This is a genomic window from Micromonospora sagamiensis, from assembly GCF_014680085.1.
Taxonomy (GTDB): domain Bacteria; phylum Actinomycetota; class Actinomycetes; order Mycobacteriales; family Micromonosporaceae; genus Micromonospora; species Micromonospora inyonensis.
This window is the reverse complement of sequence record NZ_AP023438.1, coordinates 2011917-2069587: the sequence shown is the minus strand read 5'-3', so window position 1 is coordinate 2069587 and position 57671 is coordinate 2011917. Positions and strand designations below refer to the sequence as shown.

51 protein-coding genes and 1 pseudogene (2 of these 52 cut by a window edge) are annotated in these 57671 nt (G+C 72.8%); 29 read left to right on the top strand and 23 right to left on the bottom strand.

What is annotated here, in order from left to right:
* From IGA62_RS08570 to IGA62_RS08560, 3 genes are all read left to right on the top strand, one after another.
* On the top strand, window positions 1–384 hold the 3' portion of the coding sequence (locus IGA62_RS08570) for a roadblock/LC7 domain-containing protein (RefSeq protein ID WP_091650337.1). It extends 24 nt beyond the left edge of the window; only the last 384 of its 408 coding nucleotides appear in the window; the start codon falls outside the window, past its left edge; its stop codon occupies window positions 382–384.
* Window positions 385–452: 68 nt separating this feature from the next.
* Window positions 453–818, top strand: coding sequence for a DUF742 domain-containing protein (locus tag IGA62_RS08565; protein ID WP_145815484.1), 366 nt, complete (start codon window positions 453–455; stop codon window positions 816–818).
* Complete coding sequence (locus IGA62_RS08560; RefSeq protein ID WP_145815485.1) at window positions 799–1422, top strand: GTP-binding protein; 624 nt, start codon at window positions 799–801, stop codon at window positions 1420–1422. Before IGA62_RS08565 ends, IGA62_RS08560 begins: the two co-directional genes overlap by 20 nt.
* A gap of 263 nt (window positions 1423–1685) precedes the next feature.
* On the opposite strand, the gene IGA62_RS08555 is transcribed toward IGA62_RS08560, so the two are convergent.
* The 6 genes and pseudogenes from IGA62_RS08555 to IGA62_RS08530 all read right to left on the bottom strand — a co-directional run bounded on the left by IGA62_RS08555 (window position 1686) and on the right by IGA62_RS08530 (window position 9992).
* Window positions 1686–1895 (bottom strand): DNA-binding protein, encoded by a 210-nt coding sequence (locus tag IGA62_RS08555; protein ID WP_145815486.1) that lies wholly within the window; start codon window positions 1893–1895, stop codon window positions 1686–1688.
* A 218-nt stretch (window positions 1896–2113) separates the two neighbouring features.
* Entirely contained in the window at window positions 2114–3202 is a 1089-nt protein-coding gene (locus IGA62_RS08550; protein ID WP_145815487.1) for a uroporphyrinogen-III synthase, read from the bottom strand.
* 112 nt (window positions 3203–3314) lie between these two features.
* Window positions 3315–3641, bottom strand: a pseudogene (gene nirD / locus IGA62_RS08545) (nitrite reductase small subunit NirD); the annotation flags it as partial.
* Complete coding sequence (gene nirB, locus IGA62_RS08540; protein ID WP_145815489.1) at window positions 3638–6163, bottom strand: nitrite reductase large subunit NirB; 2526 nt, start codon at window positions 6161–6163, stop codon at window positions 3638–3640. The gene nirB and the pseudogene nirD, both read right to left, overlap by 4 nt.
* Before the next feature lie 32 nt (window positions 6164–6195).
* Window positions 6196–7740 carry an FAD-dependent oxidoreductase gene (locus tag IGA62_RS08535; RefSeq protein ID WP_145815490.1) on the bottom strand — a complete coding sequence of 515 codons (1545 nt, stop codon included), beginning with the start codon at window positions 7738–7740 and terminating at the stop codon, window positions 6196–6198.
* A complete protein-coding gene (locus IGA62_RS08530) occupies window positions 7737–9992 on the bottom strand; it encodes a molybdopterin oxidoreductase family protein (RefSeq protein WP_145815491.1) in 2256 nt (751 codons plus the stop codon). Before IGA62_RS08530 ends, IGA62_RS08535 begins: the two co-directional genes overlap by 4 nt.
* A gap of 245 nt (window positions 9993–10237) precedes the next feature.
* Here IGA62_RS08530 and IGA62_RS08525 point away from each other — a divergent pair, with 245 nt between their 5' ends.
* The 4 genes from IGA62_RS08525 to glmM all read left to right on the top strand — a co-directional run bounded on the left by IGA62_RS08525 (window position 10238) and on the right by glmM (window position 14229).
* Complete coding sequence (locus IGA62_RS08525) at window positions 10238–11620, top strand: MFS transporter (protein ID WP_145815492.1); 1383 nt, start codon at window positions 10238–10240, stop codon at window positions 11618–11620.
* Window positions 11621–11828: 208 nt separating this feature from the next.
* Entirely contained in the window at window positions 11829–12272 is a 444-nt protein-coding gene (rplM, locus tag IGA62_RS08520) for a 50S ribosomal protein L13 (protein ID WP_145815493.1), read from the top strand.
* Window positions 12273–12292: 20 nt separating this feature from the next.
* A complete protein-coding gene (gene rpsI / locus IGA62_RS08515) occupies window positions 12293–12757 on the top strand; it encodes a 30S ribosomal protein S9 (RefSeq protein ID WP_091451770.1) in 465 nt (154 codons plus the stop codon).
* Between the two features lie 116 nt (window positions 12758–12873).
* Window positions 12874–14229, top strand: coding sequence for a phosphoglucosamine mutase (gene glmM / locus IGA62_RS08510; RefSeq protein WP_145815494.1), 1356 nt, complete (start codon window positions 12874–12876; stop codon window positions 14227–14229).
* A gap of 112 nt (window positions 14230–14341) precedes the next feature.
* On the opposite strand, the gene IGA62_RS08505 is transcribed toward glmM, so the two are convergent.
* Window positions 14342–15547 carry a pyridoxal phosphate-dependent aminotransferase gene (locus tag IGA62_RS08505; protein ID WP_280526139.1) on the bottom strand — a complete coding sequence of 402 codons (1206 nt, stop codon included), beginning with the start codon at window positions 15545–15547 and terminating at the stop codon, window positions 14342–14344.
* 172 nt (window positions 15548–15719) lie between these two features.
* On the opposite strand from IGA62_RS08505, the gene glmS reads away from it, so the two are divergent.
* On the top strand, window positions 15720–17627 hold the full coding sequence (gene glmS / locus IGA62_RS08500; RefSeq protein ID WP_145815496.1) for a glutamine--fructose-6-phosphate transaminase (isomerizing): 1908 nt from the start codon (window positions 15720–15722) through the stop codon (window positions 17625–17627).
* An 84-nt stretch (window positions 17628–17711) separates the two neighbouring features.
* Here the strand turns inward: glmS and IGA62_RS08495 are convergent, their stop codons facing one another.
* The gene (locus IGA62_RS08495) at window positions 17712–19361 is read right to left on the bottom strand and encodes an alpha/beta hydrolase (RefSeq protein ID WP_186499715.1); all 1650 of its coding nucleotides are present in this window, start codon (window positions 19359–19361) and stop codon (window positions 17712–17714) included.
* Window positions 19358–19672, bottom strand: a complete 315-nt coding sequence (locus IGA62_RS08490; protein ID WP_232624928.1) for a hypothetical protein — start codon at window positions 19670–19672, stop codon at window positions 19358–19360. The genes IGA62_RS08495 and IGA62_RS08490 overlap by 4 nt, the downstream gene beginning before the upstream one ends.
* 210 nt (window positions 19673–19882) lie before the next feature.
* On the opposite strand from IGA62_RS08490, the gene IGA62_RS08485 reads away from it, so the two are divergent.
* The 4 genes from IGA62_RS08485 to tsaE all read left to right on the top strand — a co-directional run bounded on the left by IGA62_RS08485 (window position 19883) and on the right by tsaE (window position 24290).
* On the top strand, window positions 19883–21352 hold the full coding sequence (locus tag IGA62_RS08485) for an NAD(P)H-hydrate dehydratase (RefSeq protein ID WP_145815497.1): 1470 nt from the start codon (window positions 19883–19885) through the stop codon (window positions 21350–21352).
* Between the two features lie 219 nt (window positions 21353–21571).
* Complete coding sequence (gene alr / locus IGA62_RS08480; protein WP_145815498.1) at window positions 21572–22690, top strand: alanine racemase; 1119 nt, start codon at window positions 21572–21574, stop codon at window positions 22688–22690.
* Complete coding sequence (locus IGA62_RS08475; RefSeq protein ID WP_145815499.1) at window positions 22687–23781, top strand: alpha/beta fold hydrolase; 1095 nt, start codon at window positions 22687–22689, stop codon at window positions 23779–23781. The genes alr and IGA62_RS08475 overlap by 4 nt, the downstream gene beginning before the upstream one ends.
* Window positions 23782–23810: 29 nt before the next feature.
* Window positions 23811–24290 (top strand): tRNA (adenosine(37)-N6)-threonylcarbamoyltransferase complex ATPase subunit type 1 TsaE, encoded by a 480-nt coding sequence (gene tsaE / locus IGA62_RS08470; protein WP_145815500.1) that lies wholly within the window; start codon window positions 23811–23813, stop codon window positions 24288–24290.
* Between the two features lie 75 nt (window positions 24291–24365).
* Here tsaE and IGA62_RS08465 read toward each other — a convergent pair whose 3' ends face one another.
* Window positions 24366–25637: a tetratricopeptide repeat protein gene (locus IGA62_RS08465; RefSeq protein WP_145815501.1), complete on the bottom strand. Its 1272-nt coding sequence runs from the start codon at window positions 25635–25637 to the stop codon at window positions 24366–24368.
* Window positions 25638–25818: 181 nt separating this feature from the next.
* Between IGA62_RS08465 and IGA62_RS08460 the strand changes: the two genes are divergently transcribed.
* Window positions 25819–26298: a hypothetical protein gene (locus IGA62_RS08460; protein WP_145815502.1), complete on the top strand. Its 480-nt coding sequence runs from the start codon at window positions 25819–25821 to the stop codon at window positions 26296–26298.
* A gap of 647 nt (window positions 26299–26945) precedes the next feature.
* On the opposite strand, the gene IGA62_RS08455 is transcribed toward IGA62_RS08460, so the two are convergent.
* Window positions 26946–27611, bottom strand: coding sequence for a hypothetical protein (locus IGA62_RS08455; protein ID WP_145815503.1), 666 nt, complete (start codon window positions 27609–27611; stop codon window positions 26946–26948).
* A gap of 140 nt (window positions 27612–27751) precedes the next feature.
* Between IGA62_RS08455 and ung the strand changes: the two genes are divergently transcribed.
* From ung to IGA62_RS08420, 7 genes are all read left to right on the top strand, one after another.
* Window positions 27752–28453, top strand: coding sequence for a uracil-DNA glycosylase (ung, locus tag IGA62_RS08450; protein WP_145815504.1), 702 nt, complete (start codon window positions 27752–27754; stop codon window positions 28451–28453).
* A gap of 121 nt (window positions 28454–28574) precedes the next feature.
* Entirely contained in the window at window positions 28575–29252 is a 678-nt protein-coding gene (tsaB, locus tag IGA62_RS08445; RefSeq protein WP_145815505.1) for a tRNA (adenosine(37)-N6)-threonylcarbamoyltransferase complex dimerization subunit type 1 TsaB, read from the top strand.
* Window positions 29249–29752, top strand: coding sequence for a ribosomal protein S18-alanine N-acetyltransferase (rimI, locus tag IGA62_RS08440; protein ID WP_145815506.1), 504 nt, complete (start codon window positions 29249–29251; stop codon window positions 29750–29752). Before tsaB ends, rimI begins: the two co-directional genes overlap by 4 nt.
* Before the next feature lie 9 nt (window positions 29753–29761).
* Complete coding sequence (gene tsaD, locus IGA62_RS08435; RefSeq protein ID WP_145815507.1) at window positions 29762–30808, top strand: tRNA (adenosine(37)-N6)-threonylcarbamoyltransferase complex transferase subunit TsaD; 1047 nt, start codon at window positions 29762–29764, stop codon at window positions 30806–30808.
* A gap of 64 nt (window positions 30809–30872) precedes the next feature.
* A complete protein-coding gene (locus IGA62_RS08430; RefSeq protein ID WP_145815508.1) occupies window positions 30873–31127 on the top strand; it encodes a hypothetical protein in 255 nt (84 codons plus the stop codon).
* Window positions 31128–31195: 68 nt separating this feature from the next.
* Window positions 31196–32899 (top strand): ABC transporter ATP-binding protein, encoded by a 1704-nt coding sequence (locus IGA62_RS08425; protein ID WP_145815509.1) that lies wholly within the window; start codon window positions 31196–31198, stop codon window positions 32897–32899.
* Entirely contained in the window at window positions 32899–34692 is a 1794-nt protein-coding gene (locus IGA62_RS08420) for an ABC transporter ATP-binding protein (protein WP_145815510.1), read from the top strand. Before IGA62_RS08425 ends, IGA62_RS08420 begins: the two co-directional genes overlap by 1 nt.
* Before the next feature lie 23 nt (window positions 34693–34715).
* Here IGA62_RS08420 and IGA62_RS08415 read toward each other — a convergent pair whose 3' ends face one another.
* Window positions 34716–35279 carry a hypothetical protein gene (locus IGA62_RS08415; RefSeq protein WP_145815511.1) on the bottom strand — a complete coding sequence of 188 codons (564 nt, stop codon included), beginning with the start codon at window positions 35277–35279 and terminating at the stop codon, window positions 34716–34718.
* A gap of 80 nt (window positions 35280–35359) precedes the next feature.
* On the opposite strand from IGA62_RS08415, the gene IGA62_RS29965 reads away from it, so the two are divergent.
* Complete coding sequence (locus IGA62_RS29965) at window positions 35360–36013, top strand: CGNR zinc finger domain-containing protein (protein ID WP_232624927.1); 654 nt, start codon at window positions 35360–35362, stop codon at window positions 36011–36013.
* A 165-nt stretch (window positions 36014–36178) separates the two neighbouring features.
* On the opposite strand, the gene IGA62_RS08405 is transcribed toward IGA62_RS29965, so the two are convergent.
* From IGA62_RS08405 to IGA62_RS08370, 8 genes are all read right to left on the bottom strand, one after another.
* Window positions 36179–36559 (bottom strand): hypothetical protein, encoded by a 381-nt coding sequence (locus tag IGA62_RS08405; protein WP_145815512.1) that lies wholly within the window; start codon window positions 36557–36559, stop codon window positions 36179–36181.
* 215 nt (window positions 36560–36774) lie between these two features.
* Window positions 36775–37953 carry an ROK family protein gene (locus tag IGA62_RS08400; protein ID WP_145815513.1) on the bottom strand — a complete coding sequence of 393 codons (1179 nt, stop codon included), beginning with the start codon at window positions 37951–37953 and terminating at the stop codon, window positions 36775–36777.
* A gap of 27 nt (window positions 37954–37980) precedes the next feature.
* Window positions 37981–39240, bottom strand: a complete 1260-nt coding sequence (locus IGA62_RS08395; RefSeq protein ID WP_145815514.1) for a sugar ABC transporter permease — start codon at window positions 39238–39240, stop codon at window positions 37981–37983.
* On the bottom strand, window positions 39237–40061 hold the full coding sequence (locus tag IGA62_RS08390; RefSeq protein WP_145815515.1) for an ATP-binding cassette domain-containing protein: 825 nt from the start codon (window positions 40059–40061) through the stop codon (window positions 39237–39239). The genes IGA62_RS08395 and IGA62_RS08390 overlap by 4 nt, the downstream gene beginning before the upstream one ends.
* Before the next feature lie 106 nt (window positions 40062–40167).
* On the bottom strand, window positions 40168–41265 hold the full coding sequence (locus IGA62_RS08385; protein WP_145815516.1) for a sugar ABC transporter substrate-binding protein: 1098 nt from the start codon (window positions 41263–41265) through the stop codon (window positions 40168–40170).
* Window positions 41266–41563: 298 nt separating this feature from the next.
* Window positions 41564–42043 carry a Cys-tRNA(Pro) deacylase gene (gene ybaK / locus IGA62_RS08380; protein ID WP_145815517.1) on the bottom strand — a complete coding sequence of 160 codons (480 nt, stop codon included), beginning with the start codon at window positions 42041–42043 and terminating at the stop codon, window positions 41564–41566.
* Window positions 42044–42052: 9 nt separating this feature from the next.
* Complete coding sequence (locus IGA62_RS08375) at window positions 42053–43237, bottom strand: THUMP-like domain-containing protein (protein ID WP_145815518.1); 1185 nt, start codon at window positions 43235–43237, stop codon at window positions 42053–42055.
* Window positions 43238–43400: 163 nt separating this feature from the next.
* Window positions 43401–44936: a chitinase gene (locus IGA62_RS08370; protein WP_145815519.1), complete on the bottom strand. Its 1536-nt coding sequence runs from the start codon at window positions 44934–44936 to the stop codon at window positions 43401–43403.
* Between the two features lie 428 nt (window positions 44937–45364).
* Between IGA62_RS08370 and groES the strand changes: the two genes are divergently transcribed.
* Both groES and groL read left to right on the top strand, forming a co-directional pair.
* On the top strand, window positions 45365–45679 hold the full coding sequence (groES, locus tag IGA62_RS08365; protein ID WP_088976050.1) for a co-chaperone GroES: 315 nt from the start codon (window positions 45365–45367) through the stop codon (window positions 45677–45679).
* A 69-nt stretch (window positions 45680–45748) separates the two neighbouring features.
* Window positions 45749–47398 carry a chaperonin GroEL gene (gene groL / locus IGA62_RS08360; RefSeq protein ID WP_145815520.1) on the top strand — a complete coding sequence of 550 codons (1650 nt, stop codon included), beginning with the start codon at window positions 45749–45751 and terminating at the stop codon, window positions 47396–47398.
* A 147-nt stretch (window positions 47399–47545) separates the two neighbouring features.
* Here groL and IGA62_RS08355 read toward each other — a convergent pair whose 3' ends face one another.
* The gene (locus IGA62_RS08355; protein ID WP_145815521.1) at window positions 47546–48769 is read right to left on the bottom strand and encodes a hypothetical protein; all 1224 of its coding nucleotides are present in this window, start codon (window positions 48767–48769) and stop codon (window positions 47546–47548) included.
* 75 nt (window positions 48770–48844) lie between these two features.
* On the bottom strand, window positions 48845–49228 hold the full coding sequence (locus tag IGA62_RS08350) for a WhiB family transcriptional regulator (protein ID WP_145815522.1): 384 nt from the start codon (window positions 49226–49228) through the stop codon (window positions 48845–48847).
* Between the two features lie 256 nt (window positions 49229–49484).
* Between IGA62_RS08350 and IGA62_RS08345 the strand changes: the two genes are divergently transcribed.
* On the top strand, window positions 49485–50297 hold the full coding sequence (locus IGA62_RS08345) for a helix-turn-helix transcriptional regulator (protein ID WP_145815523.1): 813 nt from the start codon (window positions 49485–49487) through the stop codon (window positions 50295–50297).
* A gap of 29 nt (window positions 50298–50326) precedes the next feature.
* Here IGA62_RS08345 and IGA62_RS08340 read toward each other — a convergent pair whose 3' ends face one another.
* Complete coding sequence (locus tag IGA62_RS08340; RefSeq protein ID WP_145815524.1) at window positions 50327–50740, bottom strand: DUF5319 domain-containing protein; 414 nt, start codon at window positions 50738–50740, stop codon at window positions 50327–50329.
* Window positions 50741–50925: 185 nt separating this feature from the next.
* On the opposite strand from IGA62_RS08340, the gene guaB reads away from it, so the two are divergent.
* The 5 genes from guaB to guaA form a co-directional block, all read left to right on the top strand.
* Complete coding sequence (gene guaB, locus IGA62_RS08335) at window positions 50926–52488, top strand: IMP dehydrogenase (protein WP_145815525.1); 1563 nt, start codon at window positions 50926–50928, stop codon at window positions 52486–52488.
* 28 nt (window positions 52489–52516) lie between these two features.
* Window positions 52517–53635 carry a GuaB3 family IMP dehydrogenase-related protein gene (locus IGA62_RS08330; RefSeq protein WP_145815526.1) on the top strand — a complete coding sequence of 373 codons (1119 nt, stop codon included), beginning with the start codon at window positions 52517–52519 and terminating at the stop codon, window positions 53633–53635.
* A gap of 212 nt (window positions 53636–53847) precedes the next feature.
* Window positions 53848–55296: a M1 family metallopeptidase gene (locus IGA62_RS08325; protein WP_145815527.1), complete on the top strand. Its 1449-nt coding sequence runs from the start codon at window positions 53848–53850 to the stop codon at window positions 55294–55296.
* A gap of 108 nt (window positions 55297–55404) precedes the next feature.
* Window positions 55405–57108 carry an FAD-dependent oxidoreductase gene (locus IGA62_RS08320; RefSeq protein ID WP_145815528.1) on the top strand — a complete coding sequence of 568 codons (1704 nt, stop codon included), beginning with the start codon at window positions 55405–55407 and terminating at the stop codon, window positions 57106–57108.
* 183 nt (window positions 57109–57291) lie between these two features.
* A protein-coding gene (gene guaA / locus IGA62_RS08315; protein ID WP_145815529.1) for a glutamine-hydrolyzing GMP synthase crosses the window boundary here: on the top strand, window positions 57292–57671 show its 5' end (the start). It continues 1174 nt past the right edge of the window; the window shows 380 of its 1554 coding nt (coding positions 1–380); it begins with the start codon at window positions 57292–57294; its stop codon lies off the right edge, out of view.

The window sequence follows — 57671 nt, the reverse complement described above, 5'->3', positions numbered from 1 at the left end:
GACATGGGTTGGCTGCTCACGAACTTCGCCGACAGCGTGGCGGGTATCGCCCACGTCGTCGCGGTGTCCGCGGACGGGCTGCTGCTCGCCTCCTCCCGTGACCTGCCGGGGGACCGCGCCGACCAGCTCGCCGCGATCACCTCCGGTGTGGTCAGCCTGACCGAGGGCGCGGCCCGGATGTTCAGCGCCGGTGGCGTGCTCCAGACGGTCATCGAGATGGACAGCGGGTATCTCTTCCTGATGTCCATCAGCGACGGCTCGTCGATGGCGGTGCTCGCCGCCCGCAGCTGCGACGTCGGTCAGGTCGGATACGAGATGGCGCTGCTGGTGGAGCGGGTCGGGGCGGCGCTCGTGCCGCTGCCCCGGGAGGCCGTGGTCCGGTAGCGGTCAGGACGAGCAGAGACTGTCACCCGGTGCCGACAGACGGCGCCGGCGAAAGGAGGTGATCGCGAATGGACCGGAGGCGAGAGGACCCACGCGGCGCGTTGGTGCGTCCGTACGCGGTCACCCGGGGACGAACCGAGCCGCGCCAGGACATCGCCCTGGAAGCGGTGATGACGGCGAGCCCCACCGCCGTCGCCGAGTCCCGATTCGCCGGCCACGACAAGCATCGCATCGCCACGATCTGCGAGGGGCGTCCCCAGTCCCTGGCGGAGATCGCCGCGTACACCCGAATGCCGCTGGGCGTGGCCCGGGTACTGGTCGCCGACATGGTGGCCGAGGGTCTGCTGACGCTACACACTGCCGCTCCCGCCGAGGCGTACGAGGAGCGGATGGAACTGCTTGAGAGGGTGCTAAGTGGACTTCGCAGGCTATGACCCCGCCGGGGCACGCCGTAACCGGGGTATCACCTCCGCGAAGATCGTGGTCGCGGGCGGGTTCGGCGTGGGCAAGACAACCCTGGTCGGCGCGGTCTCGGAGATCACCCCGCTGACCACCGAGGCGGTGATGACGGCGGCGGGTGTCGGCATCGACGACCCGTCCAAGGTGCCGGGGAAGCAGACCACCACGGTCGCCATGGACTTCGGCCGGATCACCATGGCCGAGGACCTGATCCTCTACCTCTTCGGCACCCCCGGCCAGACCCGGTTCTGGTTCATGTGGGACGAGATCATCAAGGGTGCGGTGGGTGCCGCCGTGCTGGTGGACACCCGTCGGATCACCGATGCGTTCGCGCCCCTGGACTACTTCGAGAACCGCAAGCTGCCGTACGTGGTGGCGCTGAACCACTTCGACGGCGCGCCGCGCTACGACCTGGAGGAGGTCCGGGAGGCGCTGGCGATCTCGCCGCAGGTGCCGCTGATCCTGACCGACGCCCGGCACCGGGAGTCGGTCAAGCAGGTGCTGGTGACCGTGGTGGAGCACGCCATGCTCCGCCTCCAGGCCGAGCACGGGCGCGGCTTCCCGACCCCGGTGGGCTGAGGTCGCGGTTGATGTGGGCAGGCTCCCCGCTGACGTCTTGCGGCGTCAGCGGGGAGCCTGCCCTGTTTTCCGTGCCCGAGTGCTGCCGGAAGTAACTACCAAGCTGAAGTCGTCACCAGGGTCACCTCGACTCACGAGGCCATGAGGTGATGACTTTTCCTGGCTCTGCGACCGACTGACTGCTGCGCCAATGATGCGGACGCCGGCCTCTGGTGCGCCCCGGTGGCGTGTCCGTCTGTCTCTGCCTGCTCCGGACGGCCTCGTCAGCCCTGCTCGTCGCCGTCTACCGGGCGGGGCGGCCGGTTGTGTCGAGCCCACTCGTCCACCTCGTCGGCGTCCCAGACGGTCGTGCCGATCAGCCGGGCGAGGGGCTGCGGAAAGCCGGGACGGCGGGTGATCTGTAGGACTCGCTGCCGCGACACGTTGAACAGGATGGCGAGTTCGCCAGGCCCATACAAGCGCGGTCGCTTCACAGCCTGAACGTAGAACCGACACCTACTTGACGATCGCTACTTGATGATTGGCAAGTCCCCTGCGTGACGTGTTGACTTGACCCGTGGCGACCGCCAGACCCTTCGGTCGGCGGAAGCTCTGAAAACCGGCTCGTTCCCCCTGGTCGGGGTGGGTTACGCGTGCCTGCCCCGACCCCTGCACCGCGCTGTGCGCTGCGGCACGTGCCCGCGCCCGCCCGTCAGTCGACGCGCAGCCGGTAGCCGCGCTTGACGACGGTCTGCACCACGCGGGGGGCGTCGAGGCTGGCGCGGATCCGGGCCACCGCCATCTCGACCGCGTGCTCGTCCGCGCCGCGTGGCAGGGTGCGCAGCAGGGCGGTCCGGGAGAACACCCGGCCGGGGGAGCGGGCCAGCGCCCGGAGCACCGCCATCGGCGCGGGGGCCAGTGGGCGCAGCTCACCGTCGATCACCGCCGCGTGGCCGCGCAGGGTGAGCTGGTGGCCGGCGGCACTCAGGGTCACCGTACGGCGGGGCAGTTCGTCGACGAGGTGCCGGACCAGCGCGCCGAGCCGGGCCCGGGCGGGCATGCTCACCGGTACGCCCCGGCGGTGCAGCGGCTCGGCGGTCACCGCCCCGACGCAGCTGGCCAGCACGTCGCTGCGGAACGCCCCGAGCACCGCCTCGGCCCGGTCCCCGGCGGCCCGCAGCAGCGCCTCCGCCGCGGGTGCCGAGGTGAAGGTGACCGCGTCGACCAGCCGGGCGGCGACCAGGTCGATGAGGCGGTGCAGGGGAGCGGAGTCGGTGGGCGGGGCCCACCGGTAGACCGGCACCTCGATCACCGTCGCCCCGGCCGCCTCCAGCGCCATGGTGCACTCCGGCTGCCGGTCGCCGTGCAACTGCATGGCGATCACCTGACCGGCCACCCCGCGTCGGCGCAGGTGCTCGACCACCTCCTCGCAGCTCTCCGAGTCCGGCGACCACTGGTCGTGCAGGCCGGCGGCGCGGATCGCGCCGCGTGCCTTGGGCCCCCGGGTCACCACGTACGTGTCGGCGAGCACGGAGCGCAGCGACTCGGCCAGCCCCCACCCCTCGGCCGCCTCCAGCCAGCCGCGCATGCCGATGCCGGTGTTGGCCATCAGGATGTCCGGTGGCCGTTGGAGGCAGGTACGGGTGGCCTCGCGCAGGTCGCTGTCGTCGGCGAGCGGCACGATCCGCAGCGCCGGGGCGAGCACCACCCGCGCGCCGCGTCGTTCCAGCATCGCCGCGAGTTCGTCGCGTCGCCGGTCGGCGGTGACGCCGATGGTGAAGCCGGCCAGCTCGTCAGCCACCGTGCCCCCCGCGGGTCTCCCCGGCGCCGGCCGGATCGGGTACGCGGCCGTCGGCACCGGCGCCGGCAGGATCGGGGGCGGGGTCGTGGTCGGGGTGCCCCGCCGGGTCGGGCAGCCGTACCTCGACCACGCCGTCGCGGCAGCGCACCCCGTACCGGGTCACGGCGGCCCCGGGCCGGTCGAGGCACTCGCCGGTGCGCAGGTCGTACACCTGCTTGTGCAGCGGGGAGGCGAGGGTGGGGGTGCCGTCGCGGCTGCCCACGAGGCCCCGGGAGAGCACGTACGCGCCGGAGACCGGGTCGCGGTTGTCGAGCGCGAACAGCCCGTCGACGGTGCGGAACAGAGCCACCTGCACCCCGTCGACCAGGGCGGCGACGCCCCGGTCCGGCTCCAACCGGTCGTACCCGCAGACCGGAGTCCAGCCGTGCGTCGCGGTCATCGGCGTACCTCCGGCAGGCCCAGGGTGACCGGCTGCCGGCCGGCCACCGCCGGCACCGGCTGACCCCGCTCCACGGCGAACCTGATCGACGGGTCGGGGACGTCGGGCGCGTTCACGAAGGAGGAGAAGCGGCGCAGCCGGTCCGGGTCGGCGAGGGTGTCCCGCCACTCGTCGGAGTACGACCCGACGTGCCGGGCCATCGCCGCGTCGAGTTCGGCGGCGAGCCCGAGCGAGTCGTCCACGATCACCGCGCGGAGGTGGTCGATGCCGCCGTCCATCGCCTCGATCCACGCGGCGGTGCGTTGCAGCCGGTCGGCGGTGCGGACGTAGAACATCAGGAACCGGTCGACGTAGGTGACCAGTTCCTCGGTGGTCAGGTCGGTGGCGAAGAGGTCGGCGTGGCGGGGACGGAAGCCGCCGTTGCCGCCGACGTAGAGGTTCCAGCCGGTCTCGGTGGCGATGATGCCGAAGTCCTTGCTGCGGGCCTCGGCGCACTCACGGGCACACCCGGAGACCGCTGACTTGATCTTGTGTGGGGCGCGGAGGCCCCGGTAGCGCAGCTCCAGCGCGATGGCGAGCCCGACCGAGTCCTGCACCCCGTACCGGCACCAGGTCTCGCCGACGCAGGACTTCACCGTGCGCAGCGCCTTGCCGTACGCGTGACCGGACTCGAAGCCCGCGTCGACCAGCCGCCGCCAGATCGCCGGCAACTGGTCCACCCGTGCGCCGAACAGGTCGATCCGCTGCCCGCCGGTGATCTTGGTGTAGAGGTGGAAGTCCCGGGCCACCTCGCCGATCACGATCAGCTTCTCCGGGGTGATCTCGCCGCCGGGGATCCGGGGCACCACCGAGTAGCTGCCGTCGCGTTGCAGGTTGGCCAGGAAGTGGTCGTTGGTGTCCTGCAACGACGCCTGCTCGCCGTCGAGCACGTACCCGCTGCCGAGCGAGGCCAGGATCGAGGCGACCACCGGCTTGCAGATGTCGCAGCCCCGGCCCCGCCCGTGCTCCGCCACCAGCTGCGAGAAGGTCCGGATGCCCCGGACCCGGACGATCTCGAACAGCTCCTTGCGGCTGACGTCGAAGTGCTCGCAGAGCGCCCGCGACTGCACCACCCCGGCCGCGTCCAGCAGCTGCTTCAGCAGCGGCACGCAGGAGCCGCAGCTCGTGCCGGCCCGGGTGCACGCCTTCAGCGCCGGCACGTCGGCGCAGCCGTCCGCGATCGCCGCGTCCACCTGCTCCCGGGTGACCGCGTTGCACGAGCAGACCTGGGCGGCGGCGGGCAGCGTGGCCACCCCGCCGGCCGCCGTCGCCCCGGCCGGCGCGAGCAGCGCCAACGGCGGGGCCGGCAGCGGGCCGCCGACACTCGCGCGCAGCGTCGGGTACGCGCTAGCGTCGCCGACCAGCACGCCGCCGAGCAGGGTACGCGCGTCGTCGGAGAGGACCAGCCTGGCGTAGACCCGGGTGACCGGGTCGGTGAACGTCACGTCCAGGCAGCCCGGGGTGGTGCCGTGCGCGTCGCCGAACGACGCCACGTCCACCCCGAGCAGCTTCAGCTTCGTCGCGGTGTCCGCGCCGGGGAAGTCGGCCGTCCCGTCGAGCAGCCGGTCGGCCACCACCTCGGCCATCGCGTACCCGGGGGCGACCAGGCCGTAGCAGGTCCCGTCGACCGCCGCGCACTCGCCGACCGCCCAGATCCGCTCGTCGCCGGTGCTCCGGCAGGCGGCGTCGACCAGCACACCGCCGCGCGGTCCGACCGGCAGCCCGGCGGCGCGGGCCAGCTCGTCCCGGGGACGGATGCCGGCGGCGACCACCACCAGCTCCGCGTCGACCGTCGTGCCGTCGGAGAGGACCAGGCCGGCGACCGTGCCGTCCGGGCCGGGACGCAGCGCGGTGGTGGCCACCCCGAGATGGGTACGCACGCCCAGCTCGTCGACGTAGCGCCGGAGCATCGCCCCGCCCGCCTCGTCCACCTGCACCGGCATGAGCCGGGGCGCGAACTCGACCACGTGGGTCTCCAGGCCGAGCAGGCGCAGCGCGTTCGCCGCCTCCAGCCCGAGCAGCCCGCCGCCGATCACCGCGCCGACCCGCCGACCCCGGGCGTGCTCCCGGATCGCCTCCAGGTCGTCCAGCGTCCGGTAGACGAAGACCCCGGGCAGGTCCGTCCCGTCCACCGGCGGCACGAAGGCGTACGAGCCGGTGGCCAGCACCAGCGCGTCGTACGGGTACTCGCCCCCGGCCGCGGTCACCACCCGCCGGGCCCGGTCGACCGCCGTGACCGGCTCGCCGAGTCGCAGGTTGACCCCGTCGTCCGGGGTGTGCAGGGTCAACTCGTCGGCGTCGGCCCCGTCGAAGAACGCCGAGAGCCGCACCCGGTCGTACGCCGGCCGGTGCTCCTCGGCGAGCACCGTCACCTGCCAGCGTCCGGCGGTGTCCCGGGCCCGTAGCGCCTCCACGAGACGCTGACCCACCATCCCGTTGCCGACCACCACCAGCTGGCCGCCCGTCGTCGCGTCGTCGTCCATTTCGTCCCCTGTGTCCGTCGGGTCAGTTGCACTCACCGCGTCACCTCCACCGGGTCCACCCCGGACAGCCACTCGACGATCCCGGCGACCGCGTCCCGGCAGCTGCCGCACCCGGTGCCGGCCCGGGTGGCGGTGACCACCTCGGCCACCGACCGTGCGCCGGCCCGCCAGCAGCCGACCAGGTCCGCCTTGCTGACCGCGTTGCACCGGCAGACCGTCGTGGCGTCCGGCATCAGTGCCGGGGACGCCACCGGTTCCGCCCCGCCGGCCGGACCGTCGACCGTCCGGCCGAGCAGCAGCGCCCGCCGGTCGGCGGGGACCGGGGCACCCCGGTCGAAGAGCTGGATCACCGTGCCGACGGCCGGGTTGTCGCCGAGCAGGATCGCGCCGGTCAGCCGGTCGTCGGTGATCCGCAACCGGGCGTACGTGCCCCGGGCCGGGTCGGCGAAGGTCAGCTCCTCGCATCGGGCCGCGACCGGGTTCTTGTCGCCGGCCGCCGGCCCGGTCGCGTGTGTTCCGCCGGCCTGTGCTCCGCCGGCCTGTGCTCCGCCCGCCTGTGCTCCGCCTGCGGGGGCGGGCAGTTCGCCCATCGCGGCCAGGTCGATGCCGGCCGCCTTCAGCCGGGTCACCCCGGGTGGCGGCCGGTACCGGTCGTGCGCGTCCTCGCCGGTCAGCAGCCGGGCCACCACCCGTGCCTGGGCCCACGCCGGGGCGACCAGGCCGCCGACCACACCGTCGTACTGGGCGCAGTCGCCGATCGCGGAGACGTGCGGGTCGTCGGTGCGCAGCCGGTCGTCGACCACGACGCCCCGCTCGACCCTGAGTCCGGCCGCAGTGGCGAGGGCGGTGTCCGGGCGTACCCCGCAGGCCAGCACCAGCAGGTCGGCGTCGAGCGAGCGGCCGTCGGCCAGATCGAGGCGGACCCCGTCGGCCCCGGCGACCACCCCGGTCGCCGATGCCGCCAGGTGGGTACGCACCCCCAGCCGGGCCAGGGTGTCGGCGAGCACCGCCCCGGCGGCCGGGTCGAGCTGGCGTTCCATGAGGTGTCCGGTCGGGTGCACCACGTGCGCGTCCAGCCCCCGGGCGGCCAGTCCCCGGGCCGCCTCCAGCCCGAGCAGCCCGCCCCCGAGCACCAGCACGGTCCGTGCGCCCCGGGCGGCGGCCAGGATCCGCCGGCAGTCGTCCAGGGTGCGGAACGGCACCACCCGGTCCGGGAGCCGGTCGGGGTCCAGCCCGGCCAGCGGCGGCACCACGGCCCGGCTGCCGGTGGCGAGCACGAGGTGGTCGTACCCGAGCTGCTCGCCGGTGGCGGTGCGGACCGTGCGGGCGGCCCGGTCGATCGCGGTGACCGCCACTCCGGCCCGGACGTCCACCCCCTGCCCGGCCAGCTCGGTCAGCTCCACGTCGCGCTCGTCGACCTTTCCGGCGAGCAGGGTGGAGAGCATGATCCGGTTGTACGCCCGGTGCGGCTCCGCCCCGAGCACGGTGACCTTGCGGTCGCCGGGCCGGGCATGCAACTCGGTGGCGAGGCGCGCACCGGCCATGCCGTACCCGACGATCACGATCCGTCCGCTCACGGTGTCACCCTTTCCACCCGCACCGCGCAGACCTTGAACTCCGGCATCCGGGAGACCGGGTCGAGGGCGTCGTTGGTCACCGAGTTGACCCGCCCCGTCCCGCCCCAGTGGAACGGCGCGAAGAGGGTGTCCGGGCGGATCGTGGCGGTGATCCGGGCCGGCGCGCGCAGCTCGCCCCGGCGGGAGGTGACCCGCAGTTCCTCCCCGTCACCGACGCCCAGGCGGGCGGCCAGGTCGGGATGCAGCTCGACGAAGGGCTCGGGCGCGGCCCGGCGCAGCGCGCCGACCCGGCGGGTCTGGGTGCCGGACTGGTACTGCGCCAGCACCCGGCCGGTGGTCAGGTACAGCGGGTACTCGGCGCAGACCTCCTCGGCCGCCGGGCGGTGCTCGACCGGGTGGAACCGGGCCCGACCGGTCGGCGTCGCGAAGCGCTCGGTGAACAGGCGCGGGGTGTCCGGCCCGTCCTCGTCCGGGCAGGGCCAGAAGACGCCGTCGGCGGCGTCGATCCGCTCCCAGGTGACCCCGGCGTAGTCGGCCGGCCCACCGGCCGACGCCCGCCGCAACTCCGCGAACACCACCCGGGCATCCGCGCCGTCCTGTCGCGCGCCGCCGTGCTCCGTGCCGTCCGCCGCCGCGTCGGGTGGTTGCGCGCCGTCCGCCGCCGCGCCGGGTGGTTGCGCTCCGTCCGCCGCCGCACTGGGTGGATGCAGGGGGCCCTTGCTCGACAAAAAGCGGTAGGAGGGGGCCCCTGCATCCACCGCGGCGGTGAGATCGGCCAGGACGCGCAGGTCGGTGCGGACGTCCGGCGGCGGTTCGCGCAGCGCCCGCCGACGCAGCACCCGACCCTCCAGGTTGGTCATCGTGCCGTCCTCCTCGGCCCACTGGGCGGTGGGCAGCACCACGTCGGCGATGGCCGCCGTCTCCGAGAGCAGGAAGTCGGTCACCACCAGCAGGTCCAGGTCGCGCAGCCGGCGTTCGATCCGGGCCGCCCGGGGTGCGGAGACCACCGGGTTGGAGCCGAAGACGAGCAGCGTCCGGGGACCGGTCGGGGTCCCGAGGGCGTCGAGCAGCTCGTACGCGGACACCCCGGGGCCGGGCAGCTCGTCGGGGTGCACCCCCCAGATCGCGGCCACGTGTGCCCGGGCGGCCGGGTCGTCGATCCGCCGGTACCCGGGGAGCTGGTCGGCCTTCTGCCCGTGCTCGCGTCCGCCCTGGCCGTTGCCCTGCCCGGTCAGGCAGCCGTACCCGGAGCCGGGGCGGCCGGGCAGGCCGAGGGCGAGGGCCAGGTTGACGAAGGCGGTGACCGTGTCGACGCCCTTGGCGTGCTGTTCCGCGCCCCGGGCGGTCAGGATGACCGCGTTCCGGGCGGTGGCCAGGGCCCGCGCCGTCGCCTCCAGGTCCGCCACGGGTACGCCGGAGAGCCGCTCGGCGCGGGCCGGCCACCAGCCCGCCGCGATCCGGCGGACCGCGTCGAAGCCCTCGGTGCGGGCCGCCACGTACTCCCGGTCCACCCAGCCCTCGGTCAGGGCGATGTGCAGCAGCGCGTTCGCCACCGCCAGGTCGGTGCCGGGCAGCGGTTGCAGGTGCAGGTCGGCCAGGCGGGCGGTGGCGGTGGCCCGGGGGTCGACGACGATCAGTTGCCCGCCGCGTTCCCGTAGCTCGGTGAGGTACCGGGCCAGCGGGGGCATGGTCTCGGCCGGGTTCGCCCCGACCAGCAGCAGGGTGTCGGCGTGGCCCAGGTCGGCCAGGGGGAAGGGCAGGCCCCGGTCGATCCCGAAGGCACGCATCCCGGCCGCCGCCGCCGAGGACATGCAGAAGCGTCCGTTGTAGTCGATCATGCGGGTGCGCAACGCGACCCGGGCGAAGCGCCCGAGCGCGTACGCCTTCTCGTTGGTCAGCCCGCCGCCGCCGAAGACCGCGACCGCGTCCGGGCCGTGCGCGGCCTGCGTGTCGCGGATCCCGGCGACGATCCGGGCGTACGCCTCGGCCCAGGTGGCCGGGGCCAACCGGCCGTCCGGGCCGCGCAGCAGCGGGGTGGTCAGCCGTTCCGGGTGGTCGAGCAGCTCGGCGGCGGTCCAGCCCTTCTGGCACAGGCCGCCACGGTTGGTGGGGAAGTCGCGGGGCAGGACCTCGACCTGCCCGTCACGCTCGCGCAGGAGCATTCCACACTGGAGAGCGCAGTACGGGCAGTGCGTGGCCGCCTCGCGAGACGTCCGCCCCGGCGTGGTCGCGGCTCGTGCACCGTCTGTCATGTCGGCAAAGCGTGCCGGCGGGCGGTTTCCGCGCCGGGTCCCGTTTGTTTCGGCCCTGTCAAGAGCCGCTCACACCGCGCCGGGGCAGCGGATCGGTGCCGGTCGACGCCCGACGCGCCTCACCGCAGCTCCCCGTGGCCCGTGCGCTGCCCGTATCTGTGACGACGCGGAACGGGCACCGACGGGTAACTGCCGCCGCCTAGCGTCCCTGGGCGTCCCGCCCCGAGACGAGAAGGAGCCGCGGCGTGAGCACCCTCAGCACCACCGCACCGGTCACCGACACCGCCGCGCGACCGGGCCGCCGGCACCGGCTCGACGACTGGCGGCCGGAGGACCCGGAGTTCTGGCGTACCACCGGGGCGCGGATCGCCCGCCGCAACCTGTGGGTGTCGATCCTCGCCGAGCACGTCGGCTTCTCGGTGTGGAGCCTCTGGTCGGTCACCGTGCTCTTCCTCGGTCCCGAGTACGGCATCGACCCGGCCGGGAAGTTCCTGCTCACCGCCGTACCGGCCGCGCTGGGCGCGACGCTGCGCCTGCCGTACACCCTGGCGGTGGCCCGCTTCGGCGGGCGGAACTGGACCATCGTCAGCGCGCTGCTGCTGCTGGTGCCGGCGGTGCCGATGGCGGTCCTGCTCGAACCGGGCGTGTCGTACGCCACGCTGATGGTGCTCGCCTGCCTCACCGGCGTCGGCGGGGGCAACTTCGCCTCCTCGATGGCGAACATCAACCTCTTCTTCCCGGAGCGGCTGAAGGGAAAGGCGCTCGGCCTCAACGCCGGCGGCGGCAACCTGGGCGTGCCCGCGGTACAGCTGGTCGGACTGGCGGTGCTGGCCACCGCCGGGGCCGCGCACCCCCGCCTGGTGCCGGCGGTCTACCTGCCGCTGATCGTGCTGGCGGCGCTGGCGGCGGCGCGCTGGCTGGACAACGTGCCGGCGGCGCGCAACGAGCCGGGGGCACTGCGGGAGGCCGCCCGGGAACCGCACACCTGGGTGATGTCCCTGCTCTACATCGGCACCTTCGGCTCGTTCATCGGCTTCGGCTTCGCCTTCGGCCAGGTGCTCCAGATCGAGTTCGCCGACCGTTTCGCCACTCCGGTCGACGCGGCCTGGCTCACCTTCCTCGGTCCGCTGGTCGGCTCCCTGATCCGGCCGGTCGGCGGCCACCTCGCCGACCGGTACGGCGGGGCCCGGGTGACGTTCTGGAACTTCGCCGCGATGGCCGGCGGCGCGGCGCTGGTGCTGTACGCGGCCCGCGAGCGGTCGCTGGCGCTGTACCTGACCGGGTTCCTGGCCCTCTTCGTGACCAGCGGGATCGGCAACGGTTCGACGTACAAGATGATCCCGGCGATCTTCCGGGCGCGGGTGGCGGCCGAGGTGGCCGGCGGGCGGCTCGACCCGGCCGACGCCGAGCGCCGCGCGCGTCGGCTGACCGGGGCGCTGATCGGCATCGCCGGGGCGGTGGGCGCCTCCGGCGGGGTACTGGTGAACATCGCCTTCCGGCAGTCGTTCCTGACCTGGCGGAGCGCGGACGCGGCGTACCTGGCGTTCATCGGCTGTTACGCCGTGTGCCTGCTGATGACCTGGCTGGTCTACCTGCGTCCGGGTAGCCGACGGCTCGCCGGGGTGTGATTCATGCCACGTCCCGGGCGCCCGTCGGGCGGCCCCGACCCCGTTTTGACCCGCGTGCCGGCCGCCGGGTATCGTTGCCTGCTGTTGTACGACATTCAGCGGCGTACCGCTTCAGGTACGCTTGGTCGTTCGTGCGCGCTGGTCCGGCCTGGAACCCCTGGTCACCTCGGCGCGCGACCCCAGACCGACGACGAGACAAGGTAGACCTGTGCGTACGTACAGCCCGAAGCCGGGTGAGATCGAGCGTCAGTGGCACGTCATCGACGCCTCTGATGTCGTGCTGGGCCGCCTGGCCACCCACGCCGCCACGTTGCTGCGTGGTAAGCACAAGCCGACTTTCGCGCCGCACGTCGACACGGGCGACTTCGTCGTCATCGTCAACGCCGGCAAGGTCGCGTTGACCGGCAACAAGCGGCAGCAGAAGATCGCCTACCGCCACTCCGGCTACCCCGGTGGTCTGAAGCAGGTCGGTTACGAGGAGCTGTTGACCAAGCGTCCGGAGCGTGCCATCGAACTGGCCGTCAAGGGCATGCTGCCGCACAACAAGCTCGGCCGTCAGCTGATCAAGAAGCTGAAGGTCTACGCCGGTGCCGAGCACCCGCACGCCGCGCAGCAGCCGGTGCCGTTCGAGATCAAGCAGATCGCGCAGTGAGCGCGGGCGAAGGAAGCAGCATGACCGACATCACCGAGACCGAGGTTGGCGTCGAAGCCACCGAGGCGCCGGCGCCCGTCGCCCGCGCGCCCCGCGGTGACCGCCCGATCCAGACCGTGGGCCGCCGCAAGGAGGCCATCGTCCGGGTGCGGATCGTCCCCGGCAGCGGCAAGATCACCTGCAACGGCCGCGACCTCGAGGCCTACTTCCCGAGCAAGGTGCACCAGCAGCTCATCAAGGACCCGCTGGTCACCGCCGAGAAGCCCGAGGCGTTCGACGTGATCGCCAACCTGCGGGGCGGCGGCACCACCGGCCAGGCCGGTGCGCTGCGCCTGGCCATCGCCCGGGCCCTGATCGTCAACGAGCCGGACGACCGCCCGGCGCTGAAGAAGGCCGGCTTCCTCACCCGGGACGCCCGGGTCAAGGAGAGCAAGAAGTACGGTCTCAAGAAGGCCCGTAAGGCTCCGCAGTACTCGAAGCGCTGATCAGCGTCAACACCTTGTACGTCTGACGGACGGCCGGTCCGCCTCCCCTCGAATCCGGGGAGGTGGACCGGCCGTTCCGCTTTCTGGCATGAACCGTTTCCTGGAGGTTGACGGGTATGGGTCGGTTGTTCGGCACGGACGGCGTACGCGGGCGGGCGAATGTCGACCTCACACCTGAACTGGCACTGGCGGTGGCGGTTGCTGCCGCGCACACGCTCGCCGAGTCGGATCGCAGCCACCCGCCGCTGGCCGTGGTGGGTCGGGACCCACGGGCCAGCGGCGAGATGCTGGAGGCCGCGGTGGTGGCCGGGCTGACCAGCGCCGGCGCCAACGTGGTGCGGGTCGGCGTGCTGCCCACCCCGGCGGTGGCGTACCTGACCGCCGAGGCCAAGGCCGACCTGGGTGTGATGCTCTCCGCGTCGCACAACCCGATGCCGGACAACGGCATCAAGCTCTTCGCGGCCGGCGGGCACAAGCTGCCGGACGACATCGAGATCCAGATCGAGGGCGCGGTCGAGGCGAACGCCACCACTGCCTGGGACCGGCCCACCGGGGCCGGCATCGGGCGGGTGCACGACCTGCTGGACGGGGCCGACCACTACGTGCAGCACCTGATCGGCACGGTGCCGCACCGGCTCGACGGGATCAAGGTCGTCGTCGACTGCGCCAACGGGGCCGCGGCCGACGTGGCCCCGGTCGCGTACCGGGAGGCGGGTGCCGAGGTCGTCGCGATCAACGCCGAGCCGGACGGACTCAACATCAACGACGAGTGCGGCTCGAACCACATCGACGCGCTGCGTGCCGCCGTGGTCGAGCACGGCGCGCACCTGGGCATCGCCCACGACGGCGACGCCGACCGCTGCGTCGCGGTCAGCGCCGACGGCGACGAGGTCGACGGCGACCAGATCATGGCGATCCTCGCGCTGGCCATGCGGGACGCGGGCACGCTCACCCAGGACACCCTGGTCGCCACGGTGATGAGCAACCTCGGCCTGCGCCTGGCCATGTCCGCCGAGGGCATCCGGCTGATCGAGACCAAGGTCGGCGACCGGTACGTCCTGGAGGAGCTGCGCGCCTCGGGCCTCGCCCTCGGCGGGGAGCAGAGCGGGCACATCGTCATGCCGGCGTACGCGACCACCGGCGACGGCGTGCTGACCGGGCTGCACCTGATGTCCCGGATGGCCGCGACCGGCCGGAGCCTGGCCGAGCTGGCCTCGGCGGTGACCAAGCTGCCGCAGGTGCTGATCAACGTGCCGGTGGGCGACCGGACGGTCGGCGCGGGCGCGCCGGCCGTGCTCGCCGAGGTCGAGCGGGCCGAGGCGGAGCTGGGCGGGACCGGCCGGGTGCTGCTGCGGCCCTCCGGCACGGAGCCGCTGGTGCGGGTGATGGTCGAGGCCGCCACCCAGCAGGTCGCGCAGGAGGTCGCCGAGCGTATCGCCGCCGAGGTCCGCACCGCGAGCCCCACCACCTGACGGTCCGCCGCCGGCCCGCCGGTGATCCACGTGGAATGCGGTGTGTCGGGGTGTGCCGTCGACCGGACGCCCCGACATGCCGCAGACCAGTCCCGGCCGGGACCCGGCTGGTCTAGCCGGTCGCGGTGGCGAGGGTGCGCAGGCGGGTGACCGCCTCGGTGAGCACCTCGGGCCGCTTGCAGAAGGCGAACCGGATCAACGGGCGGCCGGCGGCGACGTCGTCGTAGAAGACCTGGGTGGGAACGGCCACCACGCCGCAGCGCTCCGGCAGCAGGCGGCAGAACTCCACACCGTCGGTCCCGCCCAGCGGGGTGATGTCGGCGGTGACGAAGTACGTCCCCTCCGGGGTGAGCACGTCGAAGCCCGCCCCGGCGAGCCCGCCGACGAGTTGGTCGCGGCGTTGCCGCAGGTCCTCGGCGAATCCCGTGAAGTAGCTGTCCGGCAGGGCCAGTGCCACCGCCACCGCCGGTTGCAGCGGGGCGGCGTTGACGAAGGTGAGGAACTGCTTCACCCGTAGCAGCGCCGACACCAGCGCGGCCGGGCCGCTCGCCCAGCCGACCTTCCAGCCGGTGCAGGAGAACGTCTTGCCGGCCGAGGAGATCCGCAGCGTACGCTCCCGCATCCCGGGCAGGGTGGCCAACGGGACGTGCCCGGTGCCGGTGAAGACGAGATGCTCGTAGACCTCGTCGGTCACCGCGTACGCGCCGTGTTCCTGGCACAGCTCGGCGACCAGGCGCAGTTCGTCGGGGGTGAAGACCTTGCCGGTGGGGTTGTGCGGGGAGTTGAGCAGGACCAGCCGGGTCCGGGGGCCGAACGCGGCGCGCAGCGCGTCCGGGTCGAAGGCGTACCGGCCGTCGGTGTCCGGGCGCAGGGTCACCGGTCGGCGGACCGCCCCGGCCAGCGCGATCGACGCGGCGTACGAGTCGTAGTACGGCTCGAAGCAGACCACCTCGTCACCGGGCTCGCAGAGGGCGAGGATCGCCGCCGCGATCGCCTCGGTGGCGCCGGCGGTGACCACGATCTCGCCGTCCGGGTCGTACTCCAGCCCCCAGAAGCGGCGCTGGTGGGCGGCGATCGCGGTGCGCAGCGCCGGGATGCCGGGACCGGGCGGGTACTGGTTCTGGCCGCCGCGCAGCGCGTCGACGGCGGCGGCGAGCATCTCCGGGGGGCCGTCGCTGTCCGGGAAGCCCTGTCCGAGGTTGACCGCGCCGGTCCGCACCGCCAAAGCGGACATCTCGGCGAAGATGGTGGTGCCGAACGGACGCATCCGGGCCACCAGGGGATCCGTGGGCACGTCGGCATTCGTGGTCGTCGTCACGGCGGTCAGCCTACGGGCTGCCCACGACGCCTCATGTCCCCGTGCGGGAGCAGGGCCGGTGCGGTGATTGTCCCTACCCGTCCCGCGATGCGGCCGGATCGCTCAAGTTCGGTGAGCGATAACCCCCATTCCGCGCAGGCGTGGTGAGCGAAACTGGGTTAGGCTGCGGTCCATGTGTGGAATCGTGGGTTACGCCGGCGCGCGCCCGGCGCTCGGCATCGTGCTCGACGGGCTGCGGCGGCTGGAGTACCGCGGCTACGACTCGGCAGGCGTCGCCGTCGTCTGCGGGGAAGAGCTGCTGACCGAGAAGAAGGCCGGCAAGCTGGCCAACCTGGAGAAGGTCCTGGCCGAGCGGGCCAGCGCGGACCCGACCGGCTGCCGGGCGGCCGGCATCGGCGACGGCACGACCGGCATCGGGCACACCCGCTGGGCCACCCACGGCGGGCCGACCGACCGCAACGCCCACCCGCACCTCTCCCCGGACAACGGGGTCGCGGTGATCCACAACGGCATCATCGAGAACTTCGCCAAGCTCCGCACCGAGCTGGAGAACGACGGGGTCACGTTCACCAGCGACACCGACACCGAGTGCGCCGCCCACCTGCTGGCCGCCGCGCTGGCCGAACTCCGCGCCGCCGGTGAGCCGGACGGACCGGCACTGCTGGCCGCCGCCATGCGCGCGGTCTGCCAGCGCCTGGAGGGGGCGTTCACGCTGCTCGCCGTCGACGCCCGGGTGCCCGGCGCGGTGGTCGGCGCCCGGCGCAACTCGCCCCTGGTGGTCGGCCGGGGCGACGGGGAGAACTACCTGGCCAGCGACGTCGCCGCGTTCATCGAGCACACCCGGGAGGCGGTCGAGCTGGGGCAGGACCAGATCGTCCTGATCACTCCGGACAGCATCGAGATCACCGACTTCGACGGGCGGCCGGCCAGCGGCAAGGACTTCCACATCGACTGGGACTCCTCCGCCGCCGAGAAGGGCGGCTACGACTGGTTCATGCTCAAGGAGATCGAGGAGCAGCCGCAGGCGGTCGCCGACACCCTGCTCGGCCGGCTCACCGAGACCGGCGAGATCATGCTCGACGAGGTACGCCTCAGCGACCAGGACCTCCGCGACGTCGACAAGATCTTCATCGTCGCCTGTGGCACCGCCTACCACTCCGGTCTGGTCGCCAAGTACGCCATCGAGCACTGGACCCGGATCCCCTGCGAGGTGGAGCTGGCCAGCGAGTTCCGCTACCGCGACCCGGTCCTCGACCGGTCCACGCTGATCGTGGTGATCTCGCAGTCCGGCGAGACCATGGACACCCTGATGGCGCTGCGGCACGCCAAGGAGCAGAAGGCCCGCGTGCTGGCCATCTGCAACACCAACGGCTCCACCATCCCGCGCGAGTCCGACGCCGTGCTCTACACCCACGGCGGGCCGGAGATCGCGGTCGCCTCCACCAAGGCGTTCCTCACCCAGCTCGTCGCCTGCTACCTGATCGGCCTGCACCTGGCCCAGGTGCGCGGGGTCAAGTTCGCCGACGAGGTGGCCGCCGTGGTGGACCAGCTCCACCAGATGCCCGGCAAGCTGCGCGAGCTGCTCGGCCGGATCGAGCCGGTCCGGGAGTTGGCCCGCGACCTGAAGGCGGAGCCGACCGTGCTGTTCATCGGCCGGCACGTCGGCTACCCGGTCGCCCTGGAGGGCGCGCTCAAGCTCAAGGAGCTGGCGTACATGCACGCCGAGGGGTTCGCCGCCGGTGAGCTGAAGCACGGCCCGATCGCGCTGATCGACAAGGGCACCCCGGTGATCTGCATCGTGCCGTCGCCGGTCGGCCGGGGCATGCTGCACGACAAGGTCGTCTCGAACATCCAGGAGGTTCGCGCCCGTGGGGCCCGGACCATCGTGATCGCGGAGGAGGGCGACCACGCCGTCGTCCCGTACGCCGACCACCTGATCTACGTGCCGCGTACGCCGACGCTGCTGGCGCCGCTGGTCACCACCGTCCCGTTGCAGGTGCTCGCCGCCGAGATCGCCGCCGCCCGGGGGCACGACGTCGACCAGCCGCGCAACCTGGCCAAGTCGGTCACCGTCGAGTAGCGGCCACGACGCCCGTCCGGCCCCCTTCCGCCCGCGCGGGAGGGGGCCGGACGTCGTCCCCGCCGGTGTGTGCGGGTCGGCGGTTCACCGTCCCAGCACGACCCGGGCCATGCCGTCCAGGGCGGGGTTGGCCGGATCCCAGTAGCCGGTGTGGCCGTACCGGCCGCTGGGGAAGGTGCGCCCGCCGAAGCCCGGGTCGGTCGGATCGCGACCGAACCAGAGGTCGTCGTCGGGCCGCCCGACCACGTCCCCGGCCAGCCAGGGCAGGGCCGCGCCGACCGCCGCCCGCCCGGCCAGCTCGACCGGCGGCCGGACCAGGCCGATCACGTCGTCGGCGGCGGTGCTCGCCCAGACCTGACCGGGCGGCATGCGCAGGTCGGCGGCGTGGTCCACCCCGACGCCGGGGGAGCCGACGAAGACCAGGGCGTCGGCGGCCAGGCCGTGCTCCCGGGCGGCGGTGCCGACCACCAGCGAGCCGTAGCTGTGCCCGAGAACGGTCTGCCGGGCCGGCGGTCCCTCGTGGGTCACCCGCAGCCCCTCCTGGAACCGGTGCAGCCCGGCGGCGGCGTCCTCGGCCTGCCCGGCCCGGTACGCCTCGTGGACGAAGTCCGGGGCGTCGTAGTCCAGCCAGAGCACCGCCGAGGTCTCCCCGCCCGGGTCGAGCGCGGTGGCGCGGGCCGCGACCCGGGCCGCTCGCCCCAGCTCGCCGTCGGCGTCGGCCAGGTCGGCGGTCATCCCCGGCACGTAGGTGAGCACCCGGTCGGCCCGGTCCGGGTTGCCGAGCGCGACCACCGCCCGCCCGTCGCCGGTCGGATCCAGCCCGAGCAGGTACGCCCGTGGCGCGTCGCCCGTGCCGGGCGCGGCCAGTCGGTCGGTGAGCGTGGCGAGCCCGGCCAGCATGGCGTCGAGCCGGGCCACCCCGGCCAGCTCCGCCGGCCCCCGGGGCACCCGGCGCAGCAGCTCCCGCCGCCGGGCCAGCAGCCGTTCCCGGTGGTCGTCGAGGAGCAGCCGGTTCGCCTGGTCCCGGGCGGCTGAGGGCACCCCGTCCAACCGGCCGACCCGGGCCGGCTCGTGCACCACCAGCCAGCGGCGCTGGGCCGGGGTCAGCCCGTCCCACCAGCGTCGGACCAACCCCGGCTCGGCTCCCGGTGGCGGCCGGTACGCCGGTGGCGGCGTCACCCAACCGGCGCGTGCGGCGGCGGTCAGTTCGCCGAGCCGGGCGGTCGCCTCCCGGTCGGCCGCCTCGGCCAGGGCGAGCGCGTCGCCGATCTCGGTCGAGAGCCGCGCCGCCTCGGCCGCCCGGTCCACCGGTCGGGTGACCCGTGCCGGGGCCGGCCCGGCCTCCCGTCCCACGGTCGCACCCGGCGGGACGGATGCGGTGGCGGGCACGGTGACCCGCCCGTTCCGGTCGACCCCGAGCCCCGCCGCGTCGATCCGGGTCACCGCGCCGGCCAGTCGTGCCCGGGCCCGCCGCAGCCGGGTGGCGAACTCGGTGAGGACCTGATCCACCTCGATCGGCACCGGGGAGACCGAGACCAGTTCCGCCCGCAGGCTGGCGAGTCGGTCGCCGGCCGCCCCGGCGGCGGTGCCGGCCCAGGCGTCCCGGAGCCCGGCGGCCCCGGCCGAGAGCCCGGCGGCCCGGCGGTCCACCAGGGCGTCCACACCCCGCCAGGCGGCTCCGGCCCGCTCCCAGGCCGCCGGGTCGGTCGTCCAGAGCCGGACGTAGTCGTTCACCGGGCCGGGGTGGGCAGCCGCCGGCCCGCCCGCTCGTCGGTCGCGGCGTACCGGTCGGCGGCGGTGCGGACCGCCGTGGCCGTGTCGGCCAACCGGCCGCCGAGCGCCCCGAACCAGGTGTGCACCGCCGACTCCAGCTCGGACAGTGCCCGTGCGTTGTGCCACCGGGGTTCGGTCAGGGCCAGCCCGGGCACTCCGGCCAGCCCGTGTCCCAACGGGTACGCCTCGTCGGCGAGCCGGCCGGCGACGGTGCGCAGCGCCGGCAGGTCGACGGTCAGGGGCACTCCGCCCGATCCACGTGCTCCGTCCACGAGGCAACCTCCCGCTCGACGACCCCGGTGTGCCCCGACGCTAGGGCCGGCGGGACGGTCGCGGAACCGGCTGTGGACAACCGGTGCTGGCGGGACCCGGGCTCTGTCCACAGGTATTGCCCGCAGTGGGACCGACGGTTACCCTCCGCGCCGCTAGGGTTGGTTGCTGATCGTGTGCTGACCAGAGCGCACTGGAAGGTGACGGTGGGCATGAGACCGGTGTGGCGGGTCGGCGACGTACGGGCGGCGGAGGCGGGGCTGATGGCCACCCTGCCGGCGGGCACTCTGATGGCGCGGGCCGCCGCCGGGCTGGCCCGCCGCTGCGCGCTGCTCCTCGCCGACCGGGGTGGGGTGTACGGCGGGCGGGTGCTACTGCTGGTCGGCAGCGGCGACAACGGCGGCGATGCCCTCTTCGCCGGAGCGCACCTGGCCCGTCGGGGCGCGGCGGTCGAGGCACTGCTGCTCAGCCCCGGACGGGCGCACGCGGACGGACTCGCCGCGCTCCGGGCCGCTGGCGGCCGGACCGTCGACGTCCTGCCCGCCCGGGCCGACCTGGTGCTCGACGGCATCGTCGGCATCGGCGGGCGCGGCGGGCTCCGGGAGCCGGTGGCGCGGCTGGTGCAGCGGCTGGGAAACCTCCGTGGCCGGGATGGCGGGCGGGCCACCGTGGTCGCGGTGGACGTGCCCAGCGGGGTGGCGGTCGACACCGGCCACGTGCCGCACGACACCGCCGGCCGCCCGGGTGCGCTGCGCGCCGACGTGACGGTGGCCTTCGGCGCGCTCAAGCCGGCCCTGGTGGTCGGGGACGCGGCGGCGTTCGCCGGCCAGGTCGAGCTGGTCGACATCGGGTTGGGCCCCTGGCTGCGCGGTACTCCGGTGCTGCACGTCACCGAGTTCTCCGACGTGGTGGACGACTGGCCCCGGCTCGGCCCGAGGTCGGAGAAGTACACCCGGGGGGTGGTGGGGGTCGCCACCGGATCGGCGACCTACCCGGGCGCGGCGGTGCTCTCCGTCGCCGGTGCGCTCGCCGGGCCGACCGGTCTGGTCCGGTACGCCGGCACCGCCGCCGCCGAGGTGCTCCACCGCCATCCGTCCGTGATCGCCACCGGGCGGGTGGCCGACGCCGGGCGGGTACAGGCGTGGGTCTGCGGTTCCGGGCTCGGCACCGGTGCCGAGGCTGCGGCGGAGCTGCGTACCGTGCTCGCCGCACCGGTGCCGGTCGTGCTCGACGCGGACGCGCTGACCATGCTGGTCGACGGCTCGATGGCGGATCGGCTGCGGGACCGGGACGCCCCGATCGTGGTGACCCCGCACGACCGGGAGTACGCCCGGCTCTGCGGGGAGGAGCCGGGTGCCGACCGGGTCGGCGCGGCCCTGCGGCTGGCCGCCTGGATGAACGCGGTGGTGCTGCTGAAGGGGGACCGCACGGTGATCGGCACGCCGGCCGGGCGGGCGTACGTCAACCCGACCGGCACCCCGGTCCTGGCCACCGGTGGCACCGGCGACGTGCTGGCCGGACTGCTCGGCTCGCTGCTCGCCGCCGGGCTGCCGGCCGAGCGGGCCGCCGCGCTGGCCGCGTACCTGCACGGACTGGCCGGTCGGGAGGCGGCCCGGCACGGCCCGGTGACCGCGACCGACGTGGCCGCCGCGCTCCGCCCGGTGCTGGCCGGACTCGGCTGACCCGGCGGTGCCCGGCCGCGAGTGAGTGGCCGGGCGGTGGGTTGCGGCGCGCGGTCGGGTGCGGGGTCCGGGCGTGAGCTGCTGCGCCCGGCCGACGGTGTCGGGGTGCGGGGTCCGGGCGTGAGCTGCGGCGCCCGGCCGACGGTGCGGGCCGGACCGCCCGGAACTCCTTCGGCGGCGCTGGAGCACGTCGATCACCGTGGTCAGTAGGCTGGGGCCATGTGGCAGGCCGAGGTACGGGTTGATCTTGACGCCATCCGGGAGAACGTGGCGCGGCTGCGCTCCGGCACCAGCGCCGAGCTGATGGCGGTGGTCAAGGCCGACGGGTACGGGCACGGCATGCTCCCGGCGGCCCGGGCGGCGCTCGACGCCGGGGCGACCTGGCTCGGGGTCTGCACCCTGGACGAGGCGCTCACCCTGCGCCGGGCCGGGATCACCGCGCCGGTGCTGGCCTGGCTGCTCAGCCCCGGGCTGCCGCTGCACGAGGGGGTGGCCGCCGACGTCGACCTCTCCGCGGCCAGCGTCAGCCAGCTCGACGAGATGACCGCCGCCGCCCGGCGGGCGGAGCGACCGGTCCGGCTGCACCTCAAGATCGATACTGGGCTCTCCCGGAACGGCGCGACCGTCGCCGACTGGCCGGCGCTGCTGGAGGCCGCCGCCAAGGCCCAGGCCGACGGCCTCGTCGAGCTGGTCGGCGTGTGGAGCCACTTCGCCTACGCCGACCTGCCCGGCCACCCGACCATCGATCGGCAGATCACGGTCTTCCACGAGGGGCTGGACATGGTCGAACGGGCGGGACTGCGCCCCCGGTACCGGCACCTGGCCAACTCGGCGGCCACCCTGACCCGTCCCGACACCCACTTCGACCTGGTCCGTCCCGGCCTGGCGGTCTACGGCCTCTCCCCGGTGGCCGGCGAGCGGTACGGCCTGCGTCCCGCCATGACCGCCCGGGCCCGGGTGACGCTCACCAAGCGGGTTCCGGCCGGGACCGGTGTCTCGTACGGCCACACCTACACCACCGACCGGGAGACCACGCTGGCCCTGGTGCCGGTCGGTTACGCCGACGGGGTGCCCCGGCACGCCTCGAACGCCGGCCCGGTCCGGCTGGCCGGGCGGAACCGGACCATCGCCGGCCGGGTCTGCATGGACCAGATCATGATCGACTGTGGCGACGACCCGGTCGCGGCGGGCGACGTGGCGGTCCTCTTCGGCAGCGGCGCCGACGGCGAGCCCACCGCCGACGACTGGGCCGAGGCGGTCGGCACCATCAACTACGAGATCGTCACCCGGTTCGGCGGCCCCCGGGTCGCCCGGGTTTACGACGGCGAGCGGACATGACCTCCCTGCTCGGCCGGGTGCCCCGGCCGCGTACCGCCGCCGGGAAGGTCGCCGGCCTGGTCGGCGCGGCCGTCGGGGTGGCCGCCGCCGGGCTCGCGGCGGGGGTGGCCACCGAGCGGGTCCTGGTCCGCCGGTACAAGACCGACCCCACCGACCGGTACGCCGACGAGGTCTTCGGCCAGCAGCGGTCCGACGAGTCGTTCCGGATGGAACTGCCCGACGGCACCGACCTGCACGTGGAGGTGGTCGAGCCGACCCGGCCCACCGCCGGGCAGCCCACCGTCGTCCTGGTGCACGGGTTCTGCCTGGACATGGGGACCTTCCACTTCCAGCGCAAGCTGCTCGCCCAGCGGGGCGAGCACCGTGTCGTCGCGTACGACCAGCCCGGCCACGGCCGCTCCGGCAAGCTGGAGAGCGGCGAGTACGACCTCACCGCGCTCGGTCACGCCCTGCGCCGGGTGATCGACCGGACCACCCCGGACGGGCCGCTGGTGCTGGTCGGGCACTCGATGGGCGGCATGACCATCATGGCGTTCGCCGAGCTGTACCCGGAGATGTTCGGCGACCGGGTGGTCGGCACGGTGCTGATGGCCACCTCCGGTGGACTGCTCGCCGAGACCAAGCTGGTCGCCCCGGCGTTGCTCGGCCGGGTCGGCCCGCCGGTGCTCTACATGGTCAACAACGCCACCCGGTACGGCGGCACGATCATCGACCGGGCCCGCCGGTCCACCTCCAACGTCGCCTGGCTGCTCACCCGCCGGTACGGCTTCGGCACCCCGAAGCCGAGCCCGGCGCTGGTGTCGTACGTGGAGGAGATGAACTCGCACACCTCGGCCGACACGGTCACCCGGTACCTGCGTACCCTGGCCACCCACGCCCGCCACCCGGCGCTGGCCGCGCTGGCCGGCACCCCGGTGCTCGTGGTCGCGGGGGAGAAGGACATGATCACGCCGGTGACCCACTCGGAGGAGATCGTGCGGCGGCTGCCGCACGCCGAGTTCGTCCGGATCCCGGACAGCGGGCACGTGGTGATGCTGGAACACGCGGACGAGGTCAACGCCGCCCTGATGGACTTCCTGGAGAGGCTGTGAGTGGTGCGCGCGGTGGAGGAACGCCGCCGGTGGTCGTGAAGCTGCCCGCCCTGGCCGACACGCACGCCTTCGGCCGACGGCTCGCCGGGCTGCTCCGCGCCGGTGACCTGGTGCTGCTCACCGGCCCGCTGGGGGCCGGCAAGACCGCGCTCACCCAGGGCATCGGCGCGGGACTGGGCGTGCTCGGCGACATCACCTCGCCGACCTTCGTGATCGCCCGGGTGCACCGGCCGGATCCGGCACGCGCCGGCACGGTCGGCCTGGTGCACGCCGACGCGTACCGCCTGGGCGACGCCACCGATCCGCGCGCCGAGATCGACGACCTCGACCTGGACGCCTCGCTGGACGACTCGGTGACGGTGGTCGAGTGGGGCGAGGGCCTGGCCGAGCACCTGACCGAGTCGCACCTGCACATCCGCCTCGACCGGCACGACGACGACACCCGCACGGCCGAGTTGGTCCCGGTGGGCGGCGACTGGCCCGCCCGCCTGGTGGCCCTGTCGGCCTGATCCCAGGCCGGACCGACCTACCTGAATCGGCCAGCGGGGGCGTCAGAATTCCCGGGCACGCGTCGCCGTCGAGCATTATGTGGAGCGAGGCGCATCATCGACGATATGACCGCGAGGATCACCGCCGATCATTCGTGGACGGGGGACCACGGCCGCCGCGTGAGCTGCGAGATCGCTGACAGCTTCGTGGACGTCGTCTGTCTCCCAGAGAGAGAAGTCGCCGCTCGGGGAGACTGTCCACAAGGTGGCTGACGTGAGAGGTTTTTGCGTCCCGGAAGAAAGGTAGCGGTCTGCTTCCTTGACCGCTTCCTGGTTCTGGCCCAGTGCGACATGGCAGCACATCACGTTGTAAACGTTTATCGCGAGAGGCTCGTATCCCAGACGGCGAGCGATGCCGAGGTGTGTCAGGGCGAGGCGCGGCGCGGAGGGCAGGAGGCAGAAACCCAGATTGTTGTGGGGTTCGGGGTTGTCGGGCTCTTGGTGGCACACAAATTCGAACAGCGTGGCAGCGTGCTCGTGCTTCCCGTCACGCAGTAGCGAAAGGGCGTGTCGTCCAACCTGTTGCGAGAGCGACGGAATGATCTCGCTGGAATTCGACAGCACTGCACGTTGTGCGATCTGATGGTTGAGCAAGTCTAGCTGGACGGGTGGATGCTGCATCAAGTGGGCCGGGCAGGGCGGAATTCCGATACCGTGCTGCCAGCGCCACTCGGAGTGCAGGGAGCCGATTGCCCATTCGAAGTAGTATGTGCTCGAGAATCGGTCTACCGCCCATTTGTAGTCTCGCATCAAATCCAGATCGAGGGAGGGGGAAAGGTTGGCTTCTGCGAGTTGCTCCTCGGTTGGTGGGCTGAAGGTGAGTAGTGATTCCAGGCCCGCGTTGCAAGCCCACAGCGCTGCGGCGGCAAGGGTGGGCCCAAGGACCCCGTCGCCGTTCTCGACCAATCCCTGTACTGCGTTCTGAACATCCTTCTGGTCGCGCAAGAGCCGGGGGACCCTAGCTTGAACTCGAGGGTCATCTATCTTGAATACCCGCCGCCATCCATTTGAGGCCGAGGGTGTGTCGGCCGCCCCGGCTGACAGAAGTTCCGCAACCAGCAAGTCCACCAGCGCATGCAAGATCATTTCTGGGGCAATGCCATATCGCACAAGCGATTCCCCGTCTAGCCCTCGCGCGGTCAGTTCGTCGATGATGTCAAGGGGTGAAGGGCCGCCCAGTCGCCGGGATTTGGTCTTCTTGTCGGTCGCTGAACCCATTGATGCGATTTCAAGCAGTGTCTGGCGGAGGCACGTGACCAGACTGACAAGCTGCCACTGACCAAGATCACCTTGATGATCCTCTTCCATCCAGGTCTGCCTGGCGTCGAAGGGCCGATCTGCGTCCCCGTTGATGATGTCCCTCCGTCCCTCCGGGGCGGTTGCGTGCTCAGTCTGCCTCTCTGTGAAGGTTGGGACAACTATCGGTCAAGGGCCTGCGTTGACACCTAGGATCGTGCATACTATCGTGGGTGCACGAAGGGTGGCAGTGATGGATTCAGTGATCTTCCAACCGAGCGATCTTGCCAACCAGCGACGCGTGGAGTTTCTGGATGCTGCGCGGTCGGGCCGTGCGCGTCTGCGCGACAAAGATGGAACCAGTCTGGTGATGCTCCCCGAGCGCCACCTCGTGTGGCTCGAAGCTATTGCCAAGTGGTCATCCGTGCATCTTCGGCTCGAAGAGCTCCTCCGTCGAGGTGCTATGCCTGCCGTAGCTGAGCTTGGTGATCTCGCCTGGCTGAGGGCTTTCGACATGGACGACCTTAGGGAGTTCGTCGGGGAGCTGCACGAAGCGTTGGTTGTGACGAACTCCGACCAGGATCCGAGTCGCCTGGACGAGTGTGTGCACGCATGGAAGACCACAGCTAGGCAACTCGAAGACCCGCTACGGCGGAAAGTGCTTCTGGGTGGGCATGCTCTTGATGAGTATGAAGAGGTTCGGCGGCCGGACAGCAACGGCGGGGACAGTTGAGCGGAAGCGCCTACGATCCCTATCAGCCTGCTCGTCGGCCCGAGGGAAGGCCGGCCCAGGAGCCGCTCTACAGGGTCTTGGTCCACAAGCGTTACCGACGGCACTACGACCAGCTAATATCTCGGGTGGGACTGCAGCAGGCGCAGCAGTTCTGGGACCACTTGGCGACCGCGCCTGGCGAGCCGTCCCCCGTGGCCTCTGTAACTATTTTGCGAGGAAAAGCCGGAAAGTCCCCGGGTGAAGGATGGTCTCGGACCCACCACTACGAGATAACAAGCATGGCTCGCGCTGACTATCGCTATAATGACAGCTATTGCACTTCTGAAGACGGTGATCGGCATCGGATTGTGGCAATATTGACAATCAACTTCAGTAGTCACTAAGGGCTTCAACCCCGTTGGCGGATGCGGCTACGAACCGTTCAAGATTGAACCGGCGATAACTCGAGCTTCATCGTTGGTCGGTCGCATCAGAGGTAGGACCAGTCTCTCGCACCTGAAGCTCAGCGGGCAATCGGTCGGCTGGAGAGCGGGGAGCGCATCCCTGCTTTCGAAGCTGTCCCAGTGCGGCCGGTATGCAATTCCAGGTCAACGTGTCCGACGTCTGAGGTGGGGCTGGCCGCTTGAGGGCCGCCCCACCTCAGCCGGTCAGGCGGGGACGTCGGTGTGGCCGGTCTCCACGAGCAGGCTGCCGCTGAGGCGGTACGTGGCGGTGCGCCGGATGAGGCTCGCCGTCGACGACGGGTCCTCGGGACGCATCAGGTAGACCACCTTCAGCCGCTGCCCGCTGACCGACACCGCTTCCACCGGCGTACGGTCGCCGATGTCGGTCGTCGACACGTAGTGCGGCCGGGCGTCGATGTTGCCGAAGAACACGATCTGCCAGAACTTGCCCGTACCGCCACCGTCCATCAGCATCACGCCCACGGCGTCGGCGGCGTCGTCGCCGGTCAGGTCGCCGACGGCACACGACTGCAACCGGACGACCATCCCGTCACCCGACCAGGAGCCGCCGACCAGCCGGATCGGCGTGCTCTGACCGTTGTACGGGTGTTCCACGTTGCCCAGCTCGGCGTCCTGCAACTGCGCGCAGGTCAGCGGCTCGGATCCGGTCGGGGCGGTGCTGCTCGCCGCCGCCACCGGGGTCTCGGCGGCGGTGGTTTCCGGCTCGGGGGTTTCGGCGTCCGGATCGGGTGTGGCGCTCGTGCCCCGGTCGCTCGTCCCGCTACCGCCGGGGGTGGTCTGGCTGCCGAAGCCGCACGCCAGCATGGTGACCAGGGCGAGAGCCAGGACGGGCAGTAGCGTCTTGCGCATTGATGATCCTTTCGTGAGGTGGCCGCAGCGTAGTGCGCCGCCGCCACTGCCGGCCCGCTGGGAACTGTCGGCCCGGACTGGTAGGAAGTAGCCGACCTGTCCGGTCGGCGGAGCCGACCGTTGCGATGGAAAGGTGGCCCATGCCCGAGGACGTGCCGACCCTGGACCTGCTGGACCTGCTGCCGGACGGGTGGCGGACCGTGCTGGAGCCGCACCTCGACCCGGCCCGGACGGCCGCGCTCGGGGAGTTCGTCGCCCGGGAGTACGCCACCCAGACGGTCTTCCCGCCGGTCGAGGACCTCTTCTCGGCGTACCGGCTCTGCGCGCCGCAGGACTGCCGGGTGCTGATCCTCGGGCAGGACCCGTACCACAAGGCCGGGCAGGCGCACGGGCTCAGCTTCAGCGTCCGGGACGGGGTGTCCGTGCCGCCGTCGCTGCGCAACGTCTTCAAGGAGCTGAGCGAGGATCTCGGCGTGCCGAAGCCGCGCAGCGGCAACCTCGACGGCTGGGCGGCGCAGGGGGTGCTGCTGCTCAACGCGGTGCTGACCGTCCGGCAGGCGACGCCGGGCTCGCACGGCAACAAGGGGTGGGAGGAGTTCACCGACGCCACCATCCGGGCCCTCGACGCGCTGGACCACCGGGTGGTCTTCCTGCTCTGGGGCGGGTACGCCCGAAAGAAGGCCGCGCTGGTCACCAACCCGCAGCACGTGGTGCTGGAGGCCGGCCACCCCAGCCCGATGAACCCGCGCGGCTTCCTGGGCAGCCGTCCGTTCAGCGCGGCGAACAAGGCCCTCGCCGACGCCGGCCTGCCCACGGTCGACTGGGAGCGGTCGGCCGGCTGAACCGCCGCACCCGCCACGGGTCGGGCGCGTCCGTCGCCGCCCGGCCGGTGGTGACCGGGGCGACGCCGGGGTGCGACCGAGTCGCCGGAGGGCCGGTGGTGGGCCCGGCTAGGGTGGGCACGTGCTCGTACTGGTGGTGGACTCCTCGACCCCGGCGGTGACCGCCGCGCTGACGGAGATCGGGCCGGACGGCGTCACGCTCCGGGCGGAGCGTCATGCCGTCGACGGCCGGGCCCACGGCGAGCTGCTCGCGCCGCAGGTCGCGGCGGTGCTCGCCGAGGTGGGCGCCCGTCCCGTCGACCTGGGGGCGATCGTCGCCGGGCTCGGGCCCGGCCCGTTCACCGGGCTGCGGGTCGGCCTGGTCACCGCCGCCAGCATGGGCCAGGCGCTCGGCGTCCCCACGTACGGGGTCTGCTCGCTGGATGCGGTCGGCTACCCGGCGGCCGCCGGGGAACCGGTGCTGGCCGCCACCGACGCGCGCCGCCGGGAGGTCTACTGGGCGGTGTACGACTCCGCCGGTGAGCGGATCGCCGGCCCGGACGTCGACGTGCCGGCGGTCGTCGCCGAACGGGCCCGCGACCTCGGGGCCACCGCCATGGTCGGCGACGGCGCGCACCGCTACGCCGACGTGCTCGGCCTGCCGCTGCGGGCCGAGCCACGCTATCCGTCGGCCGTCGCGCTGGCCGGACTGGCCGCCGAGCGGATCCGGGCCGCCGCCCCCGGCGAGCGGCTCACCCCGCTCTACCTGCGCCGGCCGGACGCGGTGGCGGCCACCGCCCGCAAGCCGGTGCTGCCGTGACCGCAGGCGGCTCGACGGATGGGCGCTCCGGGCCGGTCCGCATCGACCGGTTCCGCTGGTGGCACATCGACGCGGTACTGCCGATCGAGGCCGACCTCTTCGGCGTCGAGCAGTGGTCGCCGGCGATGTTCTGGAACGAGTTGGCCAACCGGCACCATTACCTGGTCGCCACCGAGTCCGATCGTGCCGCCGGCTCCGCGGGCGACGACGTGCTCGGCTACGCCGGGCTCGCCGTGGCGGCCCCGGACGAGGCATGGGTGCAGAACATCGCGGTCCGGCGGGACGCCCAGCGGCGCGGGGTCGGCCGGGCCCTGCTGGAGGCGCTGCTCGCCGAGGCGGACGCCCGGGGGACCCGCGACGTGCTGCTGGAGGTCGCGGTGGACAACGCCCGGGCCCAGAAGCTCTACGCCGGGTACGACTTCGAGCCGATCGGCATCCGCCGTGGCTACTACCAACCGACCAACACCGACGCGCTGGTCATGCGGCGCACCAGGGACTGACGACACGCGATGGCTGACGAACCGCTGATCCTCGGCATCGAGACCTCCTGCGACGAGACCGGTGTGGGCATCGTCCGGGGCCACACCCTGCTGGCCGACGCGCTCGCCTCCAGCGTGGAGCAGCACGCCCGGTTCGGTGGCGTGGTGCCCGAGGTGGCCAGCCGCGCCCACCTGGAGGCGATCGTGCCCACCATGGACCGGGCGCTCGCCGAGGCGGGCGTGACCCTCGCCGACATCGACGCGATCGCGGTCACCTCCGGCCCCGGCCTGGCCGGGGCACTGCTGGTCGGCGTGGCCGCCGCGAAGGGTTACGCGCTCGCCGCCGAGAAGCCGGTGTACGGCGTGAACCACCTCGCCGCGCACGTCGCGGTGGACACCCTGGAGCACGGCCCGCTGCCCGAACCGGCGGTCGCCCTGCTGGTCTCCGGCGGTCACTCGTCCCTGCTGCTGGTCGACGACCTGGCCCGGGGGGTGACGCCGCTCGGCGCGACCATCGACGACGCCGCCGGTGAGGCGTTCGACAAGGTGGCCCGCCTGCTCGGCCTGCCCTTTCCCGGTGGCCCGTACGTCGACCGGGAGGCCCGTGCCGGCGACCCGGCCGCGATCGCCTTCCCGCGTGGCCTCACCGCCGCCAAGGACCTCGCCGCGCACCGGTACGACTTCTCCTTCTCCGGGCTGAAGACGGCGGTGGCCCGCTGGGTGGAGGCCCGGCAGCGAGCCGGCGAGCCGGTGCCGGTCGCCGACGTGGCGGCCTCGTTCCAGGAGGCGGTCTGCGACGTGCTGGTCACCAAGGCGCTGGACGCCTGCCGGTCGCACGGCGTGGAGACGCTGGTCATCGGTGGGGGGGTGGCCGCCAACTCGCGGCTGCGGGCGATGGCGGAGCACCGCGCCGCCAAGCACGGTGTCCGGGTCCGGGTGCCCCGGCCGCAGCTCTGCACGGACAATGGCGCGATGGTCGCCGCGCTCGGCTCGCACCTGGTCGCCGCCGGGGTCGCGCCGAGCCGACTCGACCTGCCCGCCGATTCGGCCATGCCGCTGACCACGGTCAGCCGGTAACCTTCGCAGACGAGGCGGAGGCAGGCACCGTCAGCAGCGGCGAGGCGGAGGGAGGGCGGACGACGTGATCGTACGGATGTGGGAGGCCCGCGCCGAGCCGTACGGCTTCGACGACCTGCTGGCCTGGGTCTGCGACCTCGGGCTGCGGGAGTTCGAGCACGACCCGCTGCACGTGTCCAGCGAGGTCTTCACCTCCACCGACCACCGGGTGGTGGTCATCTCGAAGTGGCGCAACACGCCCCGCTCGCTGCCCGATCCTCCGCCGACCCTGCTCGCCCGACCCGCCCACTCCTGGGACTTCACGCAGGTCGATCGCTGACACGCCGACCTTCCGGTGGGTGACGTGACGGGCGCGGTCCGTGTCCGTCGCCTAGGTTTTGTCCTGTCATGCGTTCCCTACCGGCCGGCGATCCCGGCATCCCCGACCCCCGGTCGGCCACCCGCTTCCTGGTCTGGCTGGCCAACCAGAGCCGCCCCACCCTGGTCGCCGGGATCGGACTCGGCGTCGTCTGGATGGTGGCCCAGGCGCTCGCCCCGGCGGCCATCGGCCGGGCGATCGACGCTGGCCTCACCGCCCGTGACCCCGGCGCGCTGGTCACCTGGGGACTGGTGCTGCTCGGGCTCGGAGTGCTCCAGGCGGTCGCCGGCGTGCTGCGACACCGCTGCGCGGTCCACAACTGGCTCGCCGCCGCGTACCGCACCGTGCAGCTCACCGTCGAAGCGGCGAACCGGCTCGGCGCCACCCTGCCCCGGCGGGTCGCCGCCGGTGAGATGGTCAGCATCGGCACGTCGGACATCGGGCAGATCGGCTCCGCGATGGAGATCCTGGCCCGGGGCAGCGGCGCGGTGGTCGCCCTCGTCACCATCACGGTGATCCTGTTGACCGCCTCGGTGCCGCTGGGGCTGGTCGTGGTGCTCGGGGTGCCGGTGCTGATGGTGGCGGTCGGGCTGCTCATCCGGCCGCTGCACCGCCGGCAGCGCACCTACCGCGACCAGGAGGGCAGACTCACCACCCGGGTCGGGGACATCGTGCACGGGCTGCGGGTGCTGCGCGGCGTCGGGGGCGAGCAGGTGGTCGCGGCGCGTTACCGGGTCGAGTCCCAGGCGCTGCGCGCCGAGGGGGTACGGGTGGCCCGGGTCGACTCGTTGCTGGCGGCGGTGCAGATCCTGCTGCCCGGTCTCTTCCTCGCCCTGGTCACCTGGCTCGGTGCCCGGTTCGCGCTGCGGGGGGAGATCAGCGCCGGCCAGCTCGTCGCCTTCTACGGCTACACCGCGTTCCTGGTCACCCCGCTGCGCACGATCACCGAGACGATCGACCAGTTGACCCGGGGGCACGTGGCGGCCCGGCGGGTGGTCGACCTGCTCCGGCTGACCCCGGAGCTGGCCGACCCGGCTCGCCCGGTGCGGCTGCCCGACGGTCCGGGGGAGCTGGTCGACCCCTGCTCGGGGGTGGTGGTCCGCCCCGGCCGGTTCACCGCGCTGGCGACGGCGGAACCGGCCGACGCCGTCACGATCACCGACCGGCTCGGCCGGTACGTGGACTCGGACGCGACGCTGCACGGCGTACCGCTGCGGGACGTGGCGCTGGCGACGGTGCGGGAGCGGATCCTGGTGGTCGACAACGACGCGCATCTCTTCACCGGAGTGCTCCGCGCCGAGCTGGACCCGCACGACGTCGCCGACGAGGCCACGATCGCCGCGGCACTGGCGACGGCGAGTGCGACCGACATCGTCGCGGCGCTGCCGGACGGGCTGGACAGCCCGGTGGCCGAGCGGGGCCGGGAGTTCTCCGGCGGGCAGCAGCAGCGCCTGCGGCTGGCGCGGGCGCTGGTCGCCGACCCGGAGATCCTGCTCCTGGTCGAGCCGACCAGCGCGGTGGACGCGCACACCGAGGCGCGGATCGCCGCCCGCCTGGGGCCGGCGCGGGCCGGCCGGACCACCCTGGTCTGCACCACCAGCCCGCTGGTGCTGCGGCAGGCCGACCACGTGATCGTGGTGGAGGACGGCAAGGTGGTCGCCGAGGGGCGGCACGAGGACCTGCTCGGCACCGAACCCCGGTACGCCGCGACGGTCAGCCGGGCGGAGAGCTGATGGCCACCGCCCTGCCGGTCGCGGACGCGGCGCAGGTCCGCCGGTACGCCCGCGCCCTGGCCCGCCGCCATCCGGGCGCGCTGGCCTGCGCCCTCGCCCTGCACGCGCTGGCCGCCGCGGCCGGGCTGGCCGGACCGCGCCTGCTCGGCGACCTGGTCGAGGGGGTCTCCCGGGGCGACCGGAGCACACCGGTGGACGCGATCGTGCTGGCCATCGCCGGTTTCGTGGTGGCCCAGTCGGTGCTGCTCCGCTTCGCGCACATCGCCTCGGCGCGGTTGGGCGAACGGGTGCTCGCCGCGCTGCGGGAGGAGTTCGTCGACCGGATCCTGGCCCTGCCGCTGGCCACGGTGGAGCGGGCCGGCACCGGCGACCTGCTGACCCGGACGACCCGGGACGTCTCCGCCCTGTCCCGCACGGTCCGGCTGGCGGTGCCCGAGACCCTGATCGCGGTCGTCACCGCCGCGTTCGTCCTCGGGGCCCTGCTGCTGGTCGGGCCGCTGCTGGTCCTGCCCTGCCTGGTCGCCGTACCGGTGCTGGTCGTCGGCACCCGCTGGTACCTGCGCCGGGCCACCGACGGTTACCTGCGGGAGAACGCCGCCTACTCGGACATCACCGACGGGATCAGCGAGGCCGTCGAGGGTTCGCGGACCACCGAGGCGTTGCGGCAGCAGGCGCGGCGGCGGGCCCGCACCGACGCCGACATCCGCCGGTCGTACGCGGCCGAGCGGTACACCCTGTGGCTGCGGACGGTCTTCTTTCCGCTCACCGAGATCGGGTACCTGGTGCCGATGGTGGCGACCCTGGTCGTCGGCGGCTGGTTCTACCTGGAGGGCTGGGTGAACCTCGGCCAGGTCACCGCCGCGACCCTCTACACGCAGCAGCTCATCGAGCCGGTCGACCGGTTGCTCGCCTGGCTGGACGAACTCCAGGTCGGCGGGGCGTCGCTGGCCCGGCTGCTCGGTGTGGCCACCCCGGACGGGCCGGACGCGGCCCGGTCCGCGCCGGACGGATCCAGGCCGTCCCCGGTCGACGGGGCGGAACCAGCCGGCGGCCTCGGCAGCGGTCGGGTCGCCGTCCGGGAAGTCACGTTCGCCTACTGGGAGGGGCGGGACGTGCTGCACGGCGTGACCCTGGTCCCGGAGCCGGGGGAGAAGCTGGCCATGGTCGGGCCGTCCGGGGCTGGCAAGTCCACGCTGGGCCGGCTCCTGGCCGGGGTGCACACCCCGCGCACCGGGTCGGTCACGGTCGACGGACGGCCCCTGACCGGGCTGCCCCTGACCGAACTCCGCCGGCACGTCGCCCTGGTCACCCAGGAGCACCACGTCTTCATCGGCACGCTGCGGGAGAACGTGGCGATGGTCCGCCCGTCCGCCACCGACGCCGACCTCCGCGCGGCGCTGGCCGCGGTCGACGCGCTGGACTGGGCCGAGGCCCTGCCCGACGGCCTCGGGACGCGGGTCGGCGCGGGCGGACACCCGCTCACCGCCGCGCAGGCGCAGCAGTTGGCCCTGGCCCGACTGGTGCTCGCCGACCCGCACACCCTGGTGCTGGACGAGGCGACCTCGCTGATCGACCCGCGCGCGGCCCGGCACCTGGAACGGTCGCTCGCCGCCGTGCTGGAGGGCCGTACGGTGATCGCGATCGCGCACCGGCTCTTCTCCGCGCACGACGCCGACCGGGTGGCGGTGGTGGAGGGCGGCCGGATCACCGAACTGGGTTCGCACACCGAGCTGCTCGCCCGGGGCGGCTCGTACGCGGACCTCTGGCGCTCCTGGCACGGTCCCCGCCCCTGACCCGCCACCGGCGGACCTGCCGGTCAGTCGCCCAGGGCCAGGCAGACGTTCTCCTGCTCGCCGACGGCGACGGTCAGCCGGCGGGTGCCGTCGGCGTCGAACGCGATCACGTGCAGCCCGTCGAGGAGGTAGTAGCCCCGGGGGTGGTGGTCCCCGGGCCGGAAACCGAAGCCGGCGGGGCCGACGATGGTGTAGCGGGACCAGGTGCCGTCCGGCCGGTAGTCGGCGGCACCGGAGCCGCCAGCGTCGCGCCGCGCGGTCCGGCCGGTGTCGCCGTTGACGAAGTCGACGACCAGCGGGCCGGCGAACTCCTCGCGACGGACCGTGTCGTCGGGGTACCGGGCGACCACCCGGACCCGGACGTTCTGGGTGACGACCCGCACCTGGAGGGGGAAGGTGCAGTACCGGCCGGCCGGGGCGGTCCACTCCTCCTGCACCCAGGTGCGCCAGGGCTCGGGCCGGTAACCACCGGGCCGAGCCCCGTCAACCAGCCCGACGACTGCGGACGCGGGAGCCGCGGCGAGCAGGACACCGAGCACCACCGCGCCCACCAGCACCATCCGGACGAACCTGGGCACCATCGCCACCGCCTAACCGTAAGGATGTGAAAAACCGGTGTGGAGAGGTTTACTGGTTAGCTGATCCGCCGTCAAGGCATACTGGCGCGGTGCACTGGATCGACGTCGACGGTCACCCCATGCCGGTGCTGCTCGCCGGCCACCCTGGACTGGAACTCTGCAACACCTGGGGCGGGTGGGACGAGTCGCCCGCGCCGCACCGGGAATGGCTGCGCGACTACGACCGGCTCGCCGTCTGGGCCGGGCACGCGGACCTGCTCGACGCCGCCACGGTGCGCCGGCTCCGGGCGGTGGCCGAGGAAGAGCCGGACGTGGCCGAGCGGGTGCTGACCGGGACCCGGACCTTCCGGTCGGCCCTGCGGGCCACCCTCCTGACTGCTGGCGACACCGCAGCCTTCGAGGTCGTCGCCGGAGTAGCCGAGCGGGCGGCCACCGCCTCCCGGCTCCGCGCCGACGCGGAGGGGGCCCCGCGGTGGACCCTCGACGAGGAGGCGGGGCTGGCCCTGCCACTGCTCGCCTGCGGCCGGGCCGCCGCCGATCTGCTCACCACGGCGGACCGGCACCGGGTGCGGGCCTGCCCCGGCGACGACTGCGGCTGGCTCTTCCTCGACCCGCGTGGCCGGCGGCGCTGGTGCAGCATGGCGGTCTGCGGCAACCGCGCCAAGGTCCGCGCCTACGCCACCCGCCACCGCCGGCCCGACCCCGGTTCGCGGGTGGGGGGATCGCCACACGAGTGCAGCTGACCTTCTGATCGTCGACGAGCACCCGTGCCCCAAAGGGCCGGGTGCTCGTCAACGGGCGCCCGCATGGAGGTGGTCGTCGATTCCGAGTCCGGCGACGTCCTGTCAGTGCGGTGTTGGTGGCTCTGGAGCCCCGCGCGCCAGAGGCACGCGCGGGTTCCACGCTGGTCAGCTGTGCGAGAACCAGTACTGGGCCGACCAGACCGAGGTGCCCTTGGTCCGGAACACGTTGTGCTCGCCCGTCTTGATCGTCTTCGAACCGAGGAAGACCTTCGCGCCGTTGCCGTGGGCATACACGTAGACCGGCTCGGTGCTGCCGGCGGCGAGCGTGATGCTCCAACACTTGCCCGGCCCCACCGCATAGCTGGTGAACCCGCCCCGCCAGGGGAACTCCAGGGTCGACGAGAAGCCCGTTCCCTTGTTGCAGAGTCCGGTCCGGTTGGTGGTCGCTGCCGCTGCCGGCGTCGCGGCGGTGGTCAACCCGGCCAGGACCAGGGCGCCGACCACGGCCGGTCGCCACGCCTTGCGCATACGAGTCAAAGCTGCCATTTAGGGCTCCTAGGGCCTTGTAGTGGGATGTTGCCGTGGACCAGTCCAGACACGCGCATAACGCGTTCGTCTACGGGAGACACGGATGCGTCGGACGGGTTGGTTCACGGAATTCCACACTCGGCCCCACGCCTGGCCGGCAACTCCGCTGGCCGGCACAACCTGCTCGGCAACGGGGCGACCCGATTCGGTGGACCGGGCGGGGCCGGCTCGGGTCAGACGTCGAGCGGGTCGGCGAGCAGTCGCTCGAAGGCCAGCTCGGCCGCGCCGATCAGGGGCGCCTCGTCGCCCAACTTCGGGGTGCGCAGCCGGACCTGCTCCCGGCAGGCGGCCAGCGCCATCGAGTTGAGCCGGCTGCGCACCTGGGCCGCTGCGGCGAGGTAGAGGTCCCGCATGGTGCCGCCGAAGACGACCATCTCCGGGTTGAGGATGTTGACCAGGTTGGCGACACCGAAGCCGAGCCAGTCGCCGGCCTGGCGGACCGCGGCCTGGGCGCTGGCGTCCCCGCGTGCCGCCGGGTCCACCACGGCCAGGATCGCGTCCTGCCCCGGCGCACCGTCGCGGCCGGCGGCCCGCAGCAGCGCGGGCCCGCCGATCTCGGTCTCCCAGCAGCCCCGGGAACCGCAGCCGCAGGGCTGCCCGTGGGGGTTGACCACCATGTGGCCGACCTCGCCGCCGTAGCCGTCGTGCCCGGTGACGCGCCGCCCACCGGCGATGATGCCCGCCCCGACCCCCGCGTCGCCGTGCAGGTAGATGACGTTGTCACAGCCCACCGCCACGCCCCGGACGTGCTCGGCGAGCATGGCCAGGTCGGCGACGTTGCCGACCGCGACCGGGTGCCCGGTGCCCAGCCCGGCGCGGAGCAGCTCGCCGAGCGGTTCGTCGACCCAGCCGGTGGTGGGGCTGGACCGGACCAGGCCGTCGTTGCGGCGGACCATGCCGACCACCGCCACGCCCGCGCCGACGCAGACCGCGCCGCCCGGGGTGCCCTGCTCCATCTCCTTGACCAGGGCGGTGAGCAGCGGTGCCGCCTCCGCCGCCGTCGAGCCGTGCGACCGGGGCACTTCCCGGCGGTCGAGCAGCTCGCCGCCGAGCCCGACCCGCGCGGCCCGCAGCCGGTCCACCTCGACACTGAACGCGTACGCGAAGACCCGTTCCGACTCGGGCCGGACGACCAGCGAGGGTCGCCCGGCCCGGCCGGTCTCCTTCGGGGCACCCTCGCTGACCAGGCCCGCGCCAGCCAGGTCGGCGGTGAGGGCGCCGATGGTGCTGCGGTTCAACCCGAGGGCGGTGGTGAGTTCCGCCCGCGAGGTGGCGCCGTGCACGTGGACGTAGCGGAGCAGCGCGCCGAGGTTCTGCCGGCGGATCTCGTCCTGGCTGGGTCCTGTGCGCATGCTCCTGGTACTCCGGTCGAGGGGTGGTCAGCGGGTGCCGGTGGCGGCGGCCCGTCGTCGGGAGAACGCGTCGACGCTCGCGGCGAGCAGCAGCACCACCCCGGTGACCACGTACTTGACCCCGGAGCTGTAGCCCATCAGGCCCATGCCGTTGTCGATCACCGCGACCACCGCGCCGCCGAGCACCGCGTCGAGCACCCGTCCCTTGCCGCCGAAGAGGCTGGTCCCGCCGATCACCGCCGCGCCGACGGCGTAGAGCAGTACGTTACTGCCCCCGGTGTTCGGGTCGACCGAGTTGGCCCGGCTGGCGGCGACGATGCCCCCGATCGCGGCCATCGTCGAGCAGATCACGAAGACCGAGATCCGGATCCGGTCGACGTTGATGCCGGCCCGGCGGGCGGCCTCCTGGTTGCCGCCGACCGCGTAGACGTGCCGGCCGTAGGCGGTGCGCTGGAGGACGAAGGTCCAGAGCACCAGCAGCGCGGCGATGATCGGCACCACGATCGGCACGCCCTTGAGCGAGCTGATCAGGACGTTGCGGCTGCGCTCCAGGTTGAGGATGTAGACCGCGACGCCGAGGATGACCGCCAGCCCGCCGATCCGGGCCAGCACCACCGGGAACGGGTCGGTGACCAGGCCACGGCGGATCCGCTTACGGTGGCGCAGCAGTTGGGTCGCCGCGTACCCGCCGACCACGACGGCGAAGAAGAGCCAACCGAGCACCGGCGGCAGGTTGCGGTTGGCGATCGCCACCAGCACCTTGTCCCGGACGGAGATGTTGCTGCCGCCGCTGATCAGCAGCAGCACGATGCCCTGGAAGGCGAGGAATGCGGCGAGGGTGACCACGAAGGACGGAATGCCGACCTTCGCCACCAGGAAGCCCAGGGCGAGCCCGATGACCAGGCCGGTGAGGATGGCCGCCAGCACCGCCACGTACCAGGGGTAGCCGGCGACGGTGACGATGTTCGCCAGGACGGCGGCACAGACCCCGCTGGCGAAACCGGCGGAGAGGTCGATCTCGCCGAGCAGCAGCACGAAGACCAGACCCATCGCGATCAGCGTGACCGCCGCGCCCTGGGTGAAGAGGTTGGCGAAGTTCACCGCCGAGAGGAACGACGGTCGCATGACGGAGAAGACCGTGCAGAGCACGAGCAGCCCGAGGACGGCCGGCAGGGCCCCGATGTCGCCACCGCGTACCCGGCTGACGTAGTTGCGGAGGTGGTCACCCACGGTCGACGGCGCGGTGGCCTTCACCGGACCGACCTTGCGCACGGCGGTGCTGGTCATCGCAGGGCTCCTGGGGTGCTGTCGGCGGACCCGCCGCCGATGTCGGGGTACGGCGTCCCGTTGCCGGTCATCAGGCCGACCGTGCCGGAGCGGCCGGCGGTGATCAGCTCGACCACCTGGGCGTGCGTGATGTCGGTGGTCTTCACCTGGGCGACCATCTGTCCGAGGTAGAGCGCGGCGATCCGGTCGGAGACCGCGAAGACGTCGTTCATGTTGTGCGAGATGAGGACGACGGCCAGCCCGTTGTCGGCGAGCCGGCGGACCAGTTCGAGCACCTGGGCGGTCTGCGCGACGCCGAGCGCGGCGGTCGGCTCGTCCAGGATCACCAGCCGGCTGTTCCAGAGCACGGCCTTGGCGATCGCCACGGTCTGCCGTTGGCCGCCGGAGAGGCTGGAGACGTGCTGGCGCAGCGACGTGACCGTCCGGACGCTCAGCCCGGCCAGGGTATCCGCGGCCATCTGCTCCATGGTCGGCTCGTCGAGCACGATGCCGGTGCGCTTCTCCCGGCCGAGGAACATGTTCTGGACGATGTCGAGGTTGTCGCAGAGCGCCAGATCCTGGTAGACGACCTCGATACCCAGGGCGGCGGCGTCCCGGGGGCTGTTGATGGTGACCGGCCGGCCGTCGAAGAGGAACCGGCCGGCGTCCGTCGGATAGATGCCGCTGATGCACTTGACCAGCGTCGACTTGCCGGCGCCGTTGTCGCCGACCAGAGCCGTCACCTCCCCCGGGTGGGCGGAGAAGGCCACGTTACGCAGGACCTGGACCGGGCCGAAGCTCTTGTCGATCCCACGTAGTTCCAGCAGGGGGGTGGTGGACACGGGTCTCCCTCACGTCTGTCGAGCCGCCGGGCGGCGGGCGTCACCGCGGGTTGCGGTCCTCAGGTGACGCCCGCGCTCCGGTGGGGGCACCGGAAACCGGTACGGCTCAGCTGATCCCGGCCTCGGTGCAGAGCTTGGCGTACTCGGCGGTGCAGAGCGCCTCCTTGGTGACGAAGCCGTCCGCCACCACGTCCTTGACGTTCTCCTTGAAGATCAGCTTCGGGGTGAGCAGGACCGACGGCACGTCCCGGCCGCCCTCCGGGTCCTTCACCGTCTGCCCGGTCTCCTTGCGCTCGCCCTTGGCCAGCCCGATGGCCAGTTCGGCGGCGGCGTCGGCCTCCTGCTTGATCGCCTTGTAGACGGTCATGCACTGGTCACCGGCGAGAATGTTCTGCAGCCCCTGCACGTCGGCGTCCTGCCCGGTCACCGGGACCTTGCCGTTGAGCTTGTTCTTCTTGAGCACCGAGATGGCCGCGTTGCCGAGCCCGTCGTTCGCGGCGAGCACACCGTCGATCTTGCCGCCGGTCTGGGTCAGCATCTGCTCGAACAGCGTGGCGCCCTGCGCGTTGTCCCAGGCCGGGACGGACTGCTCCGGACCCTTGACGTACTCACCCGAGTCGAACTTGGGCTTGAGCACCGAGTCGTAGCCGTTCTTGAACAGGGTGGCGTTGTTGTCGGTGGGGGAGCCGTTCAGGTACGCGACCACGGGCTTCTTGACGCCCTTGTCGGTCAGGCACTTCGACAGGCCCTCGCCCTGGAGCTTGCCGACCACCTCGTTGTCGAAGCTGACGTAGTACTCGGCGCTGCCGCCGAGGGTGAGCCGGTCGTAGTCGATGGTCGCCACACCCTGCGACTTCGCCTTGTCCAGGACCGCCTTGCCGGTGCCGGAGTCCAGGTTGACGATCATCAGGGCGGTCACCCCACCGGTGATCATCTGGTCGGCGATGGTCTGGAACTGGTTCTTGTCGTCCTGGGCGTTCTGGATGTCGTAGTCGACGCCGGCCTTCTTGAAGGCCGCCTCCAGGAACTTGCGGTCCGCGTTCTCCCACCGGCCGGAGGACTTGCTGTCCGGCAGGATCACGCCGATCTTGGGCTTCTTGTCGGAACCGGCGTCGTTGTCGCTGCCCGAGTCGTCGCCGCAGGCGGTCACGCCGCCGGTGACGAGCAGGCCCACGGTCGCGATGGTGAGGATCCCTCTGCGCATGTGCGGGGTTCCTTTCGGGGTGGGGGTGTGTTGTTTTGTTGTGTCCGGCAACGTATTCCGCGTCACACCGACAGCGCAAGACTGTCGAGGTCATGGATTTGTTGGCTGCGGTAACAATTCAGCAACGCCGACGAAACCCGCAGGTCGGATGACCGTTACCGGCCTCGGTGGGAACGAAGATGATCAACGCGTTGCCCGCCCGACGACGTTGCCCGACGCCGCCGCCCGACGCCGCCGGCCGACGCCGCCGCCCGACGCCGCCGGCCGACGCCGCCGGCCGCCGGTGGCGGACCGCCGTTCAGCGGGTGGCGATCGGCGCGGTGGTCGCCCCGGTCAGCGCGACCAGGTCCGTCGGGGCGAGTTGGAGCTGGAGACCGCGCCGTCCGGCCGAGACGTAGATCGTCGGGAAGCCCAGGGCCGAGGCGTCCAGCACCGTCGGTAGCCGTCGGCGCTGACCGAGCGGGCTGATGCCGCCCCGCACGTAACCGGTGGCGCGTTCGGCGAGGGCCCGGTCGGCGAGGACGGCCCGCTTCCCGCCCGCCGCACCCGCGAGCGCCTTGAGGTCCAGCTCTCCGGTGACCGGGACGACCGCCACGGTCAGCGCGCCGTCGACCTCGGTGACCAGGGTCTTGAACACCCGGTCGGCCGGTACGCCGAGGGCCGCGGCGACCTCGGCGCCGTAGTTCGGGGTGTCCGGGGTGACGTCGTACGGGTGGACGCTGTGCCCGACCCCGCGCTTGACCAGCAGCGCCGTCGCCGGTGTTCCCCGTCCCGCCACCGGGCCAATCTAACCGGTCGGCTGGCAGACCAGCACGGTCGGTGCCCCGGCGACCCGGGTGAGCACCAGGCTCGCCGCCTGGTCGCCGACCAGCCGCAGGTCACGCCGGAGTCGCTCGGGCTCCAGCGCCGAGCCGCGCTTGAGGATCTCCACCCGCCCCACCCGGCGGTCGCGCAGCAGAGCGCGCAACCGCTTCAACGAGAACGGCAGGACGTCGGTGACCTCCAGGCAGCGGGCGAACGGGGTGCCGGTCGGGGTGTCCGCGTACAGGTAGGCGATGCTCGGGTCGGCGATCGTGGCGTCCAACGCGGTGGCGAGGTCGACGACCAGGTGCGCGCGGACCACCGCCGGGTCCGGGTCGTACAGGTACCGCCGGACCGGGCCGACCGGAGCCTCCTCGGCGCCCGAGCCGGTGAGCTGGTGCACCCGCCCGCCGCGCAGCACGGTCGCCCGGCGGGGAAGGTCGGCCAGCCGGCCGCACCAGAGGGCCGCCTCGACGAGGTCGCCGTCGACGCTGACCCACTCGGCCTCCGCGCCCGGCGGGATCAGCGCGTGGTCCAGCCCCGGGGCCACCTTGACCACCGTGAACGGCACCCGCGCGGCGAGGGCGGTCACGAAGTCCCACGGGGGTGAGTACGCCTTCGGGTCGAAGATCCGCCGCCCGGTGCCGGTGCTGCGGCGGGCCGGGTCGCAGAAGACCCCGTCCACCCGGGACACGTCGAACGCGGTCGCGTCGCCGCACTCCACCGTGAACGATCCGGCCAGCCCGGCCGCCTCGGCGTTCGCGGCGGCCAGCGCCGCGGTCAGCGGGTCGGCCTCCACCCCGTACACCCGGAGGCCGGCGCGGGCGGCGGCGAGGGCGTCCGCGCCGAGACCGCACCCCAGGTCGGCGAGGGTGCGAACCCCGGCGGCGCGCAACCGTGCGGCGCGCCGGTCGGCCACCACCCGCCGGGTCGCCTGCTCCAGGCCGGCGCGGGTGAGGAACATCCCGGCCGCCTCGGGGCCGAACTTGGCGGTCGCGCGTCGCCGCAGCTCGGCCTGGGTGAGCGCGGCGGCGGCCAGACCGGCCGGCACGCCGGCCGAGCGGAGCGCGGCCGCCGCAGTCAGCGGGTCGCCGCCGGCCACCCGCGTCGCCGCGTCGAGCGCGGCCGACCCCTCGGGGGTATGCAGGGCGGCGAACTGGTCGAGGTCCACCCGCCCCATTCTGGACGGCCCCCACCGCCGCCCGTCGACCGCCTCGGGAACCCGCCGGCCCTGGTCGTGTGGCGGGGCGGGTTCGGGAGGTAGCAGGGGCCCCCTGTTACCGCTTTTTGTCGAACAGGGGACCCCTGCAGGCACCCGGGCGCCGCCGGCGAGGTCAGGGCAGGGCCCGGAGGAACGGGCCGTGGTGCAGGCGGAACTCCCACGCGTAGAACCGGTCCCAGTTGATCGACCAGGTCATCAGCCCTCGGAAGGCCGGGTTGGTGCCGCTACGCGGTGCGTACGACCCGCAGCTCTGCCCCTTGACCAGGCAGTTGACCGCGGCCTGCACCCCGGCGGGGGCCAGGTAGCCGTTGCCGGCGCTGGGGGAGGAGGGCGCCCCGAAAGCCACCTGGTCCTCGCGCAGCGCGGGGAAGAACCGGTCGGGGTTGCCGGCGACCGGGAAGCCGGCCAGCAGCATGTCGGTCATCGCGATGTGGAAGTCCGCACTGCCCATCGTGTGGTACTGGTTGTCCAGCCCCATGATCGGCCCGGAGTTGTAGTCCTGCACGTGCAGCACGGTGAGGTCGTTGCGCAGTGCGTGGATCACCGGCAGGTACGACCCGGAGCGCGGGTCCTGCCCGCCCCACGGGCCCTGCCCGTAGTACTGGTAGCCGAGCTGGACGAAGAACGTCTCCGGCGCCATGGTGAGCACGAAGTTGGCCCCGTACCGCTGCTTGAGGGTGCGGATCGCCGAGATCAGGTTGACGATCACCGGCGTGGTCGGGTTGCGGAAGTCGGTGTCCCCGGGGTCCAGGTAGAGCGAGTGCCCCTCGAAGTCGATGTCGAGTCCGTTCAGGCCGTACCGGTCGATGATGGCCGACACCGACCGGACGAAGGTGTCCCGGGCGGCGGTCGTGGTGAGCTGGACCTGCCCGTTCTGCCCGCCGATGGAGAGCAGCACCTTCTTGCCCTGCGCCTGCTTGGCGCGGATCGCCGCGACGAACTCGGCCTCGGTCTCCACCCCCGGGCACTCGGCCGGCGGGCAGAGCTGGAAGCGGATGTCGCCCGAGGTCACCGTGGTCGGCTCACCGAAGGCCAGGTTGATGATGTCCCAGTCGGTCGGTACGTCGGCCATCCGCAGGTAGCCGGAACCGTTGGCGAAGCTGGCGTGCAGGTAGCCGATCAGCGCGTGTCGGGGCAGCCCACCCGGCGGCGGGGTGGTGGGCGGCGGAGTGGTCGGTGGCGGGGTGGTGGGCGGTGGTGTGGTCGGTGGCGCGGTGGTGGTGGGCGGCGGGGTGGTGGGTGTGCCACCGGTGCAGGGCGCGCCGTTGACCGTGCAGTCGGTGGGGGAGCCGGAGCCGGTGGCCAGGAAGCCGAAGGACACCGAGGCTCCCGGCGCGACGGTGCCGTTCCACGAACGGTTGGTGAAGGTGTGTCGCTGGCCGGCGCTGCTGAGCGTGGCGTCCCAGTAGGAGCCGAGCGTGGTGCCCGCCGGCAGGCTGAAGGTGACCTGCCAGCCGGTGATGGTGGCCGGGCCACCGTTGGTGATGGTGTAGCGCCCCTCCCACCCGGTGCCCCAGTCGGCGGTCCTGACGAAGGTGGCGGTCGGGCCGGCGGCCTGTGCCGGGGCGGCCATGACGAGGGTGGTGGCGGTGAGGGCGGCGAGGGCCGCCACGGCGGCCAGCAGGGGTCTTGGGGCAGGGCGACGCATCCGGACCTCCCGGTAGGAGAGCCGTCGGATCGACGGATGCCTAATTATTAGGATTGTTAACTGTAGTTGTCCAGGCGTGTCGGCAGATCCGCCGAACCGCTCGTCGGGGTGGGTGGCCGGAGCCGGCGCCGGGGCTGTGCGGCAGGGTGCGTGACGGGCGTTCCGGGGGCGGTGGCCGGGCACCGTCGCGAGGCCCGGGTCGGCGCGACGCGCCCCGCCGTCGTTGGCACTCTCCTTGACGGAGTGCTAGCGGCGGCCTAATCTGCGATTAGCACTCTCCCATCGAGGGTGCCAGCTTCCGGGCCCGGCCCGGAGGTTGAACGCCAGGCGGACCGGCACCCGCGACGACGGCCCCGCCCGGTGGCATGTGGCAGATTGACGCTGGTCGGCCCCGCCGACCGGTTACGAAACCAGTACCCCAGGAGGGTATGCCCGTGACTACCGCGACCAAGGTTGCGATCAAGCCGCTCGAGGACCGGATCCTGGTCCAGGCGAACGAGGCTGAGACCACCACGGCGTCGGGCATCGTGATCCCCGACACCGCCAAGGAGAAGCCGCAGGAGGGCACCGTCCTCGCTGTCGGCCCGGGCCGCGTCGACGACAAGGGCAACCGGATCCCGGTTGACGTGCAGGTCGGCGACACCGTCATCTACTCGAAGTACGGCGGCACCGAGGTCAAGTACGCCGGCGAGGAGTACCTGGTGCTCTCCGCCCGCGACGTCCTCGCGGTCATCGAGAAGTAAGCAACCGATCAGTGTCGCTGCCCCGGTCCGGCTCGCCGGGCCGGGGCAGCAGCGCTTGAAGGGATATTTATGGCGAAGATCCTGAGCTTCTCGGACGACGCCCGGCACCTGCTCGAGCACGGTGTCAACGCCCTCGCGGACGCGGTCAAGGTCACTCTCGGCCCACGCGGGCGCAACGTCGTCCTGGACAAGAAATTCGGTTTGCCGACGATCACCAACGATGGGGTCACCATCGCCAAGGAGATCGAGCTCACCAACCCCTACGAGAACCTCGGTGCGCAGCTGGTCAAGGAGGTGGCGACCAAGACCAACGACGTCGCCGGCGACGGGACCACCACCGCCACCGTGCTGGCCCAGGCCATGGTCCGCGAGGGCCTGCGCAACGTGACCGCCGGTGCCAACCCGGCCGGTCTCAAGCGCGGTATCGACGCGGCGGCGGCCAAGGTCTCCGAGGCCCTGCTCGACCGGGCCGTCGAGGTGGCCGACAAGAAGTCGATCGCCCACGTGGCGACGATCTCGGCGCAGGACGCCACCATCGGCGAGCTGATCGCCGAGGCGATGGAGAAGGTCGGCCGCGACGGTGTCATCACCGTCGAGGAGGGCTCCGCCCTGCACACCGAGCTGGAGGTGACCGAGGGTCTCCAGTTCGACAAGGGCTTCATCTCGCCGAACTTCGTCACCGACCTCGAGTCGCAGGAAGCGGTTCTCGACAACCCGTACATCCTGATCACCACGCAGAAGATCTCCGCGATCGAGGAGCTGCTGCCGCTGCTGGAGAAGGTCCTCGCCGACAGCAAGCCGCTGCTGATCGTCGCCGAGGACGTCGACGGCCAGGCGCTCTCCACGCTGGTGGTCAACTCGCTGCGCAAGACCCTGAAGGTCTGCGCGGTGAAGGCCCCGGGCTTCGGCGACCGCCGCAAGGCGATGCTCCAGGACATGGCGATCCTGACCGGTGCCGAGCTGGTCGCGCCGGAGCTGGGCTACAAGCTCGACCAGGTCGGGCTGGACGTGCTCGGCACCGCGCGTCGCGTGGTCGTCGACAAGGAGACCACCACCGTCGTCGACGGTGGCGGCCGGGACACCGAGGTCGCCGACCGGGTCGCGCAGATCCGCAAGGAGATCGAGGCCTCGGACTCCGAGTGGGACCGGGAGAAGCTGGCCGAGCGGCTGGCGAAGCTCTCCGGCGGCGTCGCGGTCATCAAGGTGGGCGCGGCGACCGAGGTCGAGATGAAGGAGCGCAAGCACCGCATCGAGGACGCCATCGCGGCGACCAAGGCTGCGGTCGAGGAGGGCACGGTGCCCGGCGGCGGCGCCGCCCTCGCGCAGATCCTCCCGACGCTCGACGACGACCTCGGCTTCACCGGGGACGAGAAGGTCGGCGTCTCGATCGTGCGCAAGGCGCTGGTCGAGCCGCTGCGCTGGATCGCCCAGAACGCCGGCCACGACGGCTACGTCGTCGTGCAGAAGGTCGTCGACAAGGAGTGGGGCCACGGCCTCGACGCGGCTGTCGGCGAGTACGTCGACCTGGTCGGCAAGGGCATCATCGACCCGGTGAAGGTGACCCGTAACGCGGTCACCAACGCCGCGTCCATCGCCGGCCTGCTGCTGACCACCGAGAGCCTGGTGGTGGAGAAGCCGGAGAAGGCCGAGCCGGCCGCCGGTGGTCACGGCCACTCCCACGGTCACGGCCACAGCCACCAGCACGGCCCCGGTTTCTGACCGAACCGCGACCACCCACGTCGGGCGTTCCGCTCCCCCGGAGCGCCCGACGGCACGACGACGCAGGGCACGCCGTCCACCCCGACGGCGTGCCCTGCGTCGTTCCCCGTTCGTCACCCGGCTCGTCGGGCCCCCGCCCGGGCCGGCTCAGCCGGCGTCGGATCCGGGGACGTCCCGCCAGGCGACCTCCGGGGCGAGCAGGGACGACCAGGAGGGCTGGTGTTCCGGGGCGCGGCGGGCCAGTTCCTGTCGGAGCGCGTCGAGGGGCAGTGCGCCGTGTCTGCCGCCGGGCGGCAGCCAGTCCGGCCACGAGTCGTACCGCCGGTCCACGGTGTACCCGTCCGACGTCGTCGCCAGGCGGAGGAAGAACCATCGGCCCCACGCGGGGTGGGTCTCCGCCGTCCGGAGCCGGCGGGCCAGGGCGACCAGTTCCTTGAACGCCTGCCAGTCGGTCGTTCCGGTGAGGGCGCGGGGCGACTGCGGTCCCGGGTGCGTGCCGACGCTGCCGTCGGTGGCCGTCACGAGCACGGTGCACCGCCCGTCGCCGGTGGGCGACTGCGCCCGCAGCCAGTCCACCAGCGCGGCCAGCTCGGCCGACGGGGGTACCGGCCGTGGCTGTTCGACCTCCGCGCGCATCGCCGTCCGGACCAGGCCCTCGTGCTCGTCGACGCTGAGCGCCCGCACCCGCCGGGACGGTACGACCGTGCCGGCCGGGACCGTGGGCGGGGTGCCGCCCGGGGTGAGCCCGGCGGTGACCGCCACGGCCGTGCCGGCGGCCAGGTCGACGGCGTCGGCCGGGAGACGTCCGAGCAGACCGGACAGGGCCTCGGTGTCGAGTGTGCGGGTCTCGGCGGCGGTGAGCAGGCGGGCGGCGGCTTCGGCCACGTCGGCCCGCTCGGCCGGGTCGTCCCGGTCGTGTTCGCCCCATTCGAAGACCACGTCGACCAGTTCGAGCCGGGCCTGCTCGGCGTCGAGCACCGCCCGTGCGGTGGCGGTCGAACCGTCGTCGCCCGTGCCGTCCGGGTAGGGGACCCGGGACCAGGCCCGGTCGTACCAGTAGACGTAGCCGAGCTGGTCGTCGGCCTGCCAGCGGAGCAGTTCCGGCCAGGGCAGCCAGGCCGGGGCCCCGGCGAGCAGGTCGATCGGGGGCGTCGCGGCCACCGTGTCGCTGTACTCGTGGTCGTAGCCGAAGAGCACCGCGCGCCCACCGTCGGCCAGGACCAGGCGGGACCGGTTCCCGCCGTGGTCGTCGTGGTGGGCCCCGTCGGCCGCGCACCAGTACACGTCGTCGAAGCCGAGCGCGGTGAGGGCACTGGCGAACAGGGCCCAGCGGCTCCAGAGCAGGTCGGGTGCGGGAAGGTCGGCTCGCATCCGGCCATGCTGCCGGACAGCACGCTGCCGCGCCCCGGTAGGGGCGCGGCAGCGGTGGTCGTGGTCGGTGGTGCGTCAGGCGACGTTGCGCTGGGCGGGCATCGTCGACTTGTGCGGGCGGCCGAGGCGCGCCTCCAGACGGGCGACGTCCACCCGGTTGCGTCGCCGGTCGGCCAGGTCCTCCCAGCCGATGGCGAGCAGTCGGAGGCGCTCGGACTCGCTGAATCCGCCCCAGACCCCGTACGGCTCACGGACGGAGAGGGCGTGCGCGGCGCACTCGGCGCGTACCGGGCAGGCCCGGCAGACCGCCTTGGCTCCCGACTCACGGCGCAGGCGGGAGGAACCGCGTTCGCCGTCCGGGTGGAAGAACTGGGCGCTGTCGCGGCCCCGGCAGGCACCGAGCCGCTGCCAGTCCCAGAGGTCGACGATGGGTCCGGGCAGTCTACGTACGTTCGACATCAGCACCCCTCCTCCCGCGCGGCACCGCCGCGATGGTCCGTTAGGCCGGTCCCGGGCAGCGGATCGCGCGAGCACGCCGTGTCCGGCCTGGACCCTCGGTACCCTGCCGTCCGTCCGCTCACACGTGTGTGATCGAAAAGTTCCGGCAACTCGTGGCAAAGAACCCATATGTCGGAAAAGTCTAGAGAATTGCCGGGAACGCCCTCATGATCACCGCCGCCCATGGTCTCCTTCCTGACGGAGAGGAGACCCCACTGTGCGTACGGTTCTCGTCTGCGTCCGAACCCCGTTGGCGGCGCAGCACCTGTCTTCCGCAGCGGCCAGGCTGGGCCTGTCCGCCGTCGTCCGTACCGCCGTCTCCGATCCCGAGGTGATGCTGCGCCTCGCCGAGCAGCCGCCCGACGTGGTGCTCGCCGACACCGCGCTGACCCGGCCGGACAGCGCGGGTTTCGTCCGGCGCGTCCTGGCCCGGGCCCCCCAGGCGGCGGTGCTGCTGCTCGGCGCGGAGGAGTCCAACGCGGCGGCGGCCACCATCAGCGCCGGGGCGCGCGGGCTGATCCAGGGCGTCGACCAGGACCTGACCAGCGCGGTCGCGAAGGCGCTCCTGCTGCTCACCGCCCCGGGGCGGTCGTCCCGTCGCCGGATCGCCGATCCGGCCCTGGACACCGCGGCCGTGGTCGGCGCGACCGGCCGGCCGGGCGGGCGTACCCCGGCCGCCACGGCGGCGGACTGGCCGGACGAGATGCCGGGCGGCCCGGCGATGGTTCCGGTGCAGCGCGGCGACGACGAGCCGGACGACGGCGCGGAGCCGGAGACCGCCGGGGCGGCGCCGGAGCGTCGCCGGGCCGAACCGGCCGGGCGCGGGCGGGGCGGGATCGGCCTCACCGAGCGGGAACTCCAGGTGCTGCTCGGCATGGCGGAGGGGAAGAGCAACGCCGAGATCGGCCGTGAGCTGTTCGTCTCGGAGGACACCGTCAAGACGCACGCCCGCCGGCTCTTCCGCAAGCTCGGTGCCCGGGACCGGGCGCACGCCGTCGCCGCGGGCTTCCGCGCCGGCCTGGTCGCCTGAGCTGAGGCCGGCCCGGTTGCCCGGCCGGGTCAGGCGCTCGGGGAGTCGGTGTCGTCCTCGCCGGACTCGGTCAGGGTGTCGTGCACCCCGTCGGCGTAGCCACGGGCGTAGTCCCAGGTGACGTAGTGGTCGGGATCCGGGTCGTAGGCCGGCTCGTGCACCCGGGGCCGTCCGGAGCTGAGCAGGTGGCGCAGGTTGCCGCGGAGCAGGTCCCAGTCGAAGTAGTGCGGCTCGTGGCAGTCCTCGCACTCGATCACCAACCCGCGGACCCCGATCGGCGCCAGCAGCGCCTGGTAGATCTCGAGGTCCGCCAGGTCCTCCAGGACGTCCTGCCGCTCGACGTCGGTCAGCGGTTCCAGCGCGGCGTCGTCACCGGGGTCGTGCAGGTCGGCGGCCGGGTCGGCCGGGTCGCCGTTGAACGGGTCGATGGGCTCGTCGTGCACCCCCTCACCGTAGACCCAAGCCCGTCCGCCCGCCTGCCCCAGTCCGCCCGTCACCGCACTACGCCGCCGGCCGGGGCCGCCCAGCTCAATGGGTACGATGAGGTGACGCGCCCGCGTTCGGCGGCGTGTTCCGGTGCCGCGCACCACCTCACTGAAGCCCGTTCGAGCAGCTCAGGAGAGCAATCGTGGATATTTCGCCCAGCGCCGATCGTCCGACGGGTGCCGAGCCCGGCGAGCTGGGCGGCCACCTGCCGGAACTGCCCGCCGGCTCGGCGCGGGTGGTCCCGCTCGGCCTGACCTTCGACGACGTGCTGCTCCAGCCGGGCGAGTCGGACGTGGTGCCGAGCCGGGTCAACACGGTCACCCGGATGACCCGTAACGTCACCCTCTCCGTGCCACTGCTCTCCAGCGCGATGGACACGGTGACCGAGGCGCGGATGGCCATCGCCATGGCGCGGCAGGGCGGCATCGGTGTGCTGCACCGCAACCTGTCCCTGGAGGACCAGGCGCTCCAGGTCGACCTGGTCAAGCGCTCCGAGTCCGGCATGATCACCAACCCGGTGACGGCCAGCCCGGACGACACCCTCCGCGACGTCGACGCGCTCTGCGGGCGGTACCGCATCTCCGGCGTGCCGGTGGTGGACGCCGACGGCCAGCTCGCCGGCATCGTCACCAACCGGGACATGCGCTTCGTCACCGAGCCGGGCACCCCGGTCCGCGAGATCATGACCCGGACCCCGCTGGTCACCGCCCCGGTCGGGGTCAGCAAGGACGAGGCGCTGGCCCTGCTGCGCCGGCACAAGGTGGAGAAGCTGCCGATCGTCGACGACGCGGGCCGGCTGCGCGGGCTGATCACCGTCAAGGACTTCACCAAGAGCGAGCAGTACCCGAACGCCACCAAGGACGACGCCGGCCGGCTCCGGGTCGCCGCCGCCGTCGGGGTCGGCGAGGACGCGTACAAGCGCGCCCGGACTCTGGTCGACGCGGGCGTGGACGTGCTGATCGTGGACACCGCGCACGGCCACCAGCGGGCCGTGCTGGACATGGTCCGCCAGCTCAAGAAGGACACCGCCGTCGACGTCGTCGGCGGCAACGTGGCCACGTACGCCGGGGCGAAGGCGCTGGTCGACGCGGGTGCCGACGGGGTCAAGGTCGGGGTCGGTCCGGGCGCGATCTGCACCACCCGGATCGTCGCCGGGGTGGGCGTGCCGCAGATCACCGCGATCATGGAGGCGGCCCGCGCCGCCCGTCCGGCCGGTGTGCCGGTGATCGGCGACGGCGGCATCCAGTACTCCGGCGACATCGCCAAGGCGCTGGTCGCCGGGGCCGACACGGTGATGCTCGGCAGCCTGCTCGCCGGCTGCGAGGAGAGCCCGGGGGAGCTGCTCTTCATCAACGGCAAGCAGTTCAAGTCGTACCGGGGGATGGGCTCGCTCGGCGCGATGCAGTCGCGCGGCCAGGCCCGCTCCTACTCCAAGGACCGCTACTTCCAGCAGGACGTCCTCGCCGAGGACAAGCTGGTCCCCGAGGGCGTCGAGGGTCAGGTGCCCTACCGCGGCCCGCTCTCCGCGGTCGCCCACCAGCTCATCGGCGGGCTGCGCGCCGCGATGGGGTACGTCGGCGCGGAGAGCATTCCCGAGCTGCACCGCCGTGGCCAGCTCATCCGGATCACCGCGGCCGGCCTCAAGGAGAGCCACCCGCACGACATCCAGATGACCGTCGAGGCGCCGAATTACCACACCCGCTGACCATCCCCTGCGACAACTGGAGACCCTCATGCGTGACGTGGTCGAGATCGGGCTGGGCAAGACCGCGCAGCGCGGTTACCACCTGGACGACATCGCCATCGTGCCGAGCCGCCGGACCCGCGACGTCGACGACGTCTCGACCGCCTGGCAGCTCGACGCGTACCAGTTCGGCATCCCCTGTGTCGCGCACCCGTCCGACGCGACGATGAGCCCGGCGTCCGCCGTCCGGCTCGGCCAGCTCGGCGGCCTGGGCGTGCTCAACGTCGAGGGGCTCTGGACCCGGTACGAGAACCCGACCAAGGTGCTGGAGGAGCTGGCCGGGCTCGGCGAGGACGCCCGCGCCACCAAGCGGCTCCAGGAGGTGTACGCCGAGCCGATCCGTCCGGACCTGATCGCCGAGCGGGTCCGGGAGCTGCGGGCCGGGGGCGGGACGGTGGCCGTCCGGGTCTCGCCGCAGCACACCCTGGCGCTGGCCCCGGTGATCCTGGACGCGGGCGTCGACATCCTGGTCATCCAGGGCACCATCGTCTCCGCCGAGCACGTCTCGACCACCGACGAGCCGCTGAACCTCAAGGAGTTCATCGCCGACCTCGACCTGCCGGTGATCGTCGGTGGCTGCACCGACTACAAGACCGCGCTGCACCTGATGCGCACCGGCGCGGCCGGGGTCATCGTCGGCATCGGCGGCGACGGCTGGTCCACCACCGAGTCGGTGCTCGGCATCCGGGTGCCGATGGCCACCGCGATCGCCGACGCGGCGGCGGCCCGCCGGGACTACCTCGACGAGACCGGTGGGCGGTACGTGCACCTGATCGCCGACGGCGACGTGCAGACCTCCGGTGACATCGCCAAGGCGTTGGGCTGCGGCGCGGACGCGGTGATGCTCGGCGAGCCGCTCTCGCTCTGCGCGGAGGCCCCGGCCGGCGGTGCCTGGTGGCACTCGGCGGCGAGCCACCCGTCCCTGCCCCGGGGCGCGTTCGAGGTGGCCGGCGAACCGCTCGGGGAGATGGAGCGGCTGCTCTTCGGCCCGGCCGACGAGCCGGACGGCCAGCTCAACCTCTTCGGCGGCCTCCGTCGGGCGATGGCCAAGTGCGGCTACCGCGACCTCAAGGAGTTCCAGAAGGTCGGCCTGGTCCTGGACCGCTGACCGGGGCGTCGGCCCCGCCCCGCACGCTCCCGCCATGGTCATGGAGTGCGGGGCGGGACGCCCGGCTGTCCGGCAAGACCGCCCCGAAGGTCCCGTGATCCGTATGTGATCATCGTAGTGCGGTTCGACCCGGTCACCGTGCTCCGGACCGACGCGGCACCGGACGGGTCGCGCGCGGGACGGCTGGCCGTGCCGTCTGGCGGGAGGTAACGATGACACAGGTACGGCGTACCGCCGCGCTGCTGCTGACGGCGGGTCTGCTGGCGCTGGCCGGCTGCGACTCGTCCCCACCCGAGCCGGACGTCGTACCGGACCCGTCCGCCTCGTCGCCGAGTGTCCGCAGGTTCGTCCCTGGCGAGCCCGGAGTGGGGGACCCCTACTTCCCGAAGTACGGCAACGGCGGCTACGACGTCCGCGAGTACGCGGTGCAGGTGCGCTACGACCCGGCGCAGGACCGGCTCACCGGCGTCGTCACCGTACGGGCGACCGCCACCACCGACCTGTCCCGGCTCAACCTCGATCTGGCCGGGCTCACCGTCCGGGCGGTCAGCGTGGACGGCGCACCCGCCTCGCACGAGCACAGCGGTGCCGAACTGACCGTCGTGCCCGCCGCCGGCCTCCCCGCCGGCAACGGCTTCGAGGTCGAGGTCCGCTACGACGGGAAGCCCGAGCCGTTGGAGAACGCGGCGCTCGGCGAGGGCGGCTTCATGCACACCTCCGACGGGGCGATCGCCCTCGGCCAGCCGGAGTCGGCCAGCACCTGGTTCCCGGTCAACGACCACCCCTCCGACAAGGCGACGTACGACATCGAGGTCACCGTGCCGGACGGGCTGGTCGCGGTGAGCAACGGCGTGCCGGTCGGCCGGACCAGCGCGGGCGGCTGGACGACCTGGAAGTGGGCCGAACGGACCCCGATGGCGAGCTACCTGAGCACGCTGGTGATCGGGGAGTACCGGATGGAGACCGGCGAGCACAAGGGCCGGCCGGTGGTCACGGCGGTGACCGCCCAGGTCCCCCGGGGCGCGGCCGACGCGTCGATGGCCCGGACCCTCCAGGTCGCCGACTACCTGGAGAGCGTCTTCGGGCCGTACCCGTTCGGGGCGTACGGCGGGGTGGTGATCTCGGACAGCCGGATCCGCTACGCGCTGGAGACGCAGAGCCGCCCGGTCTACTCCGCCGGGTTCTTCAGCTCCGGCGAGAACACCGGGATCGTCGTGCACGAGATCGCGCACCAGTGGTTCGGCAACAGCGTGTCGCTCCAGCGCTGGCGGGACATCTGGCTCAACGAGGGCCTCGCCACCTACGCGGAGTGGCTCTGGGCGGAGCACCAGGGCGACAGGACCGCCCAGCAGGCGTTCGACGCCGCGTACACCGGCTCGTCGGAGGCGCTCTGGCGTGTCCCGCCGGGCAACCCGGGGCCGGAGGAGCTGTTCAGCGAGTCGGTCTACCAGCGTGGCGCGATGACGGTGCACGCGTTGCGGGTGACCGTCGGCGACGACGCGTTCTTCCGTCTCCTGCGGACCTGGGCCGCCGAGAAGCGCGGCGGAAACGCCACCACCGACGACTTCGTGGCCCTGGCCGAGCAGGTCGCCGGCCGGCAGCTCGACGCGCTCTTCGACGCGTGGCTGTTCGGCACCGAGCGCCCGGACCGCCCCCGCTAGGCACCGACCCGGCGGTACGCGGCACGGCCGGCGCGTCGCCGTTCGGCCGTGCGCACCGTGCGAAAACTGCCCCTGGCGCGAAGTTACCGATGGGTAGATGATGCGTCCATGCGGTACGACGTGCTGGTCGTCGGGTCCGGTTTCGGAGGCAGCGTCGCGGCCCTGCGGCTCGCCGAGAAGGGCTGGTCGGTCGGCGTACTGGAGGCGGGGCGGCGGTTCGCCGACCACGAGTTCCCGCAGACCTCCTGGCGGCTGCGGCGGTTCCTCTGGGCTCCCCGGCTGGGCTGCTACGGCATCCAACGGATCAGCCTGCTGCGCCCGGCCGACCGGAAGGCCGGCGGGGGAGTGCTGGTGCTCTCCGGAGCCGGGGTGGGAGGCGGTTCCCTGGTCTACGCGAACACCCTCTACGAACCCCTGGACGCCTTCTACGACGACCCGCAGTGGCGGGACATCACCGACTGGCGTGCCGAGTTGGCCGGTCACTACGACCAGGCGAAGCGGATGCTCGGCGTCACCACGTACCCGGTGGAGACCGGCGCGGACCGGGTGATGCGGGCGGTGGCCGCGCGGATGGGGGTCGGGCACACCGTGCACCCGACCCCGGTCGCCGTGCACATCGGCCGCCCCGGCGAGCGGGTGGCCGACCCGTACTTCGGTGGGGCCGGCCCGGAGCGCACCGGCTGCACCCACTGCGGCTCCTGCATGACCGGTTGCCGGCACGGGGCCAAGAACACCCTGGTCAAGAACTACCTGTGGCTCGCCGAGCGGCTCGGCGCGCAGGTGCACCCGCTGACCACGGTGACCGCGATCCGGCCCGCCCCCGGCGGCGGGTACCGGGTGGAGACCGTCCGCACCGGGGCCTGGCTGCGGAAACGACGCCAGGTCTTCGAGGCCGACCAGGTGGTCCTGGCGGCCGGTGCGCTCGGCACCCAGCGGCTGCTGCACGAGATGCGGGCGACCGGGGCGCTGCCCGGGATCTCGCCCCGCCTCGGCGAACTGACCCGGACCAACTCGGAGGCGATCCTCGGCGCGGCGGTGCCCCGCCGCCGGGCCCGCGCGGAGGGGCTGGACTTCACCGAGGGGGTGGCGATCACCAGTTCGTTCCACCCGGATCCGCAGACCCACATCGAGCCGGTCCGCTACGGGCGGGGCTCCAACGCGATGGGGCTGTTCCAGTCGCTGCTGGTCGACGGGGGCCCGCACCGGCTCCGCCGCTGGTTCGGCATCCTGCTCCGGCAGCCGGGTCTCGCGGCCCGGATGCTGTCGGTGCGCGGCTGGTCGGAGCGGACGGTGATCGCGCTGGTCATGCAGTCGGCGGACAACTCGCTGACCACCCGGCTGCGGCGTGGTCCGCTCGGCCGCCGGCTGGTCTCCGGGCCGGGCCACGGCACGCCGAACCCGACCTGGATCCCGGCCGGCAACGAGGCGGCCAGGCTGCTCGCCGAGGAGATCGGCGGGGTGCCGGGCGGTTCGCTGACCGAGCCGTTCGACATCCCGATGACCGCGCACATCCTCGGTGGCGCGGTGATCGGCGCCGACCCGGCCGGCGGGGTGATCGACCCGTACCACCGGGTCTTCGGCCACCCGGGTCTGCACGTGTTGGACGGCGCGGCGGTCTCGGCGAACCTGGGGGTCAACCCGTCACTGACCATCGCCGCGCAGGCGGAACGGGCGATGGCGTTCTGGCCGAACAAGGGTGAGGAGGACCCGCGACCGCCGCTCGGCGCGCCCTACCGACGGATCGCTCCCGTGCCACCCCACCACCCGGCCGTTCCCGCCGATGCGCCGGCCGCACTCCGACACTCTTCGTGAACGCTCGCCCCGCTCGCAACCAGGTGGTTGGGGTGGTTGCGGTGGACTGAGGTGGTTGCAGGGGTCCCTTCCTACCGTTTTCTGTCGAGGAAGGGTCCCCTGCAACCACCTCACCCCGCCCGCCAACCGAGCAGGGCCGGCCGCTGGCGGGACCCGGGGTGACTGTGGGTAGGCTTTCTGGGCATGAGCACGCCTCGCCCTGTCCTCGTGGTGGACTTCGGAGCCCAGTACGCCCAGCTCATCGCGCGTCGGGTGCGTGAGGCGAAGGTCTACTCCGAGATCGTGCCGCACTCGATGCCGGTCGCCGAGATGCTGGCGAAGGACCCGGCGGCGATCATCCTGTCCGGCGGCCCGTCGAGCGTCTACGAACCGGGTGCGCCGCAGGTCGACGCCGGGCTGTTCACCGCCGACGTGCCGGTCTTCGGCATCTGCTACGGCTTCCAGGCGATGGCGCGGGCCCTCGGCGGCACCGTCGCCCGCACCGGCAACCGCGAGTACGGCGGCACCCCGCTGCGTCCCCAGGTGGACGCCGGGGTGCTGCTGCGGGAGCTGCCGGCCGAGCT

Coding starts and splice junctions, on each gene's coding strand:
- IGA62_RS08565 (WP_145815484.1), top strand. CDS start 453: ATGGACCGGAGGCGAGAGGACCCACGCGGCGCGTTGGTGCGTCCGTAC.
- IGA62_RS08355 (WP_145815521.1), bottom strand. CDS start 48,769: ATGCGAGCCGACCTTCCCGCACCCGACCTGCTCTGGAGCCGCTGGGCC.
- alr (WP_145815498.1), top strand. CDS start 21,572: ATGTGGCAGGCCGAGGTACGGGTTGATCTTGACGCCATCCGGGAGAAC.
- groES (WP_088976050.1), top strand. CDS start 45,365: ATGCCCGTGACTACCGCGACCAAGGTTGCGATCAAGCCGCTCGAGGAC.
- IGA62_RS08425 (WP_145815509.1), top strand. CDS start 31,196: ATGCGTTCCCTACCGGCCGGCGATCCCGGCATCCCCGACCCCCGGTCG.
- IGA62_RS08385 (WP_145815516.1), bottom strand. CDS start 41,265: ATGCGCAGAGGGATCCTCACCATCGCGACCGTGGGCCTGCTCGTCACC.
- IGA62_RS08530 (WP_145815491.1), bottom strand. CDS start 9,992: ATGACAGACGGTGCACGAGCCGCGACCACGCCGGGGCGGACGTCTCGC.
- nirB (WP_145815489.1), bottom strand. CDS start 6,163: ATGGACGACGACGCGACGACGGGCGGCCAGCTGGTGGTGGTCGGCAAC.
- IGA62_RS08420 (WP_145815510.1), top strand. CDS start 32,899: ATGGCCACCGCCCTGCCGGTCGCGGACGCGGCGCAGGTCCGCCGGTAC.
- glmS (WP_145815496.1), top strand. CDS start 15,720: ATGTGTGGAATCGTGGGTTACGCCGGCGCGCGCCCGGCGCTCGGCATC.
- IGA62_RS08320 (WP_145815528.1), top strand. CDS start 55,405: ATGCGGTACGACGTGCTGGTCGTCGGGTCCGGTTTCGGAGGCAGCGTC.
- IGA62_RS08475 (WP_145815499.1), top strand. CDS start 22,687: ATGACCTCCCTGCTCGGCCGGGTGCCCCGGCCGCGTACCGCCGCCGGG.
- IGA62_RS08370 (WP_145815519.1), bottom strand. CDS start 44,936: ATGCGTCGCCCTGCCCCAAGACCCCTGCTGGCCGCCGTGGCGGCCCTC.
- tsaD (WP_145815507.1), top strand. CDS start 29,762: ATGGCTGACGAACCGCTGATCCTCGGCATCGAGACCTCCTGCGACGAG.
- IGA62_RS08465 (WP_145815501.1), bottom strand. CDS start 25,637: ATGGAAGAGGATCATCAAGGTGATCTTGGTCAGTGGCAGCTTGTCAGT.
- IGA62_RS08400 (WP_145815513.1), bottom strand. CDS start 37,953: ATGCGCACAGGACCCAGCCAGGACGAGATCCGCCGGCAGAACCTCGGC.
- IGA62_RS08330 (WP_145815526.1), top strand. CDS start 52,517: ATGCGTGACGTGGTCGAGATCGGGCTGGGCAAGACCGCGCAGCGCGGT.
- ung (WP_145815504.1), top strand. CDS start 27,752: ATGCCCGAGGACGTGCCGACCCTGGACCTGCTGGACCTGCTGCCGGAC.
- IGA62_RS08460 (WP_145815502.1), top strand. CDS start 25,819: ATGGATTCAGTGATCTTCCAACCGAGCGATCTTGCCAACCAGCGACGC.
- IGA62_RS08485 (WP_145815497.1), top strand. CDS start 19,883: ATGAGACCGGTGTGGCGGGTCGGCGACGTACGGGCGGCGGAGGCGGGG.
- rpsI (WP_091451770.1), top strand. CDS start 12,293: ATGACCGACATCACCGAGACCGAGGTTGGCGTCGAAGCCACCGAGGCG.
- IGA62_RS08325 (WP_145815527.1), top strand. CDS start 53,848: ATGACACAGGTACGGCGTACCGCCGCGCTGCTGCTGACGGCGGGTCTG.
- IGA62_RS08395 (WP_145815514.1), bottom strand. CDS start 39,240: ATGACCAGCACCGCCGTGCGCAAGGTCGGTCCGGTGAAGGCCACCGCG.
- IGA62_RS08455 (WP_145815503.1), bottom strand. CDS start 27,611: ATGCGCAAGACGCTACTGCCCGTCCTGGCTCTCGCCCTGGTCACCATG.
- IGA62_RS08405 (WP_145815512.1), bottom strand. CDS start 36,559: ATGGCAGCTTTGACTCGTATGCGCAAGGCGTGGCGACCGGCCGTGGTC.
- glmM (WP_145815494.1), top strand. CDS start 12,874: ATGGGTCGGTTGTTCGGCACGGACGGCGTACGCGGGCGGGCGAATGTC.
- IGA62_RS08350 (WP_145815522.1), bottom strand. CDS start 49,228: ATGTCGAACGTACGTAGACTGCCCGGACCCATCGTCGACCTCTGGGAC.
- groL (WP_145815520.1), top strand. CDS start 45,749: ATGGCGAAGATCCTGAGCTTCTCGGACGACGCCCGGCACCTGCTCGAG.